Here is a 54370-nt window from a genome sequence, read left to right on the forward strand (position 1 = left end):
GCCGGTCACCACCGACGACATGGTCTACCACACCCGCGCCGTGGCCCGGGTGGTGCAGCGCGCGCTGGTGATCGCCGACCTGCCGTTCGGCGCGGACGCGAGCCCGGAACGTGCCTTCGAGGCCTCGGTGCGCCTGCTGCAGGCCGGTGCCGAGATGGTCAAGATCGAGGGCGCCGGCTTCAAGCTGGACGTGATCCGTTATCTGGTCGAGCGCGAGATTCCGGTCTGCTCGCACCTGGGCCTGACCCCGCAGTCGGTGCTGCGTCTGGGCGGTTACCGCGTGCAGGGGCGTGGCGATGCTGCCCGCCAGCTGGTCGAGGATGCCAAGGCCGTGGTCGAGGCGGGCGCCACCCTCATGGTGCTGGAGTGCCTGCCCACGCCGGTGGCCGCTGCGGTCACCGCGGCCGTGACGGTGCCGACCATCGGCATTGGCGCCGGCCCGGCGTGCGACGGCCAGGTGCTGGTCCTGCATGATTTCCTCGGCCTGGACAGCGGCCATCGCCGGCCCAAGTTCGTCAAGGATTTCCTTGCCGAGGGCGGTTCCATCGCCGGCGCCGTCCGTGCCTTTGCCGACGCCGTGCGCGACGGCTCCTTCCCCGACGCAGAACACGCCTACGCCTCATGATCGACACCGTCACCGAACTGTCCCGCCTGCGCGCCGTCGTCAACGGCTGGAAGCGTGAGGGCCTGCGCGTCGCGCTGGTGCCCACGATGGGCAACCTGCACGCGGGCCACTACTCGCTGGTGACGCTGGCGCGGCAGTACGCCGACCGCGTGGTTTCCAGTGTCTTCGTCAACCCGACCCAGTTCGGCCCGAACGAGGACTTCACCCGCTACCCGCGCACGCCCGAGGCCGACACATCCGGCCTGGAGCAGGCCGGCTGCGACGTGCTGTGGCTGCCCACGGTCGAATCGATGTATCCGTTCGGCGTGGCGTTGGCCGCCAGCGTCAACGTGCCCGGCATCAGCGGGCTGCTGGAAGGCGCGCACCGCCCGGGCCATTTCGACGGCGTCTGCACCGTGGTCTCGCGGCTGTTCAACCAGGTCCAGCCGGACGTGGCCGCGTTCGGCAAGAAGGACTATCAGCAGCTGGCGGTGATCCGCCAGATGGTGGAGGACCTGGCCTTCCCGATCCAGATCGTCGGTGGCGACATCGTGCGCGAGGCCGACGGCCTGGCCATGAGCTCGCGCAACCAGTACCTCAACGCTGAGCATCGCCAGGTGTCCACCACCATCCACCAGGTGCTGCTGGCCATGCGCGAAGGATTCATCGGCGGCAAGGCACGCACCCTGATCGAGGCGGAGGCCACCGCCGCGCTGCAGGCCGCCGGCTTCCAGGTCGACTACGCCGTGGTGCGCCTGCCGGACCTGTCCGAACCGGCCGATGCCGACGATGGCACGCGGGTGGCCCTGATCGCCGCCCGCATCGGCACCACCCGGTTGATCGACAACCTGGAGTTCTGAGCCGCCGGGCGGCGGCCCGCCGGCCGCCACCCGCCGCTGCCGTCATCTGCCTGAACCGCCGGCAGCGGGCAGGGCGCACCCCCTGCCGCCTGCCGCCCGGGTGCTAGAATTTCCCTTTCCTTTACCGTTGTCGCGTGCCATGCACCTCTCCCTGCTCAAGACCAAGATCCATCGCGCCACCGTCACTCACTCCGAGCTGAACTACGAAGGTTCCATCGCCATCGATGACAACCTGCTGCAGGCCACCGGCATCCGCGAGTTTGAACAGGTGCATATCTGGGACGTCACCAACGGTGCGCGTTTCTCCACCTATGCGATCCGTGCCGAGGCCGGCAGCGGCGTGGTCTCGCTCAACGGCGGCGCGGCGCGCCACGTGCAGGTGGGCGACATCATCATCATTGCCGCCTTCGCCAGCATGAGCGAAGAAGAAGCTGACAGCTTCAAGCCGAAGTTGGTATATGTGGACGGCAAGAACCAGATCTCCCACACCAACGACACCATTCCGACCCAGGCCGCATGACACAGCACAACGGATTCGACCCGCTTCATTCCCATGCCCAGCGCCTGCGCGGCGCCAGCATCCCGTCGCTGCTTGCTGCCGAACCGGAGCGGGCACGAACGTTGGGGCTGCGGGTGGGTCCGTTGTACGTCAATTTCGCGCGGCAGAAGGTCGACCGCGCGGCGTTGGATGCGTTGCTGGACCTGGCGGCCGGATGCGATGTCGCCGGTGGCCTCCAGCGCCTGTTCCGCGGTGAAACGGTCAACGTGACCGAAGGCCGCGCGGCGCTGCATACCGCGCTGCGCGGCGACCTCAGTGGCGCACCCGTGGCGGGCGAGGCCTTCGCCACCGCCGCGCAGGTGCGGGCGCGGATGGGCGAACTGATCACGGCGCTGGAGCAGACCAACGTCACCGATATCGTCAGTGTCGGCATCGGCGGGTCGGACCTTGGTCCGCGCCTGGTCGCCGATGCGCTGCGTCCGGTGAGTGGCGCACGCTTCCGCGTGCATTTCGTATCGAACGTGGACGGCGCGGCCATGCAGCGCACGCTGGCCACGCTGGACCCGGCCACCACGGCCGGCATCCTGATTTCCAAGACCTTCGGCACCCAGGAAACCCTGCTCAACGGGCAGATCCTGCACGACTGGCTGGGCGGCAGCGATCGTCTGTACGCCGTCAGTGCCAATCCCGAACGCGCCGCCAAGGCGTTCTCGATCGCCGCCGGCCGCGTGCTGCCGATGTGGGACTGGGTGGGGGGGCGCTACTCGCTGTGGTCGGCGGTCGGCTTCCCGATCGCGCTGGCCATCGGCTTCAAGGGCTTCGAGCAGCTGCTCGACGGCGCGGCGCAGATGGACGCGCACGCGCTGAACGCACCGCTGGACCAGAACCTGCCGGTGCTGCATGCGCTGACCGATATCTGGAACCGTAATCTGCTTGGCCATGCCACCCATGCGGTGATGACCTACGACCAGCGGCTTGCGCTGCTGCCGGCCTACCTGCAGCAGCTGGTGATGGAAAGCCTGGGCAAGCGCGTGCAGCGCGACGGCAGCCCGGTCACCACCGACACCGTGCCGGTGTGGTGGGGCGGGGCGGGCACGGACGTGCAGCACAGCTTCTTCCAGGCGCTGCACCAGGGCACCAGTGTCATTCCGGCCGATTTCATCGGCTGCGTGCACAACGATGATCCCTATGTGGTCAACCACCAGGCGCTGATGGCCAACCTGCTGGCGCAGACCGAGGCGCTGGCCAATGGCCAGAGCAGCGACGACCCGCACCGCGATTACCCGGGCGGCCGCCCCAGCACCATGATCCTGCTCGACGCGCTCACCCCGCAGTCGCTGGGCGCCCTGATCGCGATGTACGAACACGCCGTGTACGTGCAGTCGCTGATCTGGAACATCAACGCCTTCGACCAGTTCGGCGTGGAGCTGGGCAAACAGCTGGCCAGCCAGCTGCTGCCGGCGCTGCAGGGCGACGCGGCCGCCATCACCGACCCGGTGACGCTGGAGCTGCTGGCCCGCCTGAAGGCCTGACCGCATCCCAACCCGTAGCGCCGACCAACGGTCGGCGCTATCTGCTGGGGTCGCGCTCGGGGCTCGGCCGCTTGGCCAGCTTGCGCTGCAGCGAACGGCGGTGCATGCCGAGCAGGCGCGCGGCGGCGGAGACGTTGCCGCCGGTTTCGTGCATGGCCTGCTGGATGTGCTCCCACTGCAGGCGACTGATCGGGGTCATCGCATCCGGTGGCTCAAGATCGCCGTCGTCGGCCGGGCCGTCGTCTTCCTCGCCCAGCGCACGCAGAATCATCGGCACTGTGGCCGGCTTGGGCAGGTAGTCGTCGGCGCCCAGCTTGATCGCCTCCACGGCGGTGGCGATGCTGGCGTAACCGGTGACCAGCAGAATGCGCATGTCCTCGCGCAACGCGCGCAGCGGCTGGATCAGCGCCAGACCGGATTCGGCGCCCAGCTTGAGATCGATCAGGGCAAAGGCCGGCGGCTGCTGACGGGCCAGCAACAGCGCCGAGGCGATGTCGCTGGCGGTGACGGTGTCCAAGCCCTTTCGCGCCAGGCTGCGCTGCAGGGTGCGCAGGTACAGTTCGTCGTCGTCGACGAGCAGGCCGTGGAGGGCCGGCGCGGTGCCGGGTACCGGAGTGTAAGGGGTCATGCGGAAGTCTCCCGGGGGGACAAGGGCAGGCGGAAGCCGACGCGGGTGCCGGCACCGTGGGCCGGACGCATCCACAGTTCGCCTTCCAGCCGCTCGATGGTGGCATGCGACAGGGCCAGGCCAACGCCCATGCCCTCGGTCTTGCCGCTGTTGAAGAGCGTGCCGGGCAGCACCGCCTGGCGCGCATCGAAACCGTGGCCGTAATCGCGGACTTCGCCGATCAGGTCCTCGCCCTGGATGCGCAGGGTGAGATCGACCTGCGGGCGCTCGGCTTTCTCACCGGCATCGGCGGCATTGTTGAGCAGCACCATCAGCAGGTGGCCGATGCCGGGATCCAGTGGCAGGTCCAGCGGGGCATCGTCATTGCGCTTGAGGGTGATGGTCGGGCGCACCAGTCGCCACTGTTCGAGTACCTGCGGCAAGGTCACCCGGTCGCGGCCGGAGCTTTCGCCCGCCGCCGGGCGGGCCAGCGCCAGCACGCGTTCGCGGCATTGCACCAGCAGCTCGCGCAGGGTCTCCACGTCGTCGCGGACCTCGCTGCTGTCGGTCTGGTCGGCGATGTCGTCGGCGAGCAGGGTCATTGTCGCCAGCGGCGTGTTGAGCTCATGCGCCACCGAGGCGGCATGCGTGGCCAGCGCGACGATGCCTTCGTTGCGCACGAAGCGCTCGCGCAGCAGCGCCAGTTCGTGCTCGCGATGGCGCAGGGCGATGGCCAGCCGGGTGGCGAACACCAGCACCACCGTGGCCGACAGCAGGAAGTTGCAGACCACGCCCCACTGGTGCATCTGCATCGCGGTGAAGTAGCCGGCCGGCAGCGGAACGCCGAACAGGCCGCTGACGGCATAGCCGATCAGACAGGCGGCGGCCACCGCCAGGGTCCAGCGCAGCGGCAGGGCGAGCGCGGCCAGGGCGATCAGAATCAGGAACAGCGAACCGAACGGATTGGCGATGCCGCCGCTCCAGCCGACCATCCAGGTCAGGACGGTGACGTCGACCAGGATGTGGCAGAACGCGGTCAGCGGCGCGGTGTCGGCGTCATGCACCCGCCATTGGGCGTAGAGATTGAACAGGGCCAGCGCCGCCACGCCGGCCCAGAGGGGGCGCTGCGACAGCTCCAGGCCCAGCACCCAGGTGGCGACAAGGATGGTGGCCGCCTGGCCGGCCACGGCCAGCCAGCGCAGACTGCACAGCGTTCGGAGGAAGGGGGCGTCGGGACCGGTCATTGCCCGCCCATCGTATGCGTTCAGCGGGCCGGCTGCCTGCGACAATCGGCCGCATCGGACGGACGGCACCGAAAATGAGTGCCGTCCAACGGCCGGCACCTACGCGCGCGCCGGGCGCGCTAAAATGCCCGGATGCACGATGCCGTTACCCGACCGACCCAACCCGCCGACACCACCGTGTGGGCCCGCCGCCAGACCCAGCCCGTCCGCATTGGCGGCGTGGTGGTCGGTGGTGGCCATCCCGTGGTGGTCCAGTCGATGACCAACACCGACACCGCCGATGTTGCCGCCAGCGTCAAGCAGGTGGCCGAGCTGTGGCGGGCCGGATCGGAAATGGTGCGGCTGACGGTCAACAACCCCGAATCGGCAGCGGCGATCCCGCGTATCGTCGAGAAGCTGCGGATGATGGGGATCGACGTCCCCCTGATCGGCGACTTCCACTACAACGGCCATCAGCTGTTGACCCAGGAACCGGCCTGCGCCGAGGCCCTGGCCAAATACCGCATCAACCCGGGCAACGTCGGCTTCGGCAAGAAGAAGGACACCCAGTTTGCCCAGTTGATCGAGTTCGCGATCCGCTACGACAAGCCGGTGCGCATCGGCGCCAACTGGGGCTCGCTGGACCAGTCGCTGGCCGCACGCCTGATGGACGAGAACAGCCAGCGCGCACAACCGTGGGATGCCGGCCGGGTGCTGCGCGAGGCGCTGATCCGTTCGGCGCTGGATTCGGCCCATACGGCCGTGGAACTGGGCCTGCCGCGTGATCGCATCGTGCTTTCGGCCAAGGTCAGCGGCGTGCAGGAACTGATCGCGGTCTATCGCGACCTGGCCCAGCGCTCGGACTTTGCCCTGCACCTGGGGCTGACCGAGGCCGGCATCGGCAGCAAGGGCATCGTCGCCTCCTCGGCGGCGCTGGCGGTGCTGCTGCAGGAAGGCATCGGCGACACCATCCGCATTTCGCTCACCCCCGAACCGGGGCAGTCGCGCACCGCCGAGGTGATCGTGGCCCAGGAGCTGCTGCAGACCACCGGCCAGCGCGCGTTCACGCCGCTGGTCACAGCCTGCCCGGGCTGCGGACGCACCACCTCCGAGTTCTTCCAGGAGCTGGCCAAGGTGGTGCAGAACCACGTGCGCGGCAAGATGCCGGAATGGAAAGTGAGCCACCCGGGCGCGGAGAACATGACCCTCGCGGTGATGGGCTGCATCGTCAACGGGCCGGGTGAATCGCGCCATGCCAACATCGGCATCTCGCTGCCGGGCACCGGTGAGACCCCGGCCGCGCCGGTGTTCGTCGACGGCGAAAAGACGGTGACCCTGCGCGGCGACAACATCGCCCAGGACTTCGTGGCGTTGATCGACGACTACGTCGAACGGACCTATGTCCGACGTGTCGGATAAGCCCACGGTGCTGGCCGCACCGGAGCCGGCCGCCGGGTTCCGCCACTGGATGGGCCACAACGCGTGGCGCTTTGTCCTGCTGTTCGTGGGCGTCCTGCTGCCGCTGGCCGGGTTTGTCGCATTGGCCGACGAAGTGCACGAACTGGAATCGATCCATTTCGACGCGCCGCTGCTGTGGAAGATGCATGGCCTGCATTCGCCCGGGCTGGACCGCTTCTTCGTGCTGCTGTCCAAGCTGGGCTACGAGTGGTTTCTGATCCCGGCCGACGTGCTCATCGTGGCCGCGCTGCTGTGGCGACGACGCTGGCGGGAAGCCAGTTTCGTGGCGATCTGTTTCGTGGGCTCGGCGTTGTTGAACCTGGGCAGCAAGCAGTTCTTCCAGCGTGACCGCCCCAGCCTGTGGGAATCGATCGCCCCGGAGAGCACATTCAGCTTCCCGAGTGGCCACGCGATGGGCTCGATGACGCTGGCGGTCACCCTGATGCTGCTGGCCTGGGACACCCGCTGGCGCTGGCCGGTGCTGATCCTGGCCGGTACGTTCGCCCTGCTGGTGAGCGTGTCGCGGGTGTATCTGGGCGTGCATTACCCGTCCGACATCCTGGCCGGGTGGTGTGCCGCCGTGGTTTGGGTGGTAGGGTGTTTCCTGGTGATGTTCCGGCGCCGCCACCCGTGGCGGCTTCGCAACTGACCCGGACACGGCACGAATCGCACCGGGGAGAGGTGCGGTGACGCGGGGAGCGTCGTTGCCGATAGGCTGAGTAAACCAGGGTTGCCTTCATTGAAAGGCAAGGGGAAGGGGCTTCCAGAAGCGGATGTGATGTCAACACCAGAATGGACGATGCAATGCGTGTTCATTCTTGTGATCGTCGTGTCCCGCCGTTAGGCTGGCCCCCGTTAGCAGCGTTTGAAGAGGTACGTGCATGACGATTCGAGTGTATCTGGTGGACGATCATGCGCTGGTGCGTACCGGCATGAAGATGATCCTCTCCAACGAGACCGACATGGACGTGGTCGGCGAGGCCGAGTCCGGCGAGGACGCGCTGCCGGAAATCCGTCAATTGCGTCCGGACGTGGTGCTGTGTGATCTGCACCTGCCTGGCGTCAGCGGCATGGAAGTCACCGAGCGCGTGGTCCGTGGCGATCACGGAACGCGGGTGGTGATCGTGTCGGTGCTGGAAGACGGCCCCATGCCCAAGCGGCTGCTTGAAGCCGGCGCGTCCGGGTACATCGGCAAGGCCTGCGATACGCAGGAACTGCTGCGTGCCGTACGCGACGCCGCGCTGGGCCGCCGTTACCTGGGCAGCAGCATCGCCCAGAACCTGGCGCTCTCGAACGTGGAAGGCAGCCACTCGCCGTTCGATGCGCTGTCGCCGCGCGAACTGGAAGTGGCCCTGCTGCTGACCCAGGGCCTGCGCCAGGAGGACATTGCCAAGCGTCTGAGCCTCAGTGCCAAGACCGTCAATACGCACAAGGCGCGCCTGTTCGAAAAGATGGGCATCAGCGACAACATCGCCCTGGCACGCATGGCCAGCCAGTACGGCCTGGTGGACTCGGCGCGACCGATGTAATCCGCGCCGGTGTCGTCGGCGGCAGCGGGGCGATGCCCGGCCGCCGTTGCCTCACCTGGCGCTGACGCGCGCCACGATCTTCGCCGCCTGGGCCGCGCTCTCGCGCACCTTGTCCCAGTCGCCGTTGTCGATCCAGTTGCCCGGCACCATCCACGAGCCGCCGATGCAGACCACGTTCTTCTGCTCCAGATACTCTGCGGCGGTGGTTTCGGTGATGCCGCCGGTCGGGCAGAGCTTCAGGTCCGGAATCGGACCGGCCAGGCCCTTGATCATCGCCAGGCCGCCCACCGCCGAGGCCGGGAACAGCTTGCAGACGCGGAAGCCGCGTGCATACAGCGCCAGCATTTCGGTCGGCGAGGCCGCTCCCGGCACCACCGGCAACGGTGCCGCGGCAAGCGCATCGGCCATAGGCGCCGGCGTTCCCGGCGTCACCAGGAAATCCGCGCCGGCATCGATCGACTGCTGCATCTGCTCCAAGGTCAACACCGTGCCCGCGCCCACCACCACGTCCGGCAGCTCGCGTTTGAGCATCGCCAGTGCCTCCATCGCAATCGGCGTGCGCAGCGTCAGCTCGATCGCCGGCAGGCCGCCTTCCAGCAGCGCCGCACTGACCGCGCGTGCCTGGTCCAGGGTGTGCACGGTGACGACGGGCAGGATGCCGGCGGCGTGGAGGAGGGATTCAGCGCGTTTCTGGTGTTCGGCAATGCTCATGAAAATGTCTTCCTGTTGATCGGGTCGACCAGGTGTTGGCCGGAGACCCCAAAGGCCGGCCAGAGGCCGGCGCTACCGAATTGGCCGACGCCAACAAAGCGCCGCACTGTGTCGTGAGGCGGTTGGTGAATCGCGTAACGGTCGCGAATCAGCCAGTGAGGCGCCGCCATCTGTCGAGAGGTGGCGGGTTCACGGCGTGTCCCGGAAACCCCACCGCCGCGCTCGGCGATAAACCGTCAGGCGTCCTTGGCCTCATGCGGCGCAAGCGCTGCCTCGGCGTCGTGCCCCAGCTCGTACTCCGCGTCGTAGTTCCAGATGTCGCCGTCGGCGGCAGCCGGCCCACACGAGATCGAAATCGCGCCCTGGTCGGCCGGTCCCACCAGGCGGCGGTTCATCGCGAACAGATTGCGGCCCAGATCGTGCGCTGCCGGTGCCGTGTTCGGCGCCAGCGTGCGCGCCGCCCATTCGGCCGGATCAACCAGTACGTCCAGCGTGCCTGCCTCGCCATCCATCCGGATGATGTCGCCTTCGCGCACGCGCGCCAGCGGACCGCCGCGCGATGCCTCCGGCGTCATGTGGATCGCCGCCGGGAATTTGCCCGACGCGCCGGACAGACGGCCGTCGGTCACCAGCGCCACGCGCCGGCCCTGGTTCTGCAGCAGGCCCAGCAAGGGCGCCAGCGAGTGCAGCTCCGGCATGCCGTTCGCACGCGGACCCTGGTAGCGCACCACCGCCACGAAATCATGCGGCAGCATCCCGGCCGCGTGCAGCTTGTTCAGCACCTGCGGCGCATCCACCACCACCGCCGGCGCCTCGATCGTGCGGTACTGCGGCTTCACCGCCGACAGCTTGATCAGCGAACGCCCCAGATTGCCGCGCAGCAGGCGCAGGCCACCCTGTGCCTCGAACGGGTCGGCCACCCCGCGCACCACCTCGGTGTCGGCGCTCTCGGTGATGCCATCGATCCAGGTCAGCGCGCCGTCGCGCAGGGCCGGCTCCTGCCCGTACTGGCGCATCCCGCCGACCGCCACCGTGTCCAGGTCCGCATGCATCAGCCCCGCATCCATCAGCTCGCGGAACACGAACGCCGTGCCGCCAGCCGCCGCGAAGCGGTTCACGTCCGCTTCGCCGTTCGGATAGACCCGCGCCAGCAACGGAATCAGCTGCGACAGCTGGTCCATGTCGTCCCAGGTCAGCACGATCCCGGCGGCACGTGCCACGGCGATCCAGTGGATCGTGTGGTTGGTCGAGCCACCGGTCGCCATCAGCGTCACGATGGCATTGACGATCGCGCGCTCGTCGATCAGGCGGCCCAGCGGACGGAAGTCGTCGCCCAGCGCACTGATCTCCAGCGCACGCGCGCCCGCATGACGGGTCAGTGCATCGCGCAGCGGCGTATCCGGATTGACGAACGACGCACCGGGCAACTGCACGCCCATTGCTTCCAGCAGCGTCTGATTGGAATTGGCCGTGCCGTAGAACGTGCAGGTGCCTGCGCCGTGATAGGACGCCGCTTCCACTTCCAGCAGCTCCTCGCGGGTTGCCTGGCCGGCCGCGTAGCGCTCGCGGACTTCGGCCTTCTGCTTGTTCGGAATGCCCGGCGTCATCGGCCCGGCCGGCAGGAAGATCGCCGGCAGATGGCCGAAGGCCAGCGCGCCAATCAGCAGGCCCGGCACGATCTTGTCGCAGACACCGAGGTACACGGTGGCATCGAACATGTCGTGGCTCAGCCCGATCGCGGTCGACTGTGCGATCACATCACGCGAGAACAGCGACAGTTCCATGCCGCCGCGGCCCTGGGTGACGCCATCGCACATCGCCGGCACACCACCGGCCACCTGTGCAGTGGCGCCGAGCTCGCGGGCGGTGTCGCGCAGGATGTCCGGATAACGCTCGAACGGCTGGTGCGCCGACAGCATGTCGTTGTAGGCGGTGATGATGCCCAGGTTCGGCGTCACCCCGCCGCGCAGGCGGCTCTTGTCGGTGGGGCCGCAGGCCGCGAAGCCGTGGGCGAGGTTGCCGCAGCTCAGGCGCGAACGGAACGGACCGTCGCGCAGCGCGGCGTCGATGCCGGCCAGGTAGGCGGCGCGCGAGGCGGCGCTGCGCTGGACGATGCGTTCGGTGATGGCATGGAGTTTGGGATGCAGGCTCATTGGCTACCGGCTATGAGAAGGCGAACGGAATACCACCGGGGCGAGGTCAGTCGCACCAGTGCACGCGCAGCTTGGTGCCGCCGATGTCGATCGCGTTGAGAATGGGATAGAGGTGCGGATTGTTGCTGTCCAGCGCCTGGCGCAGCACGTCCAGCTTCTGCTTGCCGCGCAGCAGCAGCAGACGCTGCCGGCTCTGGCCGAGCCCGTGCGGGGTCAGGGTGATGCGCAGTGGCCACTGGTTGGCGCCCGGGCAGCCGGTGGCATCCAGCGCCGCATAGGGCAGGGTGCTGTCCACGGCGCGGGCCAGGTCGCGGGAACCGGGAAACAGCGAGGCGGTGTGGCCGTCGTTGCCCATCCCCAGCACACTCAGACACGGCCGCTGGCTGTGCTGCGCCTGCAGGTTGGCGGTGTACACGCATTCGGCCAGCGGCTTGCCCACCCGCACCAGTGGGTCGAAATGGGCGCCTTCGGCACGCGTGAGGAAGCTCTCGCGCACCAGCCAGGCATTGCTGTCGCGGTCCTGCGGGGACAGCCAGCGCTCATCGACCAGGCTGACCTCGACGCGATCCCAGTGCACGTCCAGCTCGGCCAGTGCCTGGTAGACCGGCGCTGGCGTGGTCCCGCCGGACAGCAGCATGCGCGCACGGCCGAACGCGGTGATCTCCTGGTTGAGGAGCTGGGCCATCTCTGCGGCCACGGCCTCGATCCAGGCGTCGGCGTCGCCGTGGCGGATCAGGGTGAAACGGTCCTGCGTGTCCAGCGCGGTCATGCGGCAGCTCCCTGCAGATCGCGCTCGGCGTCTGCGGCGTAGGCGGCGGCGCCGAGCAGGCCGGCGTGCGGGTGCATCACCGCCAGCGACGGCACCCGGGCCATGATCGAGGAGAAGCGTCCCTTGTGCTCGAAACGCTGGCGGAAACCGGAGTGCTGCAGTGAGTCCAGCATCTTCGGCACCAGCCCGCCGGTCAGGAACACGCCGTCCCACGCGCCCTGGATCAACACCAGGTCGCCGGCGATGGCGCCGAACACGGCGCAGAACACGTCCACAGTACGCATTGCCTGCGGATCGCCATGCAACGCGCGCGCGGTGACGTCCACCGGTTGCAGCTGACCGGGGTCGATGTCGGCCATCTCGCACACGGCGCGATGGATGTTGACCAGTCCCGGCCCGCAGATCAGGCGCTCGTTGGAGACGCGGCCGAACTGTTCGGAGAGGATTTCCAGGATGCGGATTTCTTCAGGCGTGCCCGGCGGGAAGCTGACATGGCCACCTTCGGTTTCCAGCGGATAGCAGCGGCCGTGGCGCAGGATCAACCCGCCCACGCCGAGCCCGGTGCCCGGGCCGATCACCGCATAGTTGCGCGGCTGGCCGGGCTTGCCCGGCACCCATGCGGCGCCACCGACCTGGACCACGTCCTGCGGCTGCAGCAGCGAGATCGCCATCGCCTGGGCGGCGAAGTCGTTGATCAGGTGCAGTTCGTCGAAGCCGAGCATGTGGGCGGTACGCGCACGCGAGATCACCCACGGATGATTGGTGATGCGCGCCTCATCGCCATCCACGCGGCCGGCCACGGCGAACACGCCGCGGCGCGCCTCGGCGCCGATCTGGTCCAGATAGTGGCGCGCCGCATCGCCGAGCGACGGGAAATCGGCGACCACGAACTCGCGGATGCTGTCCTGCTGCAGCGGCGCGGCCTGCGCCGTGTCGGCCAGCGCGAAACGGGCATTGGTGCCCCCGATATCGGCGACCAGCACCGGTTGTGACGCCCGGCTCATGCGCGATCCTTGCCGGCATCGGCGTCCACGTCGGCAGGCAGGAAGCCGATTGCCTCCTCCGGGCCCCACTGGCCGGCGGGGTAGGGCTGCAGCGGCAGGGCCGCGGCTTTCCAGGCATCGCTGACGCTGTCGATCCAGGCCCAGGCGGCGCGCACTTCATCGTCGCGCACGAACAGCGCGTGGTTGCCGTTGAAGGCGTCCAGGAACAGCCGTTCGTAGGCGATGCGGCGGTGCAGGCCCGTGGGTACCGACAGCTCCAGCTCCAGCGGGTGCAGTTCCAGCGCGCCCCATTCCGGGCCGGCCAGGCTGCTCATCAGGCCGAGCTCGATGTTCTCCTGCGGCTGCAGCTGGAAGGTAATGCGGTTGGGCGTGGCATTGCCGCGGTCCGGGCGCTCGAACAGCCAGTGCGTGACCGGCTTGAGCGTGACCACCACGCGGGTGGTGCGCTCGGCCAGGCGCTTGCCGGTGACCAGATGGAACGGCACCCCGGACCAGCGCCAGTTGTCGATGTGCGCGGTGACCCCGGCAAAGGTTTCCACGTCGCTGCCTTCCGGCGGCTGGTAGGCCTGCGCGGGCTGGCCGTTGATGGTGCCGGCGGTGTAGCGGCCGCGGACGCTGTCGCGCGCGGCGTGCGTGGCATCCAGGGGGCGCAGGGAGCGCAGCACTTTGACTTTCTCGTCGCGGATGCGGTCGGCTTCCAGCGACGCCGGCGGCTCCATCGCCACCAGGCAGAGCAGCTGCAGAATGTGGCTCTGGACCATGTCGCGCAGCGCACCGGAGCGGGCGTAATACGCATCGCGGCCGTCCACGCCCTCGCTCTCGGCCACCAGGATGTGCACCGACTCGATGTAATTGCGGTTCCAGACCGCTTCCAGCAGCGTGTTGCCGAAGCGCAGCGCGATCAGGTTCTGCACTGCTGCCTTGCCCAGGTAGTGGTCCAGGCGGAACACGCGGTCTTCGTCGATCCACTGGCCGATGGTGGAGATGATCTCCTCGGCGCTGGCGCTGTCGCTGCCGATCGGCTTCTCGAGCATCAGCCGGTGCGGCGCCGCCAGCGCGCCGCCCAGGGCCAGGCCTTCGCAGGTGGAGATGTACAGGCCCGGCGGGATCGCCAGGTAGCTCACGCAGCGGCGGTTGACCAGATCGCGCACCGAGTCGGCGACGGACTGTGGGTCGCGCAGGTCCACCGAACGGTAGTCGATGCGCTGCAGCAGCGACTGGATGTCCTCCTGGCTGGCCATCGGCATGGCCTGCTGCAGGCGCGGCCGCAGGATTTCGCGGAAGGCCTCGGTGTCGTGCGGCGACAGCGCCAGCGCACGGACCTTGAAGTCTTCGGGGAGCAGGCCGTCGCCGAGCAGTCGCAGCAGCGAGGGGAACAGATAACGCTGGGCCAGATCGCCTGTGGCGCCAAACAGGAAGAGGGTGTCGTGCATCGCTCGAGTTTCAGATCCGGGTGACATCGTTGTCAATCGCTTCTCGTCTATGTTCTCGGGGGTACGGGTGGGTACGTTGACCGCATGTTGCGATCGCGGCATCGTCCACCCGACGGGCCTGGCGTGACGGCCTGACGACCCGGCGCGCAGGGGAGGAAACCGCCCCGCTGGCGCCGACGTCGTTGCCGACCATCGGATAGTGCCACGTGAAAACGTTTACATGGCAGAATGCGCAGACTGTATTCGATTGCAGTGGTCGCCGTCATGCGGCACCACGCCATCGACCTGCCATCGGGAGGGCCGAGGGCAGTTCCGCATAACAGCCCGGAGTCCGGGCGGACTGGAATGGTGATATGGCAAAAGTGCAGTTGCAGGGGGTTCGCAAGGTCTACGACAACGGTCAGGTGGCCGTGCAGGGCGCGACCTTCGAGGTGGCCGATGGCGAACTGATGGTGCTGGTCGGGCCGTCCGGCTGCGGCAAGTCGACCTTGCTGCGCATGGTCGCCGGGCTGGAGGAGATCAGCGGCGGTACGCTGACCATCGGCGACCGCGTGGTCAACGATGTGGCGCCGAAGGATCGCGATATCGCAATGGTGTTCCAGAGCTATGCGTTGTATCCGCATATGACCGTGGCCGAGAACCTCGCCTTCGGCCTGAAGCTGCGCGGTCACGACAAGGCCACGATCAGCAGGCGGGTCAACGAGGCGGCGCAGACGCTGGGCCTGACCGAGATGCTCGACAAGCTGCCCAAGGCGATGTCCGGCGGCCAGCGCCAGCGCGTTGCGCTGGGTCGCGCGCTGGTGCGCGAGCCGGCGGTGTTCCTGCTGGACGAGCCGCTCTCCAATCTGGATGCCAAGCTGCGTCACAGTGTGCGTACCGAGATCGCGCAGCTGCATCGCAAGCTGGGCACGACGATGATCTACGTCACCCACGACCAGGTGGAAGCGATGACGCTGGGCCAGCGCATCGTGGTGCTCAAGGACGGCATCATCCAGCAGATCGATACGCCGATGGCGCTCTACGACCGCCCGGCCAACCTGTTTGTGGCCGGCTTCCTGGGCAGCCCGGCGATGAACGTGCTGCGCGGCACCCTGCAGCGCAATGACCGCGGCGTGGTCGTGCAGGAGGCGGCGCTGACCGCACCGCTGGGCCAGGCGTCAGTCGATGCGGGCTGGATCGGCCGGACCATCGCCGTGGGCGTGCGTCCGGAGCATCTGCAGCCGGCCGCGGCCGAGGATGCGACGGGCTTCGAGGCGACCATCGACGGCATCGAGCCGGTGGGCAACGAGATCTTCGTGAACATGACCAGTGGCGGCCAGCCGTTGGTGATGCGCGTGGCGCCGCAGGCCCTGCCGCAGGTCGGCGAGTCGATCCGCGTGGCGATACAGCCGAAGGGGCTGCACTTCTTCGATGCGGAGACCGGCGAGCGGTTGAACCACGACGCCTGAGGCCTCAGGTGGGCGGACCAAGGGTCCGCACCCACCCCGCCTTGGCCGGTCAGCAGCACGGATGACGGGGACGCCGGCCGAGGGCCGGGTCCACGCACTTACCGCGCCAGGCCGTCCAGCAGGGGCAGCGAGGCCGCTTCCACGCCGCCGATCTCCAGCGGATCGCTGGCGATCTCCAGCGGCAGCACGGCCAGCGCCAGTTCGCCAGCCACGCTGACCACGGTGCCGATCGCCGCGCCATTCTGCTGGACCTGCGCGCCGCTGGTGATGCCGGCGCCCACCCGCAGCAGCTGCAGCGCCCGCTTGGCCTTGCCGAGGAAATGCGTGCGCGCCACGATTTCCTGGCCGGGATAGCAGCCCTTCTTGACGCTGTAGCCGTTCAGTCGATCCAGGCCCAGCTGCTGCGGCGTCCACTGTTCGCGTTGATCGACGTCCAGGCGCGGCACGCCGTAGCGCAGATCGGCCTGGCGCCAGGCGAGCGCGAATGCCGGGTCATCGGCCAGCACCGTGTCGTCCAAGGCGGCGATGCGCAGTGTCCGGGGCAGGGCATCGCTGCCCACATCCAGTTCGAGCGTCTCGCCGAGCACCGCGATGGCGGCGCCGGAGGCGGCTTCCGGCGCAGTGAAGCTGCCGGCCACGCCCAGATCGGTACGCACCGTCAGTTTCACCTTGCGGCGGAACACGAAGCGCTGCAACTGCGACGCAATCGCATCGGCATCGCCGTCGGCGAGCACCAGCACCACCTGCGTCTGGTCCAGGCGGATCAGCTGAAACACAGCAATGGTGCGGCCTTTGGCGCTCAGCCAGGCGCTCCACTGCCAATGCCGCAGGGGCAGGGCAGTGACGTCGCTGGCGAACTGGGCATGCGCGAATGCGGCCGCATCGGGGCCTTCCAGGCTGAGCAGCTGGTGACCGGAGAGGGCCGGATATCCGACGAAAGCAGGGGGCAGGTTGTCAGGCACGTGAACGGGGTCTAAAATTTGTGCGTTGCGAGACCACCCATGATAGGCCAAACAACCCCCACTCCAGAATCCGACTCCCCAGCCCCGCAGGTCGAGCAGAAGCAGCCGCTTCCCGAGACCCCCGCGGTGCCCGTGGAGATTGGTGGCCGCGGCGGACTTGATCCGGTGCGGTATGGAGACTGGGAGAAAAACGGACGCTGCATCGATTTTTGATCAGCATTGAGCCAACGCGGCATTGCGCCGCCCAGCCGAGACAACGAGCCCAGCGAATGGCCGCCAGAGAACGTCCCCTTTCCCCGCACCTTCAGGTGTATCGCTGGCAGATTCAGATGGCCACCTCGATCCTGCATCGAGCCACCGGCATCTTTCTGTCTGTTGGAGCCCTGATCATTGCGGGCGGCCTGCTCGCCCTGATGATGGGCCCTGAATCCTGGAACTGCTTCACCGGCCATGCCGGCAGCTGGTACGGCAAGCTGTTCCTGTTCGCATGGACGTGGTCCTTTGCCTACCACCTGTGCAATGGCATCCGCCACATCGTGCAGGACTTCGCGATCGGCTTCTCCATTCCCGCCTTTGTGCGCAGCAGCTGGGTCTCGGTCTTCGCCAGCCTGGTGATCACCGCGCTGGTCTGGGCCTATGTGTTCGCCGGAGCCACCGCATGAACAAGTTCCGTACCCCGCTGAAGAACGTGCGTGGCCTTGGCGCTGCCAAGACCGGCACCGAGCATTTCGTGATGCAGCGCCTGACCGCCACCGCGCTGGTCGGCCTGACCATCTGGTTCCTGGTGTTCGTGCTGAGCCTGATCGGCGCCGATTACGTGACCGCCACCGAAGCGGTGTCCAAGCCGTGGAACGCGGTCCTGCTGGTCGGCTTCCTGGTCGCGATGTTCTGGCACGCCCAGCTCGGCCTGCAGGTCGTGCTGGAAGACTACATCCACAACTCGCTGCTGGCCCTGGCGCTGCAGACCACGGTGAAGTTCATCGCCGTGCTCGGCGCGATCGTCAGTGTTTTTGCGGTCGCCCGCATTGCGCTCGGCGTTGCCTGAGTCCAGGCACCAAGACAGGAATCCAGATTAGATGTCCGCTTACAAGATTACGGAACACAAGTACGACATGGTCGTGGTCGGCGCCGGCGGTGCCGGTCTGCGCGCCACGTTCGGTCTTGCCGCCAAGGGCCTGCAGACCGTCTGCCTGACCAAGGTCTTCCCGACCCGCTCGCACACCGTGGCCGCGCAGGGCGGTATTTCCGCCGCGCTGGGCAACATGGGCGAGGACGACTGGCGCTACCACTTCTTCGACACCATCAAGGGCTCGGATTGGCTGGGTGACCAGGACGCCATCGAGTACATGTGCCGCGAAGCGATTCCGGCCATCATCGAACTGGAACACTACGGTGTGCCGTTCAGCCGTACCGAAGAGGGCAAGATCTACCAGCGCCCGTTCGGTGGCATGACCACCAAGTACGGCGAAGGCCCGTCCGCGCAGCGCACCTGCGCCGCGGCCGACCGCACCGGGCACGCCATGCTGCACACGCTGTACCAGCAGTCGCTGGCGCACAACGCGCGCTTCATGATCGAGTACTTCGCGCTCGACCTGATCTTCGATGAGGAAGGTGTGTGCCGCGGCGTGCTTGCCCTGGACATGGCCGACGGCTCGCTGCACCTGTTCCGCGCCCACGGCGTGGTGCTGGCCACCGGCGGTTACGGCCGCGCGTATTTCAGCGCCACCTCGGCCCACACCTGCACCGGCGACGGCGGCGGTCTGGTCATGCGCGCCGGCCTGCCGATGCAGGACATGGAGTTCGTGCAGTTCCACCCGACCGGCATCTACGGCGCGGGCTGCCTGATCACCGAAGGCGTGCGTGGCGAAGGCGGCATCCTGCGCAACAGCAACGGTGAGCGCTTCATGGAGCGCTACGCACCGCACTACAAGGACCTGGCCTCGCGCGACGTGGTGTCGCGTTCGATGACCATCGAAATCCGCGAAGGCCGCGGCGTCGGCGAGCACAAGGACCACATCCTGCTCGACCTGACCCACCTCGGCCCGGGCGTGATCGACGACAAGCTGCCGGGCATCGCCGAAAGCGCGCGCATCTTCGCCGGCGTCGACGTGCACAAGCAGCCGATTCCGGTCATCCCGACCGTGCACTACAACATGGGTGGCATCCCGACCAACTACCACGGCGAAGTCGTGCGCAAGGTTGGCGACAACCCCGATGCCGTGGTGCCGGGCCTGTACGCCATCGGCGAAGCAGCCTGCGTGTCGGTGCACGGTGCCAACCGCCTGGGCTCCAACTCGCTGCTGGATCTGGTGGTGTTCGGGCGTGCGGTGGCCAACCGCTGCGCCGATACCATCAAGCCGGGCCAGTCGCACAAGACCCTGCCGTCGGACGCCTGCGACAAGGCGCTCGGCCTGCTGGACAAGCTGCGCTACGCCAACGGCGACACCCCGACCTCGGTCATCCGCGACCGCATGCAGCGCACCATGCAGAACGACGCGGCGGTGTTCCGTACCAGCAAGACCCTGCAGGAAGGCTGCGGCAAGATGGCCGAGATCTTCGACTCCTTCCAGGACGTCAAGGTCTCCGACCGTTCGCTGGTGTGGAACTCCGACCTGATCGAAACCTACGAGCTGAACAACCTGCTGCTCAACGCGGTGGCGACGATCAACTCGGCCGAACAGCGCAAGGAAAGCCGCGGCGCGCACGCGCATGAAGACTATCCGGACCGCGACGACGTCAACTGGCAGAAGCACACGCTGGTCAGCGTCGACGAGAAGGGCAAGTGCGAGTTCGACTACCGTCCGGTCCACATGTACACGCTGAGCAAGGACGTGGACGTGGTCCCGCCCAAGCCGCGCGTCTACTAAGCGACCTTCGGCATGACCTCCGGCCACGCAGTGCCTGCCACTTCCTCCGCCCACACGGGTGGGGTGGTGCGCGCGCTGCGGGCCGGCGGTGTCGACTTCCTCATCTTCCGTGCTAGCCGCGCCTGCATCGCAGCGCGAGCCGCCTGAGCCAACGAGAACAGCCATGGCCGAGTTTTCCCTCCCCAAGAATTCCAAGATCGGAAAGGGCAAGCACTTCCCCGCCAAGAGCGGCGCGAAGAACACCCGTACGTTCAAGATCTACCGCTGGAATCCCGACGACGACAGCAACCCGCGTACCGATACCTACGAGATCGATCTGGACGCGTGCGGCCCGATGGTTCTGGACGCGCTGATCAAGATCAAGAACGAGATCGATCCGACCCTGACCTTCCGTCGTTCGTGCCGCGAGGGCATCTGCGGTTCGTGCGCGATGAACATCGATGGCACCAACACGCTGGCCTGCACCCGCGCCATCGCTGACTGCGGCAAGGCCGAAGTGCCGATCTACCCGCTGCCGCACATGAGCGTGGTCAAGGATCTGGTGCCGGACCTGACCCACTTCTACGCGCAGTACGCGTCGATCAAGCCGTGGATCCGCACCCAGACCCCACCGCCGCCGGATCGCGAGCGCCTGCAGTCGCCGGAAGACCGCAAGAAGCTGGACGGGCTGTACGAGTGCATTCTGTGCGCCTGCTGCTCGACCAGCTGCCCGAGCTACTGGTGGAACGGTGAGCGTTACCTGGGCCCGGCGATCCTCCTGCAGGCCTACCGCTGGATCGTCGATTCGCGCGACGAGGACACCGGGGCGCGTCTGGACGACCTGGAAGATCCGTTCAAGCTGTACCGCTGCCACACCATCATGAACTGCGCCCGGACCTGCCCGAAGGGCCTGAACCCGGCCTTGGCCATCGCCGAGATCAAGAAGCTGATGATGGCGCGCCGCGCCTGACGTAGCGCCGGGCTCAGCCCGCGGCTCCGTAGCGCCGGGCTCTGCCCGCGGCTCCGTAGCGCCGGGCTCTGCCCGGCTGAACCGAAAAGGTAAAGCCGAGCCATGCTCGGCTTTACCGTTTAAGGCCTTGCCGTTCAAGGAGCCACACCGATGGATGAAGCAACCCTGCTGAAAAAGCTGCGCTGGCGCTGCCGCCGCGGCATGCGTGAGCTGGACCAGCTGTTCGAGCGTTACCTTGACCGCGAATGGGCCGGTGCGCCGACTGCAGAGCGCGAGGTTTTCCTGTTCCTGCTGGAATGCGAGGACGATAGGCTGTGGCGGTGGTTCATGGGCTACGAGGAGTGCCCCCATGCCGAGCCGGCCGCGCTCATCGCCAGGATCCGCGCCCTGCCGGCTTGAATGGCGGCCCTCGCGCAGGCAATGCCGCGTGCAGGTCCTGCTGGCGATGCTGGTGCCCTGGGCGCTGTCGATGAGCGATCTGCCGTCGCCGCACTGGCAGTGGGTGGCCGGGACGGTCGTGATGGCGTCCCTTGTCGAAGCGGCAGGTCAGGTCCGTCGGCGTACCCGGCACCTGCTTGTTCCGCCTGGCGAGGCGGCCGTCATGGTGGACGGCAGGCCGGTCGAGGCCTTCGTGGTGCGGTTCCGGGGACCGCTGGTCCAGCTTCGCTGGCGGCAGGGGTGGCGCCGGCACGCACTGCTGTTCTGGCCCGATACCCTGTCGGCGGCGCAGCGACGTGAACTGCGACTGGCCGTCGGCACCCGCTGCATTTCCCGTTCACGTCGCGCAATGGCACCATAGCCTGAATTGTCCGGCACACCTGCATGTTCAAACCCATACCTGTCGCAATCGGCCTGCGTTACCTGCGCGCCAAACGTCGCAACGGCTTCATCTCCTTCATCTCGATGGCGTCCATCCTTGGCATCGCGCTGGGCGTGACCGTGCTGATCACCACCCTGGCGGTGATGAGCGGCTTCCAGAAGGAGATCCGCGACCGCCTGCTGCAGATGTCCGCACATACCACCATCACCAGCGACGGCGCGCCGATGGCCGACTGGCAGCGGTCGGTGGATCTGGCCATGAAGGACCCGCGCGTGGCCGGTGCCGCGCCGTACATCGAGATCCAGGCCATGCTGAGCGGTCCACGCGTGCAGGGCGCGATCGTGCAGGGCATCGACCCGGCGCTGGAGCCCACGGTCTCGGTCATCAATCAGAAGCTCAAGCGCGGCAGCTACGACAGCCTGACCCCCGGCAGCTACAACCTGCTGCTGGGCAGTGAACTGGCCATCTGGCTCGGCGTGGATGTCGGCGACACCGTGGTGGTGACGCTGGCCGAAGTGCAGGGCACGCCGATGGGCGCGATGCCGCGGCTGAAGCGCTTCACCGTCAGCGGCATCTTCGAGGCCGGCTACAACGAGATCGACCGCGGCGTGGCCTACGCCAACATGAGCGACCTGGAGCGTGTCCTGCGCATCGATGGCGCGACCGGCGTGCGCCTGAAGCTGCACGACATGGACAAGGCGCTGGATGTCGGCCTGGATCTGGCGCATGCGCTGCACGGGGCCTACCGGGTCAGCGACTGGACCCAGCAGAACGCCAACCTGTACCACTCGCTGCGCATGGAAAAAGTGGTGATGGGCATCCTGCTGTCGCTGATCATCGCGATGGGGGCCTTCAACCTGGTGTCCTCGCAGGTGATGCTGGTCACCGACAAGCAGGCCGACATCGCGATCCTGCGCACGCTTGGCCTGACCCCGGGCGGGGTGATGCAGGTCTTCATGGTGCAGGGCTCGCTGATCGGCATCTTCGGTACCGTGATGGGCGTGATCGGCGGCATCACCCTGACCTTGAATCTCGAACGCATCCTCGGTGCGATCGAGACGGTGTTCAACGTCAAGCTGCTGCCCGAGGACGTCTACTACATCACCGGCCTGCCCACCGACATGCAGGCGCCGGACATCATCATCATCACGGTGGTCGCACTGGTCATGAGCTTCCTGGCGACGTTGTATCCCGCGTGGCGCGCTGCCCGCACCCAGCCGGCGGAGGCCCTGCGTTATGAATGATGTGATCGGGCATGACGTGAGCGTCCGCGGCCAGGAAGTGCTCCGCGCCGAGCGCCTGGGCAAGACCTATTCGGAAGGGCGCATGCAGACCCCGGTCTTCGATGGCCTGGACCTGAGCGTCAACACCGGCGAGACGGTCGCGATCATTGGCGCCTCCGGTGCCGGCAAGAGCACCCTGCTGCATCTGCTTGGTGGCCTGGACCTGCCCACGGCGGGCGAGGTGCTGGTGGCTGGCGTGCGCATGTCGCAGCTCTCCGATGCAGCGCGCGGCAGCCTGCGCAACCGCACGCTGGGCTTCGTGTACCAGTTCCATCACCTGCTGCCCGAATTCACCGCGTTGGAGAACGTGATGATGCCGGTGCTGCTGGGCGGTGCGGACGTGGCCGATGCACAGGCGCGCGCCCGTTCGCTGCTGGAGTCGGTCGGCCTGGGCCACCGCCTGGAGCACAAGCCCAGCGAGCTGTCTGGTGGCGAGCGCCAGCGCGCCGCCGTGGCCCGCGCGCTGGTCAACCGGCCGGCCTGCGTGCTGGGCGACGAGCCCACCGGCAACCTGGACGACAAGACCGCCGCGACCGTGTTCGACCTGATGCTGGAGCTCAACCGCGCCCACCACACCAGTCTGGTGCTGGTGACCCACGACCGCAGCCTGGCACGCAAGCTGGACCGCGTGCTGGAACTGCGCGAAGGTCGCCTGCACGCCTTGTCGCACGACCAGGTCTGAGCACCCCGTCCAGGCGCTGAACTGCCGGCGGGCTGCATGCGCCGGCATCATCCCGGGGGGCGCATGATGCCTGCAGCCCACCCCGCCGGAGGTTCCATGAAAGCCCATGTTGCCGTCGCCCTGTGCCTGGCCCTGTCCGCCTGTGCGACCAGTGGTCGCCTGACGTCCGAGCAGAAGCTGTCGCTGTACCGCGCCCATGCGGCACCGCCGCAGCAGGACATGCCGCTGTATGGCGGCATCAATGGCTGGACCGAACTGGGCGACAGTGCGCTGGCGGTATGGACGCGCCCGAGCGAGGCCTATCTGCTCGAGCTGACCGGCCCGTGCCAGGGCCTGGACTACGCGCTGGAGATCGCGCTGACCAGCCGCACCGGACGGGTGTCATCGCGCTTCGACAAGGTCCTGGTCCGCGACCCGACCTCGGGCCCGATGAACATGCCGTGCTTCATCCGCAGCATCCAGAAACTGGACATCAAGGCGCTGCGCGCGTCCGAACAGGACATGCGCCAGGCGAAGCTGCAGGAGCGGGAGCCGTAAGGCGTACCGCGACCTGCCCTGCAGGTGCCGGCCACTGGCCGGCACAGCGGCCTCACGCCTCCGGCGCGACGTAACCGGCCGGCTTTTCTGCGCCGCCGGAGAACAGGTACTTGACCAGCTCTTCTTCCAGGAACGCGCGGTGCCTGGGATCGCGCGGCGACAGCCGGTTCTCGTTGATCAGCATCGTCTGGTGCGCCAGCCATGCGGCCCACGCGCTCTTGCCGATGTGATTGAAGATGCGCTGGCCGAGATCGCCGGGATAGGGCACGAAGTCCAGGCCGTCGGTGTCGCGTTGTTCGTACTGGCAGAAAACGGTGCGGGGCATGGGCTTACTCGGAAACGGGTGGGGAGGACGCGCGTCGCATTGTACGGCGCTTGGGCGAGGCGGGCGGCGCGCCGGTGTCGAGCAGCTTGCGGATCGGTGCGGGCAGGCCGAGCGTGGGCAGGTCCACCGGAGCGACCCAGCGCAGGCCCGGGACATCGGCGCGCAGGCCGTCCACCTGGCAGGACAGCACCTGCAGGTGCAGGCGGTAATGGCTGAAGGTGTGTTCCAGCACCGGCAGCGCCTCCGCGTCGTCCAGCGAGCCGTGCAGGTGCGCGTCGAACCAGTCCTGCAGCGCGCTGCCATGCTCGGCCTGGGGCAGCGTCCACAACTGCGCCCAGATGCCGGTGTCCGGCCGCTTCTGCAGCAGCACGCGGCCGCGGCCATCGCGCAGCAGCAGGGCCACGGCCTCGCGCTCGGGCAGTGCCTTGCCTGGTTTGGGCGTGGGCAACCGGTCGGTGCGGCCTTCACGGCGCGCCACGCAATCGTCCTGCAACGGGCAGATCACACAGGCGGGACGGCTGCGGGTGCATACGGTGGCGCCCAGATCCATCTGCGCCTGCGTGTAGTCGGCCATGCGACCGTCGGGAACGTGCTGTACGTGCGCCTCTGCCAGCCCCCAGAGCACCTTCTCCACGGCGGGCAGACCGGGAAAGCCGTCGATGCCGTGATAGCGGGTGAGCACGCGTTTGACGTTGCCGTCGAGGATCGCATGGCGATCGTTCCAGGCCTGGCTGAGGATTGCGGCGGCGGTACTGCGGCCGATGCCGGGCAGGGCGTGCAGCGCGTCGAGATCGCGCGGCAGCTCGCCATCGTGATCGGCCACGCAGCGTTGCGCGGCGGCATGCAGGTTGCGCGCACGCGCGTAGTAGCCAAGCCCGGCCCACCGTGCCATCACGGCGTCGTTGCTGGCTGCGGCCAGCGCGGGCAGGGTGGGGAAGACCTGCAGGAACGTCAGAAAGTACGGAATGACCGTACTGACCTGGGTCTGCTGCAGCATGATCTCCGACAGCCACACCCGGTACGGCGAGCGCGGGTGCTGCCACGGCAGGTCATGCCGGCCGTGGCCGTCGAACCACGGCAGCAGGCGGCCGACGAAGGCGTCGCCGCGCCCGTCCACGCCGGGCATCAGCCGCCCAGAGCCTCGGGCAGCAGCGCGTCGACGAACGCTTCCGGATCGAACACGCGCAGATCTTCCGGGCGCTCGCCGATGCCGGCGAAGCGGATCGGAATGCCGAACTCGCGGGCCAGCGCGAACACCACGCCCCCCTTGGCGGTGCCATCCAGCTTGGTCACCACCAGGCCGGTGACGTTGACCGCCGCGTGGAACTGGCGCAGCTGGGAGAGGGCGTTCTGCCCGGTGGTGCCGTCGATCACCATCAGCACCTCGTGCGGCGCGGCCGGATCGATCTTGCCCAGCACGCGGCGGATCTTGCCCAGCTCGTTCATCAGGCCGGACTGGGTATGCAGGCGGCCGGCGGTGTCGGCAATCAGTACCTCTGTGCCGCGTGCCTTGCCGGCCTGCAGCGCATCGAAGGCGACCGATGCCGCATCGGCATTCTGGCCCTGGGCCACCACGGCCACGCCGTTGCGCTCGCCCCAGGCCTGCAGCTGGGCCACGGCGGCGGCGCGGAAGGTGTCGCCGGCGGCCAGCATCAGACTGTGGCCGTCGTCCTTGAAGCGCTTGGCCAGCTTGCCGATGGTGGTGGTCTTGCCCACCCCGTTGACGCCGACGGTGAGCACCACGAAGGGCTTGGCGGTGCGGTCGATGACCAGTGGTCTGGCGACCGGCTGCAGGATCGCGATCAGCTCGCTGCGAAGAGCGGCCAGCAATGCCTTGGCGTCGGCGAACTCTCGCGCCTTCATGCGCTTGCGCAGGCCCTCGACCAGCGCGGTGGTGGCGCCAACGCCGACATCGGCGGTGATCAGGGCGGTTTCCAGCTCGTCGAGCAGGTCGTCGTCGAGCTTGGGATTGCGCGAGAACAGGCCGCCGAAGCTGCGGGCGATGACGCTGTTGCGCAGGCGGTCGCGCCAGCCGAGCTTGCCGGGAGCGGCCGGAGCGGTGGTATCGCCGGGCTCGAGGATGTCGGCGGCCGGGGCGGCGGCCGCCACGGGCGGTTCGGTCGGCTGAGCGGCTTCCTGCACGATGTCGGTGGCGACCAGGACCGGCGGGGTCACCTGCACGACGGGTGCAGGGTCGGTCGGGCGCTGGCCGGCGGGCGGCACTACCGGTGTGGTCGGTTCCGGGGGCGTGGCGGCCCGGGCGACCGGTGCGGTCGATGCCGGAGGCGCGGTGGGCGGGGCTGCCGGGGCGGTCGATTCCACGGGCGCGGTGGGCGGGACGACCGGCGCGGGCGGTTGGGCCGGCGGCGCGGCAGCATCAGCCGCCTGCGGGAACGCGGCGGCCAGCTCTTCAGCCGAGTAGTGCTGGGTCTTGGGCGCGTCCTGTGGGGCGTCCTGGGGCTTTTTGCGACGGAAGAAACTGAGCATTGGATTCGGCGCTGAAATCAGGGGGATATGCTACCACTCGGGCCTGTCAGCCCCGAGTGCACTCAAGTGCGCGGCCCGGCGGCCGCTATCGACGGTGGAGGGCCGCACGGGGCGGTCCGGGGTGCATCCGGGTGGGCAATATTCTGGCAATCGCGGGCAGCGGCATGCGTGCGGCCCAGCAGGGCGTACAGGTGGCCGCGCACAACGTGGCCAGCCTGGACGCGCCCGACGCGACGCGTCTGCAGGTGCTGCGGGGCGCTGCGCCTGCCGGCGGGGTGCAGTCCGTCGTGGGCACCACGCCCCAGGACCCGACGGCCCCGTTGACCGACCTGCTGGCCGCCCGCAACGAGGTGCTGGCATTCACGGCCAATGCCGCCGTGATCCGGCGCTCCGATGGCATGCTTGGCGCATTGCTGGACGCAACCGCCTGACCGTGGGTCGCCACCGTTGGCCGGCACGACCGGGTCATGTGACTTTCCTGGAGCCCGTCGTGGCAGGACGATGCCGACCCGCGGCCGGCATCGTCGGGTGCCGCGGTCTTACGCGGACAGTTCGAGCAGGAGCTTGTTGAGCCGGCGCACGTAGGCGGCCGGGTCCTTCAGCGTGTCGCCGGCTGCCAAGGCGGCCTGGTCGAACAGCACGCGGCTGAGGTCGTCGAAGCGTGCCGCGTCGGCTTCCTGGTCGAGCTTGCCGATCAGCGGGTGGCCGGGGTTGAACTCGAACACGGGCTTGCTGTCCGGCACCTTCTGGCCGCTGGCTTCCAGGATCTGGCGCATCTGCAGGCCCAGGTCCTGTTCGCCGATGGCCAGGATCGCCGGGGAGTCGGTGAGGCGGTGCGAGACGCGCACGTCGGCCACGTCCTCGCCGAGCGCGGTCTTGAGCCGCTCGACCAGGGCCTGCTTGTCCTTGGCGGCTTCTTCCTGGGCCTGCTTGTCTTCCGCCGACTCCAACGCGCCGAGGTCGAGGTCGCCGCGTGCGACGTCAACAAACGACTTGCCGTCGAAGTCGGTCAGGTAACCCATCAGCCACTCGTCGATGCGGTCGGTGAGCAGCAGTACTTCGATGCCCTTCTTGCGGAACACTTCCAGATGCGGGCTGTCCTTGACCTGGGTATGGCTGTCGCCGGTCAGGAAGTAGATCTTGTCCTGGCCTTCGATCATGCGGCCGACGTAGTCGGCCAGGGACACGCTCTGCTCGCCGCTGGCGTCATGGGTGGAAGCGAAGCGCAGCAGGCCGGCCACCTTTTCGCGGTTGCCGTAGTCTTCGGCGGGGCCTTCCTTGAGGACCTGGCCGAACTGCTTCCAGAAGCCGGCATAGACGTCCGGCGAGTCCTTGGCGAGCTTGTCGAGCATGTCCAGCGAGCGCTTGGTGAGCGCGGCCTTCATCGAGTCGATGACCGGGCCGGACTGCAGGATTTCGCGCGAAACGTTCAGCGACAGGTCGTTGGAATCCACCACGCCCTTGATGAAGCGCAGGTACAGCGGCAGGAACTGCTCGGCCTGGTCCATCACGAACACGCGCTGCACGTAGAGCTTCAGGCCCTTGGGCGCATCGCGGTGGTACAGGTCGAACGGCGCGTGGCCGGGCACGTACAGCAACGAGGTGTACTCGAGCTTGCCTTCGACCTTGTTGTGGCTCCACGCCAGCGGGTCCTGGTGGTCGTGCGCGGCGTGCTTGTAGAACTCGCGGTACTCGGCGTCGGTGATCTCGTTGCGCGGACGGGTCCACAGCGCGCTGGCGCGGTTGACGGTTTCCCACTCGGGCTCGGCCGGTGCATCGTCGCCGTGGGCGTTCTTGACCATCTGGATCGGCAGGCCGATGTGGTCGGAGTACTTCTTGATGATGCCGCGCAGGCGCCAGCCATCGGCGAAGTCGAGCTGGTCGTCCTTCAGGTGCAGCACGATGCGGGTGCCGCGCTCGGGCTTGTCGATGCTCTCGACGTCGAACTCGCCTTCGCCTCGCGAGGACCAGTGCACGCCTTCGCTGGCGGGCAGGCCGGCGCGGCGCGAGTAGACGTCGACCTGGTCGGCGACGATGAAGGCGCTGTAGAAGCCGACGCCGAACTGGCCGATCAGCTGGGAGTCCTTCTTCTGGTCGCCGGAGAGCTGGCGCAGGAAGTCGCCCGTGCCGGACTTGGCGATGGTGCCAAGGTGCGCGATGGCCTCGTCACGGCTCATGCCGATGCCGTTGTCGTCGATGGTCAGGGTGTGGGCATCGGCATCGAAGCTGACGCGGATGCGCAGGTCGCTGTCGTTCTCAAGAAGGGCCGGCTGGGTCAGCGCTTCGAAGCGCAGTTTGTCCGAGGCGTCGGCAGCGTTGGAGATCAGCTCGCGAAGGAAGATTTCCTTGTTGGAGTACAGCGAGTGGATCATCAGCTGCAGCAGCTGCTTGACTTCGGTCTGGAAGCCCAGGGTTTCTTTTTGGGTCTGCACGGTCATGAGTGGCGATGCTCCTTGGACGATGCCGCGCCCTGCGCGGCGGCTGGCTCAAGGGGTAGGGGCGGCGGGGTGGGTTTTCAAGAGCGTGCGGATACCCGCCGTTTGTATCTTTCCTGGCTCGGGGGCGATGCAGGTCGCGGTTGCAGCCGGTCACTCGGAGGTCCTGATCAGGGGCCTTTTTCCACGGGAGGAGGGCTTGCACGCGACACTGCCCGTCTGTCGATCAGATGTCTGCATTGAATCCGGTGCGGTCATTGGCTGGGCGAATGGCGGGAGGGTCGGGCGGCGGTGCCATCCGCCGTCTCCGGTGCATGAAACGCGCCCGCCGGGGATCAGCGCTTAGAATGTCGGCCCGCCCCCCGTTGCCCCTGTGCCATGACCCGTGCCGCACCGTTTTCCCTGCCGACCCGTCCAGCCAGGCGCCGGGCATGACGCCGCGTCAGCCCGCAGCACCGGCGGTGGGGCAGGTGCGCATCATCGGCGGCAAGTGGCGTGGGACGAAGCTGCCCGTGCCACTGTCGCCGGGCCTGCGGCCAAGCAGCGACCGGGTCCGCGAGACGCTGTTCAACTGGCTGATGCCGCGGTTGGGCGGGGCGCGGGTGCTGGACCTGTTTGCCGGCAGCGGCGCGCTGGGACTGGAGGCGGTGTCGCGCGGGGCGGCGCACGCCACCTTGGTGGAGAAAGACGGGGGGCTGTCCCGGCAGCTGCGCGAGTCGGTGACCCGGCTGGGCGCGCAGAGGCTGGTGGAGGTCGTCCAGGCCGACGCCCTCCAGTGGCTGCGTCAGCCGGCTGGGGCGCTGGCCGATATCGCCTTCGTCGACCCGCCGTTTGCCGCCGGGCTGTGGGACGCGGTGATCGCCGGACTGCCGGCGCACCTGGCCCCCGATGCCTGGCTGTACGTGGAGTCGCCGGCCGGTCAGGCGCCACGATTGCCGGCGCCGTGGCTGCTGCACCGCGAGGGGAGCACCCGGGAGGTCCGTTTCGCCCTGTACCGCCGCGCCGCTGCTACACTTTCACCAGATCACAACGTGTAGCTGCCGTATGACCGTGGCCAACCGCCGCATTGCCGTGTACCCGGGCACCTTCGATCCGATCACCAACGGTCACATCGACCTGGTGAACCGGGCCGCGCCGCTGTTCGAAAAGGTGGTGGTGGGTGTGGCGCAGAGCCCGTCAAAGGGGCCGACGCTGCCGCTGGAGCTGCGGGTGTCGCTGGCGCGTGAGGCGCTGGCCCACCACCGCAACGTGGAAGTGCGCGGTTTTGATACGTTGCTGGCGCATTTCGTGCGCTCCATGCAGGGTGGCGTGCTGCTGCGCGGCCTGCGTGCGGTGTCCGATTTCGAGTACGAATTCCAGATGGCGAGCATGAACCGCCACCTGATCCCGGAAGTCGAGACGTTGTTCCTGACCCCGGCCGAGCAGCACAGCTTCATTTCGTCTTCGCTGGTCCGCGAGATCGCCCGTCTGGGCGGCGACGTGTCCGGCTTCGTTCCCGCGTCGGTGCTGGAAGCGCTGCGCAGGGTCCGGGAAGCGAAGTCGGGCCCGACGCAGTAACCGCCAGACCCATACATACCAAGAACCACCAAGGGAGGAATTCCATGAACAACACCATGCGTGCCATGCTGATCGCGTCGTTCGCGCTGGCCTTCACCGCCTGCAAGAAGGAAGAGGCTGCTCCGGTCGCCGAAGCCCAGCAGGCGCTGGTCGCCCCGGGCAAGGACGACGATGCCGGCTGGAAGAAGTACCTGCAGGCCGTGGCCGTGCAGAACATGGGCAACATCACCAACAGCCCGTTCCTGTATTACCTCGGGCCGGAATCGGACCCGCAGTTCCAGGACAAGTACGAGCGCCAGGTTGAAAGCGCCACCCAGGCCGTCGCCCGTGGCGTGCAGCCGGGCAACATGCTGGCCTTCGGTTCGTCTGCCTCGGGCAAGATGGCCGACATGATCCAGACCGTGTTCAAGGACGTGTCGCCGGACTCGATGAAGGGCGTGCGCGTCGTGTTCATCGGCCAGGCCGCCGACAACGCCCGCGTGCAGTCCATCGTGCAGCCGACCGGTGCCGAGTACATCTTCGTCGAAGCCAAGTAACCCGTGCAGTGGCGGCCGCGCCCCGCGCGCGGCCCGGGCGGCGTCCTGCGGGGCGCCGCCGATCATCGGCCGGCGCCCTGCGCTGGCCGGTTTTCTTCCGCCGGCGCGGGCGTGGAGTAACGCCATGTCGCTGAAAATCAATGAGCTCTGCGTCAACTGCGACGTCTGTGAGCCGGCCTGCCCCAATCAGGCCATCTCGATGGGTGAAACCATCTACGTGATCGACCCGGCCCGCTGCACCGAGTGCGTGGGACACTTCGACGAACCCCAGTGCGTGGTCGTCTGCCCGGTGGAATGCATCGATCCCGATCCGGACATCCCGGAAACCCAGGAAGCGCTGTTGGCCAAACTGCATGGGCTGCAGCGTGATCATCCCGAACTGTATGTCACGGAGTCCCCGTCCGAATGAACAGGCTGTCGCGTCGTTGGTTGCTGCTGGTGCTGCTGTGGGCACCGGTGGCCTGGTCTGCTGGATCCACCCCGGCGTCGTTGGCCAAGCACCCGGAGGGCGCGGCGATTGCCAGCGGGCACCATCTGGCCACCGAGGCCGGCATGGAGATCCTCGCCAAGGGCGGCAACGCGTTCGATGCCGCCGTGGCGGTGTCCTCGGTGCTGTCGGTGGTCGAGCCGATCAGTTCAGGGCTGGGCGGCGGCGGCTTCTTCCTGCTGCATGACGCGGCCACCGGCAAGGACGTGATGCTGGACGCGCGCGAGACCGCGCCGCAGTCGGCCACGCCCGAGGCGTTCCTGGACGGGAAGGGCGAGCTGGACCGCGACCGCTCGGTGAACGGCGCGTGGTCGGCCGGCATTCCCGGCCTGCCGGCGGCGCTGGTGGAGCTGTCGTCCAGGCATGGCAGGCTGCCGCTGCGCACCTCGCTGGAACCGGCGATCCGCATCGCCCGCGACGGTTTCCCGGTGTACGCACGCATGGCCAAGGGCTATGCCTCGCGCCGCGCGGTGATGGAGCGCTATCCCGGCACGCGCGAGGTGTACCTGCGCAACGGCAAGCCGATCGCCGAAGGCGATGTGTTCCGGCAGCCGGAACTGGCCGCCACCCTGGAGCGCCTGGCCGACAAGGGCTTCGACGGTTTTTACCGCGGGCAGACCGGCGCGCTGCTGCTGGCGGGCGTGAAGCAGGCCGGCGGCCGCTGGACGGCCGAGGAACTGGCCGGCTACCGGGTCAAGCAGCGCGAGCCGATCGTGTTCAAGTACCGCGACTGGACCGTCACCACCGCCGCGCCGCCCTCCTCCGGTGGCATCGCACTGGCGTCGATGCTGCAGATTCTGGAAGGCTGGGACCTGAAGACGCTCGACGAGGCCCACCGCACCCATCTGGTGGTCGAGGCCATGCGCCGCGCTTACCGCGACCGCACGTTCTTCCTCGGCGATCCGGACTTTGTGCAGATCCCGCAGAAGGTACTGACCAGCAAGGATTACGCGCAGGGGCTGCGCGCCACCATCCACCCGGAGAAGGCGACCCCGAGCGATCTGCTGTCTGGCAATCCGACCCCGCTGGAAGACGACGAGACCACCCACTTCTCGATCATCGACCGCGACGGCAACCGTGTGGGCGCCACCCAGACCGTCAACCTGCTGTATGGCTCGGGCCTGATTCCGTCCGGTACCGGCGTCCTGCTGAACAACGAGATGGACGATTTCGCGCTGAAGCCGGGCACGCCCAATGCCTTCGGAGTGATGGGGTATGCGGCCAACGCACCCAAGCCGGGCAAGCGCATGCTCAGCTCGATGACCCCGACCTTCATGGAATCGGCGGACAAGGTGGTGGTACTCGGCACGCCGGGCGGCAGCCGCATCATCACGATGGTGCTGCTGGGCATCCTCGGCTACGACGCCGGGCTGGACGCCCAGCAGGTCGCGGCGTTGCCGCGCTACCATCACCAGTGGCTGCCCGACGTGATCGAGGCCGAGAGCGGTGCCTTCGACGATGCCACCCTCCGGCAGCTCCAGGCGATGGGCCACAAGGTCGATCTGCCCGGCGACAGCGCGGCCGGCGGCCGTGGCTCCAGCCACGTCTGGGGCAACCTGCAGACCGTGGAATGGAACCGGCGCAGCAACGTGCTCAGTGGCGGCAGCGATCCGCGCAATCCGGTGGGCAGCGCCGCGGTTTCACCGGCACGCTGATCCACACCACCGATGAAAAGCCCCGTCCTGTGGACGGGGTTTTTCGTTCGCGCCGGATCGGGTTGACTAGCGAATATTTAACGGCGACGGCACGATACTTTCCGCATGAAACTCTGGTCCATTCGCGGCAATTCACAGAAGCTCGACGGCGGCGCGATGTTCGGCAACGCGCCGCGCGCCGTATGGGAAAAATGGGCGGCACCGGACAAGCTCAATCGCATCGAGCTGGCCTGTCGCGCGCTGCTGGCGAGCCCGTTGGCCGGCAAGACGGTGCTGTTTGAAACCGGCATCGGCGCGTTCTTCGAACCCCGGCTGCGCGACCGCTACGGCGTGCAGGAATCCAGCCACGTGCTGATCGAATCGCTGCGCGAAGCCGGCTTCGAACATGAAGACGTGGATGTCGTGGTGCTCAGCCACCTGCATTTCGACCATGCAGGCGGGCTGCTGGCGCCGTGGAGCGAAGGGCGCGCGCCGGAACTGCTGTTCCCCAACGCCACGTTCCTGGTCGGTGCCGGACACTGGGAGCGCGCGTTGCATCCGCACCCGCGCGACCGCGCCAGTTTCATTCCAGAGCTGCCAGGCCTGCTGCAGGCCAGCGGCCGCCTGGAGATCGTCGACGGCCCCTATTCACAGGCGCTTGGCGAAAGCGTGCGTTTCACCTTCAGCGATGGCCATACGCCGGGGCTGATGCTGGCCGAGATCGTGGGACCCGAGCAGGTGGACGGGCAGGCGCGGGGCGGTGTGGTGTTCTGCGCAGACCTGATTCCCGGCCGTTCCTGGGTGCATGTGCCGATCACGATGGGCTACGACCGCAATGCCGAGCTGCTGATCGACGAGAAGCGCAGCTTCCTGGAGGACAAACTGGCGCGCAACGTGCACCTGTTCTTCACCCACGACCCGCAGTGCGCGCTGGCCCAGGTCACGCGCGATGAGAAGGGCCGCTTCGGCACCGCCCACGAGCAGGGCGAGCTCAAGGCGCGTGCGCTGGCGTAAGCCACACGGGAGCCGCCTGCCGGCATCGTGCCGCATCGCGTGTGTTTGACCGACGTCGTCGTAGAGCCGGCCTCTGGCCGGCTATCGCGCGCAGTGCAGGCGTGTTGATGTCCGGTGCGAACAGCAGCCGAGCAACGGTCGGCTCTGCCGGGGCGCAGGGGTGGAGACAGGCCCCCCGCTGCCTGCGGTCAATGCGCTTTCAGGCAACTGCTCATGAAGGTCCTGCGGGCGTCGCCGGCCAGCTTCCTGGCGGCGGCATCGGCGTTGCAGGTCTTCATACGTTCCTGCGGCGTGGTGGCCGGGGCGGCGGGGCCGCTCAGGCAGGCCTTCTGCGCGGTTTTGTAGTCCTCGCCGGTCTTGCCCTTGTTCTTGGCCGAACAGTCGGCCATGCGCTGCTGCTGGGGCGTGGCGGCGGCGGCGATCACCGGACTGCCGAGCAACAGCAGGCAGGCGAGCAGGGGGAGGGTCTTCATCGCAGGCTCCACGCACGGGTTGAGATGCGCGCAGCGTCCGCCCGGCGGGGCATAGGCGGTGTGAAGCGCCAGCACGTGGAAACCGCGGCCGGCGCGGTGCGTCGGATCAGCCGGCGACGCGGGTACCGAAGATGCGGTCGCCCGCATCGCCCAGGCCCGGCAGGATGTAGCCTTTCTCGTTGAGCTGGGCATCGATGGCGGCGGTAAAGATCTCGACGTCCGGATGCACGGCCTGCACGGCGGCGATGCCTTCCGGTGCGGCGACCAGGAAGATGCCCTTGATGCGGCGGGCGCCGGCGCGCTTGAGCATGTCGATCGTGGCGATCAGGGTGCCGCCGGTGGCCAGCATCGGGTCCAGGATCAGCGCGTCGCGCTCTTCGAGGCGGCCGGTCAGGCGTTCGAAGTAGGGCACCGGCTGCAGGGTTTCCTCATCGCGCTGCAGGCCGACCACGCTGACGCGCGCCGCCGGGATCAGCGACAGCACGCCGCTGAGCATGCCCAGCCCGGCGCGCAGGATCGGCACCACGGTGATTTTGGCGCCGGCGATGCGCTGCACCGTCACCGGGCCGGCCCAACCGGCCATCGTGTGGGCTTCGGTCTCCAGGTCGGCGGTGGCCTCGTAGGCGAGCAGGCCGCCGAGCTCGTTGGCCAGTTCGCGGAAGTCCTTGGTGCTCAGGGAGGCATCGCGCATCAGGCCGATCTTGTGCTGCACCAGCGGATGGCGCACTTCGACGATTTTCATGGGACAGGGGCTGAAAAAGAGGGGAGGCGCCTAGTGTGCCGCAACCCCACCCAAAGCCCAACGACCAGCGCCCGGACGTGCGCGCTGCCCCCGGTGTCATGCCCATGCAACCTGCCGGACATACCGTGCTGACCCAATCTTTACACCGTTGGGGATAGCTGTGCAGAAGAAGTCACCGTTGGGGCTGGCCATCAGCCTGTCGTTGCTGGTCATGGCCAGTCCGTCCGCTTTCGCCGCCGATACGGCAGTCGCGACCGCAGCCGTCGGCGCCGAGGCGATCGATCTGGATCGCATTGAAGTCCGGCCGCAGCTGGAGTCGCAGACCCGCGCGGTCGACCTCAAGCGCAGCAGCGACGCCATCGAAGATGCCGTCTCCTCCGACGCGATGGGGGTGTACCCGGACAAGAATGTGGCCGAGTCGCTGCAGCGCCTGCCGGGCGTGAGCGTGACCCGCGACCAGGGCGAGGGGCGCTTCGTGGTCATCCGTGGCCTGGACGCGGCGCTGAACAGCGTCAGCGTCGATGGCATCGCCATCGGCACCCCGGAAGATTCCAGCCGCGCCGCGCCGCTGGACGTGATTCCCTCCGACTCGACCGAGCGCCTGCGCGTGGTCAAGTCGCCCACCCCGGACATGCCCGGCGATGCCATCGGCGGCGCGATCCTGGTCGAGTCGGCGTCGGCTTTCGACCGTGAAGGACGCAGCCTGCGCGGCAAGGTCGAAGCCAGCCACCAGCAGCTCTCCGGCAACACCAGCCCCAAGGCGGCCATCAACTACAGCGAAGTGTTCGGCGACACCCTGGGCGTCGCGCTGGGCGTGAACTACCAGAACCGCACGTTCGAGTCGGACAACACCGAGGTCGAGTACGGCACGTTCGACGGCGGCGCCGATGACGATCTGTTCGCCAACAGCCTGCAGCAGCGCAAGTACGAGATCGAGCGCAAGCGCATCGGCGCCAACCTCAACTTCGACTGGCGCCCCGACGACGACAACCGCTACTACCTGCGCACGCTGTACAGCCAGTTCGACGATGCCGAGACCCGCCAGCGTACCCTTTTCAATTTCGGTGATGGCGAGGTGACCGCGCGCGGCAACAACCAGTACACCATCGACGAACTCCCGGCCGATGCGATCCAGAAGCGCATGCGCTACCGCACCAAGAAGGAAAACACCTTCGCCGCCAGCCTCGGCGGCGAGAACCGGCTGACGGGCGCGGTGGTGGACTACAAGGTCGGCTACACGCGCACCGAAGAGCGCGTCAACGACGAGATGGAAGCGCGCTTCAAGTACAACGGCGACGACCTGACCGCCACCGTGGACCAGAACAGTGGCATTCCGCGCTACACGCTCAGCGATGCCGGTTGGATCAGCAACGCCAACTACGACTTCGACCGCGTGGTGCTGTCACCCAAGCAGGTCAACGACCAGGAGCGCAGCGCGCAGATCAACGTGCGTTTCGACGGTGATGCGTCCAGCTACAAGGTCGGGCTGCTTGGCCGCTGGCGCGACCGTGACGTGAACGTGGACGAGCGCGAGCTGCGCGTCGGCCCGAAGATCGCGCTGTCGGACTGGACCGCCGCCACCCCCGATCACCGTGGCGGCAACCTGGGCCAGGGCATGAGTTCGGATGCGATGCGTCGCTACTGGGCGCAGTCCGGCGGTCAGTACAGCGCACGTCCGCAGGACGCAGGCGGCAATGCGATGGCCTCGCTGGAAGAGGACTACACCGCCAGTGAAGACATCTTCGCCAGCTATGCGATGGGCACCTGGGATATCGGCGCGCTGCGCATCATCGGCGGCGTGCGCGTGGAGAACACCCGGTTCGCGGCCACCGGCAACAGCGTGGACGTGGCCAGCAATGGCCGCAGCTACACAGTCACCCCGTTGAACGTCAGCCGCAGCTACACCAGCGTGCTGCCTGGCCTGCACCTGCGCTACGACGCCGGCAGCGACTGGGTGCTGCGTGCGGCCGCCAACAAGACCGTGTCGCGCCCGTCATTCGGCGACATTGCCCCGCGCGTGGGCCTGAACCGGGGCGATGAGGAAGTGCGACTGGGCAACCCGCAGCTGGACCCGTACGAATCCAGGAACCTGGACCTGTCGGTGGAGAAGTACATCGGCAGCACCGGCATCGTATCGCTGGGGCTGTTCCACAAGTCGATCGACGGCTACATCGTCAGCACGCTCAGCAACAACGACCCGGCCTACCCGGGCTATGAAGTGACCCGGGTGATCAACGGCGACAAGGCCACCGTCCGCGGCGCCGAGTTCAATTGGCAGCAGCAGCTCGCCTTCCTGCCGTCCGGCTGGGACGGCCTGCTGGTGGGCGCCAGTGGCACCTGGCTGGACACCGACTTCGACCCCGGCCTGGCCGGCCGCGAGCGCGACGACTTCATGCTGCCGCGCGCCTCCAGGCACGTGTACAGCGCCCATGTCGGCTACGAGAAAGCGGGCTTCAGCACCCGCGTGGCGGCGGTCTACCGCAGCGAATATCTGGATACCCTCGGCGACAGCCGCGCCTACGACATCCATGTGGCGCCCAACACCCAGCTCGACTTCAGCCTGGACTACAAGATCACCGCGAACGTGAGCCTGTATCTGGAAGCGCAGAACCTGCTGGACAAGCCGCTGGAGCTCTATCAGGGCGTACGCTCGCGGACGCTGCAGAATGAAGAATACGGGCGCACCTACGCGCTCGGCCTGAAGGTGGCCCTGTGATGCGTACGACCCACACGCTTGGCCTGCTCGGCCTGGCACTGCTGACCGCCTGCGGCCAGCAGCCCGCACCCGCTGCGTCGGCGCCGGCGGCCGCTGCCGATGCCGCACGCAACATCGCCACAGTTGCCGAAGCCTTCGTCACACCCATGACCCCGGCCGACAACATCGATTCGCCCGCCAGCTGGACCACGCCGGACGGCCAGCGCTGGCTGATCGCCACCGCCAAGGCCACCGACAAGCTGGTGGTCTACGACGGCCAGACCGGCACGCATCTGCGCGATGTCGGCAGTACGGGTACCGGCTTGGGGCAGTTCGTGCGGCCCAATGGCATCGCGGTGGTCGACGACCTGGTGCTGATCGTGGAGCGCGACAACCACCGCGTGCAGGTGCTGCGGCTGCCGGACTTCGCCCCGTTGGGCGTGTTCGCCGCCGACGACCTGCGCAAGCCATACGGCCTGTGGGTGAACAAGCGCGAGGGCGGCTACGACGTATACGTCACCGATTCCTACGATGCCGGTGAGGATGCCCAAGGCAACGACGTGCTGCCGCCGCTGGCCGAGCTGGACAAGCGCGTGCGCCGCTACGCCATGACGGTGCAGGGCGACAAGGCGCAGGGCACGCTCGTCTCGAGCATCGGCGACACCAGCGAGGCCGGTGCGCTGCGCGTGGTCGAGTCGATCTGGGGCGACCCGGCCAATGACCGTCTGCTGATCGCCGAAGAGGATGAAACCTACGCCAGCGAGTTCAAGGTATACACATTGGCGGGCAGGTTCACCGGCACCACCTTCGGCCGCGACGCCTTCAAGGCGCAGGCCGAGGGCGTGATGCTGCGGACCTGCGGCAAGGACGGCTGGTGGATCACCACCGAGCAGGGCAAGCAGCGCAGCGTGTTCCATCTGTTCGACCGCCACACCTTCAAGCATGTGGGCGCCTTCCAGGGCAATACGGTGGCCAACACCGACGGCATCTGGCTCGATCCGCATGCGTCGCCGCGCTTCCCCGACGGCGTGCTGTATGCCGTGCACGATGACCAGGGCGTGGTGGCCTTCGACTGGGCCAGCGTGGCCCGGCAGTTGTCGCTGCCGCTGGAGTGCGCGCCATGACCCGCGGCTGCCTCGGCGCTGCCGCGCTGGCGTTGTCTCTGCTGCTGGCCGGCCCGGTAGTCGCGAAACAGGCCGACAGCATCGCCGAACCGAACACCCAGGTACCGGTCGGCAATCGCCACTACGCGGCGACCGGCTTCCCTGACCGTATCGTGGCCTCGCCGGCGCAGGACGCCGCGCGCGGCGTCGGCGTGTCGTGGCGGACCGATACGACGGTCAATGCGCCGGTGCTGGAGTGGGTGCTGGCGGGCGATTCGCCGGACGTCGGCACGCCTGTCCGCGTGGTCGCTGCCACCCGCGCGCTGGACACCGAGAACGGTCCCGCCCACTACCACCGCGCCGACATGAGCGGCCTTGCACCGGACACGCTGTATCTGTGGCGGGTGCAGGGGCAGGGGACCTGGAGTGCCTGGAACCAGCTGCGCACCGCCGGCGCCGCGCAGCAACCGCTGACGCTGCTGTACTTCGGCGACACCCAGAACAAGAACCTCAGCCATGTTTCGCGGGTGCTGCGTGCCGGGCTGAAAGCCGCGCCGGACGCCCGCCTGAGCCTGTTCGCCGGTGACCTGGTCAGCGGCGGCGACGGCCAGGACGACAGCGAATGGGGTGAATGGTTCGCCGCTGCCGGCTGGCTGCCGCAGGAAACGGCCGTGGCGCCGGCGATCGGCAACCACGAGTACGTCGAGGAGTTCGAGGACACCCCGCAGGAGCGCCGCGTGCTCGGCAGGCATTGGCCGGTCACTTTCGCGCTGCCGCGCAATGGCGTGGCCGCTGCCGACACCAGTACCTACTGGTTCGACTACCAGGGCGTGCGCATCGCGGTGCTCGACGGCACCTCGGCGCTGGATCTGGGCAGCGCCGCCGCACAGGCGGCGTGGCTGGACAAGGTGTTGGCCGACAACCCGCACCCGTGGAGCATCGTGCTGCTGCACCAGCCGTTCTACTCCCCACGCGAAGGGCGCGAGAACGCCGAGCTGCGCGACGTGCTGCTCCCGGTGGTGCGCCGCCACCGCGTCGATCTGGTGCTGCAGGGCCACGACCACACCTACGGGCGTCGCGGCGAAGGCGACGCCGCCACGCCGCAGTTCGTGGTCACCGTGGCAGGCCCGAAGCAGTACCGGTTGTCGGCGCAGGCCCGTGCCACTATGGCGCCGGTGGGTGAGGACACCCAGTTGTTCCAAGTGCTGAAGATCGATCCCCAGCACCTGCGCTACGAGGCGCGCACGGTCACCGGGCGGCTGTACGACGGGTTCGAGTTGACGCGCCGCGCCGATGGCGTCAAACAGAAGGTTGAACTGACCGATGGCCGAATCGCACCCCGCGACTGCACCCGCACACAGACCTTGAAGGGCCGCGCGGACCGTTGCTGGGAATGACCTGTATGCCGGGCGGCTGCGAGCTGCCCGGCCATCGCTGGAGAGAAGGATGGACATGCACCGCACGGCGTCCCGGATGGTGATCGCCACGTTCCTGTTGCTGCTGGCCGGTGCCGGCACCGCCACCAACGCGGTGCTGCACCCGTTCCTGGCCGCGCAGCCGAAGGAAGCTCCCGAGGAAGCGAACCTGGCCGTGGAGATTCCGGCCGGCAGTTTCACCAAGTACGAAATCAAGGAGGACGGGCTGGTGCACGTGGACCGCTTCCAGTCGATGCCGGTGGCGTACCCGGCCAACTACGGCTCGATGCCGCGCACCCTGGCCGGCGACAACGACCCCCTCGACGCGTTGGTGTTGACCCGGGAGCCGTTGCATCCGGGGGTGATCGTGCGGTTCCGCCCGATCGGCTACCTGAAGATGGTGGACAACGGCGAGCAGGACGAGAAGGTGATCGGCGTTCCGACCGACAAACTCGACCCCACCTACGCCGGCATCCGTGACCTCGACGATCTGCCGCTGATCGAGCGCCAGCGCATCGAGGCGTTTTTCCGCGTCTATAAAGATCTGCCCGCGGGACGCAACCCGGTGCAGCTCAACGGCTGGGGCACGGCGGCCGAGGCCCGGGCCCTGATCCGCGCGTCCATGCAGCGTTTCGATCTGCAGCAGCAGCGCCGCAAGGGTGACTGAGCCTGCGTCTCTGGACGCACGGGGGAAACGGCGATCCGGGAGCTGCGGCTGTGCGGGCTGGGCGGGACAACGTAGTATGTGTGTCCGGCGTCATGACGCCACTCAGCAAGGGCCTGTCCGGATGACGCAGGCGCAGCCTCATGCCTGCGTTGCACGGGCTTTCAGCGCGCGTCGCAGGAACACGGTCATCTCCTTCTCCGCCTGCCTGTCGCCATTGTGCGTGGCCACCGCGATGCCGCGTCGCCATGCCTGGGCGGCGGCCGCCGCGTCGCCAGCCGCCAGGCAGGCTTTGCCCAGCAGCTTCCAGCCGGCCGAGTAGTCCGGGTCCTGGGCCACGCACTGCGCCAGGTGCGTGGTGGCCAGGGCCGGATCGCCTGCGTCGAGCAGGCTCTTGCCGAGGCTGAAGCGCAGCAGCGGGCCATCGCGGCCGCGGTCCAGCAGTTGTTGCAGCGCATGGATGTCCATTATGGCGTCCTGAGATGGGCATACCGCCCACGATGGAAGGCAAGCGTATCGCCTGGGGCCGTCTCCACGCGGGCGACCCGGCCCAGGATCATCATGTGGTCGCCGCCGGGCAGCGTCCGCTCCACCGTGCACAGCAGATGCCCCACCGCATCGCGGACCACCGCGATGCCACTGTCATGCGGCGTGATCGCGTCCGGCAGGGGGGTATGCCGGAGGCGACCATCGGCAAAGTGACGGGCGATCGCGGTCTGGCCGGCCGCCAGGATGCTGATTCCAAACGGCTGGCCAGGCCGGTACAGCGGCAGGTCCAGCGAGTGTGCGCACAGGCTCCACATGATCAGTGGCGGGTCCAGCGACAGCGAGGCGAACGAATTGATGGTCATCGCCCGCAGTGCGCCGTCTTCGGCGCGGGTGGTGACCACGGCCACGCCGGTGGGGTACTGGCCGAAGGCATGGCGCAGTGCCGCAGCCGTCAAGGTGGCGTCGCCGGGCAGGTCCAGCGCGGGCACGTCCGCGCCTGCCCGGCCGTGATCCAGCGCTGGACCTGCGTCCATCAGCGTCCGCCCGCGGCGTGGAAGCGGCGCGTCACTTCGGCCCAGTCGATCAGTTGGAAGAACGCGGCGATGTAGTCGGGGCGACGGTTCTGGTAGTTCAGGTAATACGCATGTTCCCAGACATCCAGACCCAGGATCGGCGTGCCGCCCGACAGCCCGGCGACATCGCCCATCAGCGGGCTGTCCTGGTTGGCGCTGCTTTCCACCCGCAGCGTGCCATCGGGCATCAGGGTGAGCCACGCCCAGCCACTGCCGAAGCGGGTCTGAGCGGCCTTGGTGAATGCCTCCTTGAAGGCCGCGTAGCCCCCCAGGTCACGGGCGATCGCCTCGGCCACCGGGCCCTGCGGCTCGCCGCCGCCGCTGGGGCTGAGCACGGTCCAGAACAGGCTGTGGTTGGCGTGGCCGCCGCCATTGTTGCGCACGGCAGTGCGCAGCGCGTCCGGCAGCGCCTCCAGATCGGCGATCAGCGTTTCCACCGGCGTCTGGTCGATACCGGCATCGGCGAGTGCCGCGTTGAGGTTGTTGATGTAGGTCTGGTGGTGGCGCGCGTGGTGGATCTCCATCGTGCGCGCGTCGAAGTGCGGTTCCAGCGCCTCGTAGGCGTAGGACAGGGTGGGGAAGGTGTAGGTCATCGGTACGGCTCCAGAAAGGAGGCGTCACCATAGAACCTCAATGTAAGTTGAGGTCAAGCGCCCGCGTCCGGCACATGGCATCATTCCCGGTCAGGGTCCCGCGTGGACCACCGGACCAGTACACCGTGCAGCCCCAGTTCCCCCCGGTGTGGTGCTGGCCGGCCGGATCATCAGAGGAACATCGGCGATGAGCATCAGGGATACGCTGCAGGCGCAACGTCGCGTGCTGCTTGATCTTACCTATCGCAACCGGCTGCTGAACCTGCCGAAGAAGCCCTCCAGCCGCTCGCTGGTGTTTCACGACGAGCGCGCCGTGCCGACGCTGCAGACGCTGCTCGATCGCAAGGCCATGACCTTCGCGGCGGTGGGCGGCGATGCCGACGTGGAGGGCATTCCCGAAACGGAATCAGCCGTGGAAGCGGACCTGCCCGCACTGCCGCAGCCCGGCGACGAGCCGGCCGACCCCGCCACGCTGGCCGCGCACCATACCGACTCGCGCCTGCAGACCCGGCTCAAGTCCGAACACCTGCAGAAGCGCCTGCTGGAGATGTACTACGAGTACCGCACCATGCTCGAAGAGCAGGGCGTCAACGTGCTGTACCTCGCCTTGGGGCAACTGGCCTTCCGTGAGCCGTCCGCGGCCGCCGACGAGGTCCGCCACGCGCCGCTGGTGCTGCTGCCGGTGGTGCTGGAGCGCAAGAGCGCGCGCGATCGCTTCGCCCTGCGCTGGGCCGAAGAGGACCCGCAGGAGAACCTGTCGTTGCGCGAGAAGCTGCGGGTGGATTTCGGCATCGTGCTGCCACCGTTCCCCGACGCCGATACGTTCGACCTGGCGGCGTACTTCGATGCGGTGCGCGCCTGCGTTGCCGCCCAGCCCGGCTGGAGTGTGCTGGACAACGCACTGCAGCTCGGCTTCTTCTCGTTTTCCAAACTGCTGATGTTTCTCGACCTGGACCCGGAAAAATGGCCGGCCGGCAACCCGATCGATCAGAACCGGCTGGTCCGCGGCCTGCTCGGCGAGGGGTTCGACAGCTGTGACAGCGACCTGCCGGCCGAAGGCCCCGGGTTCCTGGATGCGCTGATTCCCGCAGCCGATCTCAAGCACGTCATGGATTGCGACAGCTCGCAGGCGCTGGCCATCGAAGCCGTGCGTCGCGGCCAGGACCTGGTCATCCAGGGGCCGCCGGGCACCGGCAAGTCGCAGACCATCGCCAACCTGATCGCCACTGCGGTCGGTGATGGGCGCAAGGTGTTGTTCGTCTCGGAAAAGATGGCCGCGCTGGAGGTGGTCAAGCGCCGCCTCGAGAACGTCGGGTTGGGGCCGCTGTGCCTGGAGCTGCACAGCAACAAGGCCAACAAGCGCAGCGTGCTGGAAGAACTCGGCCGCACGCTGCAGATCGGCCGGCCGGAAGCGACGGACGTGGCAGGGGGCGTGGCGCGGCTGGATGCGCTGCGCGACCAGCTCAACGATCACGCCATGCGCATGCACGCTCCGGTCGGAAAGGCCGGGATGACGCCGTTCCGCATTCTGGGCGAGTTGATCCGTGGCCTGCCCCGCGCGGGTCGGCCGCCGTACCGGATCGACGATGCCGGCGCATGGTCGCGGGCCGATCTGGACCAGCGCAGTGCAGTGCTGCGCGAGGTCTGCGCGGTGCTGCCGCGGGTGGGGAATCCGCAGGCGCATGTGTGGCGGGGCGTCGCGCACGGCCCGGTGCTGCGCACCCAGGCGGAGGATATGGTGGCCGCCAACGCGCCGCTGGCGGCGGCCGTCCAGGCTGCGGTGGACGCTGCCGACGGGTTGGGGGCGGCGCTGGGTGTGCCGGCTGCCGCAGACCTGCGCGCGCTGGAGCAGCAATGCCAGGTGGCTGACATGCTGGCGGCCGCGCCGGCTTTCGACCGCAGCACCATCGCCTCGGGTGTGTGGACGGCGGGGCTGGGCTCGCTGCGCGACGCGCTGCAGCAGGGGCAGGTACTCACACGCATGCGCGCCGCCCGCGTCGATCAGGTCATCGACATGGCGTGGTCTGCGGACTGGGTTCCGCAGCGGTTGGCGATCGCCGCGCACGGCGACCGCCTGCTGCGGATCTTCAACGGCAGCTACCGCCAGGCCATCGCCCAGCTGCGCAGCGTGATGAAGGGCCCGCTGCCCAACGGCACGGCCGCGCGCCTTGCGCTGCTGGATGATCTGATCACCGCGCGAGGCGCGGAGGCCGCGCTGACCGCGATCGCGCCCACCGCCACGGCGGCGTTCGGCTCTGTCTGGCAGGGTGCCGCCACGGACTGGGCCCTGGCCGAGTCGATTCTCGGCTGGGTGCAGCAGTCGCCCCCGCTGGGTGGGTTGGACACGCGTGAGCTGGCCGCGGTGCTGCAGGACCGGCAGGGCCTGGCCACGGCGACCGCGCGGGCACGCGCGGCGTTGTCGGCGGTTGCGATGCAGTGGGAGATGTTTGCCACGCGGTTGCAGGTCGATACGGTCCAGGCCGTGGCGGCGCCTTGCCTGGAGCAGGCGGCGCTGGACCACCTGCAGCGCCGGTCCGCTGCCTGGGCAGTGGATGTGGACGGCTTGCTGGCCTGGCTGGCCTATGCCGAAGCGGCCCGCCGCGCGGATGCGCTGGGCCTGCAGGCGCCGCTGGCGCTGGCCGTTGTGGAGGGGCATACGCCGGACCAGGCCGAGGCGCTGTATCACTGTGCGTTCCACCTGGCGATGCTGACGCTGGCCACCACGGCTGACCCGGCATTGGCGGCGTTCGACGGGCGGCAGCACGAGACACTGGTGGCCCAGTTCCGCCAGTGGGACCGCACGCGCCTGCGCCTGGCCCAGGTCGAGGCGGCCGAGGCCCACCATGCCGGCCTGCCACGTGGTGGCGTGGACGGCATTGGCGCCCTGGGGACGCTGCGCAGCGAAATCGCCCGCAAGCGCAACCACATGGCCCTGCGTCGCCTGTTCCGTCTGTGCGCCTCGCCGATCCAGACGATCAAACCGGTATTCATGATGAGCCCGCTGTCGGTCGCGCAGTTCCTGGAGCCCGGCGCCATCGACTTCGATCTGCTGGTGATCGACGAAGCCAGCCAGGTCGAGCCGGTGGATGCGCTCGGGGCGATCGCGCGCTGCCGCCAGATCGTGGTCGTGGGCGACGACAAACAGCTGCCGCCCACCTCGTTTTTCGCCCGCCTGGGCGGCGCCGAAGACGACCCGGTCGAGGAAGAGGGCGCACAGGCCAGGGACCTGGAAAGCGTGCTGTCGCTGTGCGCGGCCAAGGGGCTGCCCCAGCGCATGTTGCAGTGGCACTACCGCAGCCGCCACGAATCGCTGATCGCGGTGTCCAACAAGACCTTCTACGAGGGCAAGCTGTTCATCGTGCCGAGCCCGGACCGTGAGCGCAGCCAGTCCGGCCTGCGCCTTCGCTACCTGCCGGAAGGTCGCTTCGACCGTGGCAACACCTACAGGAACGATGTCGAAGCGGCCGCCATCGCCGAGGCCGTGGTCGACCACGCGCGGCACAGCCCGCAGTTGACGCTGGGCGTGGGGGCGATGTCGGTCCGCCAGCGCCAGGCGATCAGCGACGCGCTGGAACTGGCGCGTCGGCAGCACCCCGAGCTGGAAGCGTTCATCGGCCGCCATCCGCATGAGCCGTTCTTCGTCAAGAACCTGGAGAACATCCAGGGCGACGAGCGCGATGTCATCCTGATTTCGATCGGCTACGGTCGCGCCAAGGGCGATGGCAAGCTCTACCAGGGCTTCGGTCCTCTGAACGCCGATGGCGGCCATCGCCGCCTCAACGTGCTGATTACCCGTGCACGCCAGCGCTGCGAAGTGTTCAGCAGCATCACCGCCGACGACATCCGCGTGGATGAGCGCACCCGCCTTGGCGTCATCGCGCTGAAAGCGTTCCTGCAGTATGCCGAGAAGGGCGACCTGGGCGTGGCCCAGGCCAGCGGTCGCGGTGTTGACTCGCCCTTCGAGGCGGCGGTGCAGGAGGCGCTGGCCGCGCAGGGCTTCCAGGTGGACAACCAGGTCGGTGTGGCGGGCTTCTTCATCGATCTGGCGGTGGTCGATCCGGATGCGGCGGGCCGCTATCTGCTGGGCATCGAATGCGATGGCGCGGCTTACCACGCCGCCCCGTCGGCGCGCGACCGCGACCGGCTGCGCCAGGAAATCCTGGAAAACCACGGCTGGAACATCCACCGGATCTGGAGCACCGACTGGTTCCAGCGCCCCGAGGCGGAGCTGCAGCGCCTGCTCGCCGCGCTGGCCGACGCACGCCAACGGCAGGCAGGAGGCGTGTCCACCCGCGCACCGACCGAGATCGAGGCGGCGGTGCCGGTGCCTGCGGTGCAGCGCCGGATCGACGGGGGGACGCTGTCCGGCGGCGCCGACGACGGCGGCGCGGTGGCCTACGTGCAGGCGGATTTCGCGCCGGCACACGCCGCGCTGGCCCCGCACGATGTGCCGCTGGGCAGCATGGCCGCCACCGTCGAACGCATCGTGGAGATCGAAGGTCCGATCCACGAAGACGAGATCATCGCGCGCGTGCGCGACCTGTGGAACCTGCAGCGCGCCGGTTCACGCATCCAGGCTGCGGTCCAGGCGGCATTGGCGCATGCCGGTCGCGGCGGCACGCTTGCGGTTGAAGACGGCTGCTATCTCCGCGATGGCAGTCCCGTGGTGGTGCGCAACCGCATGACCGCCACCTCGCGCTCGCTGCGCCGCCCGGAGATGCTGCCGCCCCAGGAGATCCGCCAGGCGCTGCTGGAGGTGATCGAAGGCGCGCACGGCGCGGGCGCCGATGAAGTGGCCGTGCCGGTGGCGCGGCGGCTGGGTTTCCAGGCACTCAGCCAGCCGCTGCGCGAGCGCATCGCCGCACAGGTGCAGGTACTGCTCGACCACGGTCGCCTGGAAGCGCGCAACGGCGCGCTGTGCGTGACCGCACCCGCGGCCTGATCGATGCGGCTGCCGGGTGGGCCGGCAGCCGGGAAGCGCTGGTTACGGCAGCTCCAGTGCCCAGCACAGGACGGGCCCGGCATCAGCATCCATGCCGTGGCCGACCTGCAGGAACCCGTTGCGCGCCAGCACCCGCTGGGAGGCGATGTTGTCCACCGCGGTTTCGGCGGTGAGCTTTCGCAGGCGTCCGTCGCGGGCGCACCAGCGCACCAGCTCGCCGATGGCCCGGGTGGTGATGCCGCGCCCCTGGCGATCCGGCGCGATGCCGTAGCCGATGTTCAGGTCGCCATCGATGGGGATGCGCGTGGCCGAGCACAGACCAACCGGCTGGCCGTCATCGAGTATCAGCCAGGCGGCTGGCACGAATGCCGGCTCGATGCAGGCCGCGAGCCCGGCGAGCAGATGCAGCACCTCCGGCGGGGCGAGGGCGCTGCCCGGATCGAACGGGTGCTGGCAGGCGTCATGGTGCAGTGCGCGCAGCGCAGTGGCCGTAACGGGAAGGATCATGGGTCTCCCGGATCTGGGTAGGCGCTGGACAACGGTCCTTCTGCTGGTGGACCCCGGCGATTCCAGCACATGCCGGGGTGCCGCACGCTAGCGGAGGCGTGCGCGGCCGGGCGCCCGGGGGATCGCACCGGCATGGTGCAGCGCATACCGCAGCAGGGGCCGGATGGCCCAGGTGGCCAGTGCGCACAGGGCGCAGGCCAGCAGCCAGTGGCCGCCGTCGCGCGTCAGGGCATGTTCGATCGCCTGCCACCAGGTCCGGGCATGCCCGGCGGCGGCGGCAGAGAGGGTGACAGCCAGTGCGACGAACAGCGGTGGCAGCAACCAGCGTTCCAGACCGACGCTCCTGCGCGGGGTGACCTGGCGGGCGACCGTGGTGGCGAAATCCGCTGGCGGCGCGCTGCGCGGCAGAGTGCGCAGCGCCTGGGCGATCTGCAGGTAATCGCGGCTGTCCGCATCCATCGGTGCCGCGGGAGGCGCCATCGCTGCCCGCCGGCCGCATTCCTGTGCCTGCCAGTGCGCATCCTCGGCGCGCGTGCGTGGATCGGTGCTCATGCGGGTTCCCCCAGGTGCGAGTGAAGCAGGGTGCGCAGGCGCGCGCGGCTGCGGAACAGGTGGCTCTTGATGGTGCCTTCGGGCAGATCGGTCAGGTGGGCGATCTCGGCGATGGACAGCTCCTCCAGATGATAGAGCGTCAGTACGGTGCGCTGCAGGGGCGGCAGCGCATCGATCGCCGCATGCAGCAGGGCATGCACTTCATCCTGCGACGCCATCGCTTCCACATCCACGCCATCGCTCACCTGTTCGACCCGCCACTGGCCGTCCTCGTCGTCGTGGACGTCGGCGATGGGGATGCGGCGACGCTCCAGATGGCGGCGGGCGACCGAGTACGCCACCTGCGCCACCCAGGACTTCAGCGCGCTGTCGCCGCGGTACTGGTGCAGGGACCGGTGCACACGCAGGAACACCTCCTGGCACAGCTCGCGCGTATCGTCGGGGTGTCGCACCATGCGCTCGACGATATGCCAGCACAGACCCTGGTAGGCCGTCACCAGCTGTTCGAACGCGCCGCGCCGACCGGCCAGCACAGCCTCGACCAGGGCGCGGTCGGCCTGCAGGATCGTTTCGTCGGTGGCCAGGGAAGTGGGCATGACGCTAGAGATACGTCGGCGGGGCGATCGGTTGCAATGGATCGGCTGCAACCGACGGCCCGCCGGCCGTATCTCCTTGCACACCCCAAACCCGAACGGAGCAGCCACCTCATGGATTTCAACCTCATTCTTCCGATGCTTCTGATTGTGTGCATCGTGTACACCATCAAAACCATCGTCGATGCCGCCACCCGCCGCCGCATCATCGAGGCGCGAGGCTCGGAGGAGCTTGTGCGCTCCCTGCTGGAAGGCGATGCGAACAAGCGCCGGCTGGCCTCGCTGCACTGGGGCTGCGTGCTGCTGCTGCTCGCGCTCGCCCTGGGTCTGATCGACGTGCTCGGCATCACCGAGGTCACCCCTGGTGCGATCGGTCTGCTGCTGGGCGCGACCGGTGTCGGCAACCTGGTCTATTACCTGTTGCAGCGGCGGATCCGCTGACTGCACCACGCCGCGGCGCGCGAACGGCACGCGTGCAGCCTCGCATGGCGGTGCGCACGCGCTGCCTTCACCGCAGATGGCTATCATGGCCGCTGTCCAGAAGTGAGGCGATGCGCGTGTCGGTAGCGCTGCTGTGGTTCCGTCGAGACCTGCGACTGCAGGACAACCCCGCATTGCAGGCCGCGCTCGATGCCGGCCACGATGTGGTGCCGGTGTACATCCATGCCCCCCATGAGGAGGGCGACTGGGCGCCGGGCGCGGCGTCCGATGCCTGGCGGCACCGTTCGCTGGCGGCACTGGACGCTGATCTGCGCGCACGTGGCACGTCGCTGGTGCTGCGCGCCGGCGACAGCCTGCCGACCCTGCAGGCCCTGATCGCGCAGACCGGCGCCGAAGCGGTGTACTGGAACCGCAAGTACGAACCGGCCACGCAGCCGCGCGATGCGGCCATCAAACGCACGCTGCGCGAGCAGGGCATCGAGGCGCAGAGCTGCAATGGCAGCCTGTTGTTCGAACCCTGGGACGTGGCCACTCAGCAGGGGCAGCCGTACAAGGTGTTCACCCCATACTGGCGCAACGTGCTCAGCCACTGGAGGCTGCCCGCACCGCAGCCGGCGCCGCGCGCGCTGGTGGGGCATCCGGTGGACAGCCTGGCGTTGGACGCGCTGCAGTTGGCGCCCACGCTGGACTGGGATGCCGGCTTCTGGACGCACTGGCAGCCTGGCGAGGCCGGTGCCGAGGAGGCGCTGTCGGTGTTCGTGGAAGGGGCACTGCGCGGCTACCGCGAGCAGCGCGACCTGCCGGACCGGGTCGGTACATCGCGGCTGTCGCCGCACCTGCACTTTGGTGAAATCGCGCCCTGGCGGATCGCGCATGCGCTGGAAGGCCTGCGCAGCGCCGCGACCGACGCCGACATCGACGGCTATCTGCGCCAGCTCGGCTGGCGCGACTTTTCCTACCACCTTCTGCATCACTTCCCGAAGACGCCCACCGACAACCTCAACCCGCGTTTCGACCGCTTTGCCTGGGCGACGCCCAGCGCCACGCAGCTGCACGACTGGCAACGCGGCCGCACCGGCGTGCCGATCGTCGATGCCGGCCTGCGTGAGCTGTGGCAGACCGGCTACATGCACAACCGCGTGCGCATGATCGTGGCCAGCTACCTGTGCAAGCATCTGCGCGCCCACTGGTCGCACGGCGCGCGCTGGTTCTGGGACACGCTGGTGGATGCCGATCTGGCCAACAACACGATGGGTTGGCAATGGGTGGCCGGTACCGGCGCCGATGCCGCGCCGTACTTCCGCATTTTCAACCCGGTGACGCAGGCGCAGAAGTTCGATCCGCAGGCGCGCTACATCACCCGTTGGGTACCCGAGCTGGCTGCGCTGCCGGTGAAGGCGCGCTTTGCTCCTTGGCAGTTCCCGACCGAGCTGGCCGCGCTCGCGCCGGGCTATCCGCCCGTGCCGATGGTCGATCTGTCCACCGGGCGCGACGCGGCGCTGGCGGCGTATCGGCAGACAGGCTGACCGGCGGGTCAGCTAGCTGAACACGGGGTTGCTGACGATGCCGTTCATCATCCCGGCATCGCGCGGGCGTGTTTATTCTTCATGCCGTCAGCACGCCGCCAGCCCGGCACCCTAGGAGATAACACCATGATCCGACCTGCAATCCGTAACGCGACCCTGGCCCTGATGACTGCCGCCGCCCTGTCGGCCTGCGCCACCGGTGGTTCGTACGTGCAGAGCGACCAGTACGGCAACCCGACCGAGCAGCAGAGCCGTACCGGCCGCAATGCGCTGATCGGCACCGCCATCGGTGTCGCTGCTGGCCTGCTGACCGGCGACAGCGCCACCGAGCGCCGCCAGCATGCGATGGTCGGTGCCGGTATCGGCGCACTGGCTGGCGCCGGCGTTGGTGCGTACCAGAACCGCCAGGAAGCCGCGCTGCGCCAGCGCACCGCCAATACGGGCATCGACGTGCAGCGCCAGGGCGACAACATCGTGCTGAACCTGCCGGATGGCATCACCTTCGATTTCGGCAAGTCCGCCCTGAAGCCGCAGTTCTACAGCGCCCTCAACGGCGTCGCGAGCACGCTGAAGGAGTACGACCAGACCATGATCGAAGTGGTCGGCCATACCGACAGCATCGGCAGCGATGCGGTCAACAACCGCCTGTCCAAGGAGCGCGCCGACTCGGTCGCCTCCTATCTGACCGCGCAGGGCGTGCAGAGCGTGCGCATGGAAACGCTGGGTGCGGGCAAGGCCTATCCCATCGCCGACAACAGCACCGATGCCGGCCGCGCGAAGAACCGCCGCGTGGAAATCCGCGTGATTCCGCTGACGCAGTAAAGCGCCCGGACGCGCTTCATCGCCGCGCACCGGCGATGGTGCTGCAACACCGAAATGCCGCCCGAAAGGGCGGCATTTCCGCAGGTGGAAACCGGTGGCGGGGCCTGCCGTCGCCCGACCTCAATTGGCGGTCACGGTCTCCAGGATGCGTTTGCCGGTTTCCTGCAGCTCGGCTTCGGCCTGGGTCTGCTGCTGCTTGGCCAGCTTGGCCGCCGGGCACTGCGCCAGCATGTAGTTGGCGTCGAAGTTGAGCTTCTCGACCAGGAAGTCCACGAACGCGCGCACCTTCGGCGAGACCAGCCGGCCACCGGCGAATACCGCGTTGAAATCCACTTCGGGACCGGTCCAGCCGGCCAATACGCGGCGCACCATGCCCGATTCCACGAACGGCTTGGCCATCACATCGCCGGTCAGCAGCAGGCCTTCGCCGCACACCAGCGCACCGTTCAGTGCCGACGGATCGTTGGCCACCAGCAGCGGATTGACCGGGAAATCGCGCAGCTCGCCACCGTTCTCGCCCAACTGCCAGAAGAACCGGTTGTTGTTGAGGTTGCGCGCCTTGCGCATCGCCAGGATGCGGTGGAACTGCAGCTCATCGGGATGCAGCGGCTCGCCGTAGCGCTCGATGTAGGCCGGGCTGGCAAACACCTGCGTGCGCAGGCTGCCCAGCTTGCGCGCCACCAGATTGGAGTCGGGCAGGGTGCCCACGCGCAGCGCCAGGTCGGCTTCACCGGCAATCAGGTCGAGCTTCTCGTTGCCCAGGTGCATGTCCAGCTGGATTTCCGGGTACTGCGCGTGGAACTGCCCGAGCAGCGGTGCGATCCACGTAATGCCGATCGAGTAGGGCACGGTGAAGCGCAACCAGCCGCGGGGGCCGGACTGCAGCTGGCTGACCGCGCCTTCGGCTTCTTCCAGCTCGCGCGCGATGCGTTGGCAATGCTCGTGATACACCGAGCCGGCCTCGGTGAGACCGAGGCGACGCGTGGTCCGGTGCAGCAGGCGCGCGCCGAGGCGCGTTTCCAGTTCCTGTACTTTGCGGCTGACCGTGGTCTTGGGCAGGCCCAGGGCGGTGGCGGCGGCGATGAAACTGCCTTGCTCGACCACTTTGACGAAGATCAGCGTGTCGTTGAGATCGTGGGCCATGACGGAGGTCCATTGTCGGGGGAGGGGACGTCCGGCGGATTGTGCCGGGGACGGGACGATTATTCCCTTTAATCCGGACTAATCAAGTGGGAGTTTGGGGTCTATCGTGGCGCCATTCCCGTTATGCAGGACGACAACCATGTGGTTGCGGAACATTCTTGGCCGCGTGCTCAGCGGCCGCAAAGCCCCGCTGGACCTGGCGATGACCGTTGAAAAGCGCCCCGGCGCCTTCTCCCACAAGGCCTTCCGTGAATTCACCCCGCCTGCCAACCTGCAGCGCGGCGGTGCCTTCCGACTGGCCCCTCGTGCGGGCGACCGACTGGGCCGAATTGGGATTATCCCGGCGACGGGAGTGAAAGTCCCATGAATGGGATATTGGCTCCCGAGGTGCTGGTGCTTGGCGGCACCGGCAACGTCGGCCAGGGCATCGTGGCGGCCCTGCTCGAAGCGGGCAGTCCGGTGCTGGTGGTCGGCCGTGATCCGGGTCGCCTGGCTGCGCTGCGCGACCAGTTCGCTGATGAGCCGGCGCTGGAGACGCTGCTGGGTTCGGTGGCCGACGACGCTTCGGCGCGCACGCTTGCCGAACGCATCGCCGCGCGCCCGCGCCCGCTTGCCGCGGTCGTGGCCAGCCTCGGGGCACCGCTGCGGCGGGGCCGGTTGATCGACCAGCCCTCGTCGTGGCTGATGGAGCGC

The 54370-nt window shown here is 68.1% G+C and carries 56 protein-coding genes (2 of these 56 cut by a window edge); 35 read left to right on the forward strand and 21 right to left on the reverse strand.

Going from position 1 to position 54370, the window contains the following annotated elements; translation table 11 throughout:
• From panB to pgi, 4 genes are all read left to right on the forward strand, one after another.
• Positions 1-625, forward strand: partial view of a 3-methyl-2-oxobutanoate hydroxymethyltransferase gene (gene panB / locus ACPEH8_RS02230; protein WP_017355948.1) — the 3' portion only. Its footprint begins 191 nt before the window's first position; 625 of the gene's 816 nt are visible here — the last part of the coding sequence; its start codon lies off the left edge, out of view; its stop codon occupies positions 623-625.
• Positions 622-1464 carry a pantoate--beta-alanine ligase gene (gene panC, locus ACPEH8_RS02235; RefSeq protein ID WP_017355949.1) on the forward strand — a complete coding sequence of 281 codons (843 nt, stop codon included), beginning with the start codon at positions 622-624 and terminating at the stop codon, positions 1462-1464. Before panB ends, panC begins: the two co-directional genes overlap by 4 nt.
• Before the next feature lie 139 nt (positions 1465-1603).
• Entirely contained in the window at positions 1604-1984 is a 381-nt protein-coding gene (panD, locus tag ACPEH8_RS02240; protein ID WP_017355950.1) for an aspartate 1-decarboxylase, read from the forward strand.
• Positions 1981-3495: a glucose-6-phosphate isomerase gene (gene pgi / locus ACPEH8_RS02245; protein WP_136005846.1), complete on the forward strand. Its 1515-nt coding sequence runs from the start codon at positions 1981-1983 to the stop codon at positions 3493-3495. The genes panD and pgi overlap by 4 nt, the downstream gene beginning before the upstream one ends.
• A gap of 37 nt (positions 3496-3532) precedes the next feature.
• Here the strand turns inward: pgi and ACPEH8_RS02250 are convergent, their stop codons facing one another.
• The gene (locus ACPEH8_RS02250; protein ID WP_017355952.1) at positions 3533-4123 is read right to left on the reverse strand and encodes a response regulator transcription factor; all 591 of its coding nucleotides are present in this window, start codon (positions 4121-4123) and stop codon (positions 3533-3535) included.
• On the reverse strand, positions 4120-5346 hold the full coding sequence (locus ACPEH8_RS02255) for an ATP-binding protein (RefSeq protein WP_017355953.1): 1227 nt from the start codon (positions 5344-5346) through the stop codon (positions 4120-4122). Before ACPEH8_RS02255 ends, ACPEH8_RS02250 begins: the two co-directional genes overlap by 4 nt.
• 132 nt (positions 5347-5478) lie before the next feature.
• Here ACPEH8_RS02255 and ispG point away from each other — a divergent pair, with 132 nt between their 5' ends.
• The 3 genes from ispG (at position 5479) to ACPEH8_RS02270 (ending at position 8312) form a co-directional block, all read left to right on the forward strand.
• Positions 5479-6744, forward strand: a complete 1266-nt coding sequence (ispG, locus tag ACPEH8_RS02260; protein ID WP_017355954.1) for a flavodoxin-dependent (E)-4-hydroxy-3-methylbut-2-enyl-diphosphate synthase — start codon at positions 5479-5481, stop codon at positions 6742-6744.
• Entirely contained in the window at positions 6725-7432 is a 708-nt protein-coding gene (locus ACPEH8_RS02265) for a phosphatase PAP2 family protein (RefSeq protein ID WP_136005848.1), read from the forward strand. Before ispG ends, ACPEH8_RS02265 begins: the two co-directional genes overlap by 20 nt.
• A gap of 232 nt (positions 7433-7664) precedes the next feature.
• The gene (locus tag ACPEH8_RS02270) at positions 7665-8312 is read left to right on the forward strand and encodes a response regulator (protein ID WP_423665913.1); all 648 of its coding nucleotides are present in this window, start codon (positions 7665-7667) and stop codon (positions 8310-8312) included.
• A 51-nt stretch (positions 8313-8363) separates the two neighbouring features.
• Here the strand turns inward: ACPEH8_RS02270 and ACPEH8_RS02275 are convergent, their stop codons facing one another.
• The 5 genes from ACPEH8_RS02275 to zwf form a co-directional block, all read right to left on the reverse strand.
• Positions 8364-9023, reverse strand: coding sequence for a bifunctional 4-hydroxy-2-oxoglutarate aldolase/2-dehydro-3-deoxy-phosphogluconate aldolase (locus ACPEH8_RS02275; RefSeq protein WP_423665915.1), 660 nt, complete (start codon positions 9021-9023; stop codon positions 8364-8366).
• A gap of 236 nt (positions 9024-9259) precedes the next feature.
• A complete protein-coding gene (gene edd, locus ACPEH8_RS02280) occupies positions 9260-11176 on the reverse strand; it encodes a phosphogluconate dehydratase (protein WP_017355958.1) in 1917 nt (638 codons plus the stop codon).
• A 46-nt stretch (positions 11177-11222) separates the two neighbouring features.
• On the reverse strand, positions 11223-11945 hold the full coding sequence (pgl, locus tag ACPEH8_RS02285; protein WP_017355959.1) for a 6-phosphogluconolactonase: 723 nt from the start codon (positions 11943-11945) through the stop codon (positions 11223-11225).
• Positions 11942-12949: a glucokinase gene (glk, locus tag ACPEH8_RS02290; protein ID WP_136005855.1), complete on the reverse strand. Its 1008-nt coding sequence runs from the start codon at positions 12947-12949 to the stop codon at positions 11942-11944. Before glk ends, pgl begins: the two co-directional genes overlap by 4 nt.
• On the reverse strand, positions 12946-14382 hold the full coding sequence (gene zwf, locus ACPEH8_RS02295; protein ID WP_017355961.1) for a glucose-6-phosphate dehydrogenase: 1437 nt from the start codon (positions 14380-14382) through the stop codon (positions 12946-12948). The genes glk and zwf overlap by 4 nt, the downstream gene beginning before the upstream one ends.
• A 353-nt stretch (positions 14383-14735) precedes the next feature.
• Here zwf and ACPEH8_RS02300 point away from each other — a divergent pair, with 353 nt between their 5' ends.
• Entirely contained in the window at positions 14736-15830 is a 1095-nt protein-coding gene (locus tag ACPEH8_RS02300; protein WP_136005857.1) for an ABC transporter ATP-binding protein, read from the forward strand.
• Between the two features lie 98 nt (positions 15831-15928).
• On the opposite strand, the gene ACPEH8_RS02305 is transcribed toward ACPEH8_RS02300, so the two are convergent.
• Complete coding sequence (locus tag ACPEH8_RS02305; protein WP_017355963.1) at positions 15929-16792, reverse strand: YgfZ/GcvT domain-containing protein; 864 nt, start codon at positions 16790-16792, stop codon at positions 15929-15931.
• A 39-nt stretch (positions 16793-16831) separates the two neighbouring features.
• Here ACPEH8_RS02305 and ACPEH8_RS02310 point away from each other — a divergent pair, with 39 nt between their 5' ends.
• The 10 genes from ACPEH8_RS02310 to ACPEH8_RS02355 all read left to right on the forward strand — a co-directional run bounded on the left by ACPEH8_RS02310 (position 16832) and on the right by ACPEH8_RS02355 (position 23930).
• Complete coding sequence (locus ACPEH8_RS02310; protein WP_082316384.1) at positions 16832-17005, forward strand: DUF1674 domain-containing protein; 174 nt, start codon at positions 16832-16834, stop codon at positions 17003-17005.
• A gap of 56 nt (positions 17006-17061) precedes the next feature.
• Positions 17062-17454, forward strand: coding sequence for a succinate dehydrogenase, cytochrome b556 subunit (gene sdhC, locus ACPEH8_RS02315; protein ID WP_017355964.1), 393 nt, complete (start codon positions 17062-17064; stop codon positions 17452-17454).
• Positions 17451-17837, forward strand: a complete 387-nt coding sequence (gene sdhD, locus ACPEH8_RS02320) for a succinate dehydrogenase, hydrophobic membrane anchor protein (protein ID WP_136005859.1) — start codon at positions 17451-17453, stop codon at positions 17835-17837. Before sdhC ends, sdhD begins: the two co-directional genes overlap by 4 nt.
• Positions 17838-17868: 31 nt before the next feature.
• Entirely contained in the window at positions 17869-19659 is a 1791-nt protein-coding gene (gene sdhA / locus ACPEH8_RS02325) for a succinate dehydrogenase flavoprotein subunit (RefSeq protein ID WP_017355966.1), read from the forward strand.
• 163 nt (positions 19660-19822) lie between these two features.
• Positions 19823-20608, forward strand: a complete 786-nt coding sequence (locus ACPEH8_RS02330) for a succinate dehydrogenase iron-sulfur subunit (protein WP_017355967.1) — start codon at positions 19823-19825, stop codon at positions 20606-20608.
• 150 nt (positions 20609-20758) lie between these two features.
• Positions 20759-21007 carry a succinate dehydrogenase assembly factor 2 gene (locus tag ACPEH8_RS02335; RefSeq protein ID WP_017355968.1) on the forward strand — a complete coding sequence of 83 codons (249 nt, stop codon included), beginning with the start codon at positions 20759-20761 and terminating at the stop codon, positions 21005-21007.
• A 28-nt stretch (positions 21008-21035) separates the two neighbouring features.
• Entirely contained in the window at positions 21036-21407 is a 372-nt protein-coding gene (locus ACPEH8_RS02340; RefSeq protein ID WP_423665917.1) for a hypothetical protein, read from the forward strand.
• A gap of 23 nt (positions 21408-21430) precedes the next feature.
• Positions 21431-22672 (forward strand): lipoprotein-releasing ABC transporter permease subunit, encoded by a 1242-nt coding sequence (locus ACPEH8_RS02345; protein WP_017355970.1) that lies wholly within the window; start codon positions 21431-21433, stop codon positions 22670-22672.
• The gene (gene lolD / locus ACPEH8_RS02350; protein WP_017355971.1) at positions 22665-23393 is read left to right on the forward strand and encodes a lipoprotein-releasing ABC transporter ATP-binding protein LolD; all 729 of its coding nucleotides are present in this window, start codon (positions 22665-22667) and stop codon (positions 23391-23393) included. Before ACPEH8_RS02345 ends, lolD begins: the two co-directional genes overlap by 8 nt.
• A 96-nt stretch (positions 23394-23489) precedes the next feature.
• The gene (locus tag ACPEH8_RS02355; RefSeq protein ID WP_017355972.1) at positions 23490-23930 is read left to right on the forward strand and encodes a DUF6491 family protein; all 441 of its coding nucleotides are present in this window, start codon (positions 23490-23492) and stop codon (positions 23928-23930) included.
• Between the two features lie 52 nt (positions 23931-23982).
• On the opposite strand, the gene ACPEH8_RS02360 is transcribed toward ACPEH8_RS02355, so the two are convergent.
• The 3 genes from ACPEH8_RS02360 to ftsY are packed head-to-tail and all read right to left on the reverse strand — an operon-like array spanning position 23983 to position 26742.
• Entirely contained in the window at positions 23983-24255 is a 273-nt protein-coding gene (locus ACPEH8_RS02360; RefSeq protein ID WP_017355973.1) for an oxidative damage protection protein, read from the reverse strand.
• Positions 24256-24259: 4 nt separating this feature from the next.
• Positions 24260-25381 carry an A/G-specific adenine glycosylase gene (gene mutY, locus ACPEH8_RS02365; RefSeq protein WP_287249006.1) on the reverse strand — a complete coding sequence of 374 codons (1122 nt, stop codon included), beginning with the start codon at positions 25379-25381 and terminating at the stop codon, positions 24260-24262.
• On the reverse strand, positions 25381-26742 hold the full coding sequence (ftsY, locus tag ACPEH8_RS02370; RefSeq protein WP_166472873.1) for a signal recognition particle-docking protein FtsY: 1362 nt from the start codon (positions 26740-26742) through the stop codon (positions 25381-25383). Before ftsY ends, mutY begins: the two co-directional genes overlap by 1 nt.
• 131 nt (positions 26743-26873) lie before the next feature.
• Here ftsY and ACPEH8_RS02375 point away from each other — a divergent pair, with 131 nt between their 5' ends.
• Positions 26874-27173 (forward strand): hypothetical protein, encoded by a 300-nt coding sequence (locus tag ACPEH8_RS02375; protein WP_153164264.1) that lies wholly within the window; start codon positions 26874-26876, stop codon positions 27171-27173.
• A 108-nt stretch (positions 27174-27281) separates the two neighbouring features.
• Here the strand turns inward: ACPEH8_RS02375 and htpG are convergent, their stop codons facing one another.
• Positions 27282-29180, reverse strand: coding sequence for a molecular chaperone HtpG (gene htpG, locus ACPEH8_RS02380; protein WP_017357529.1), 1899 nt, complete (start codon positions 29178-29180; stop codon positions 27282-27284).
• Between the two features lie 428 nt (positions 29181-29608).
• On the opposite strand from htpG, the gene rsmD reads away from it, so the two are divergent.
• The 6 genes from rsmD (at position 29609) to ACPEH8_RS02410 (ending at position 34405) form a co-directional block, all read left to right on the forward strand.
• A complete protein-coding gene (gene rsmD / locus ACPEH8_RS02385; RefSeq protein ID WP_423665919.1) occupies positions 29609-30214 on the forward strand; it encodes a 16S rRNA (guanine(966)-N(2))-methyltransferase RsmD in 606 nt (201 codons plus the stop codon).
• 7 nt (positions 30215-30221) lie between these two features.
• On the forward strand, positions 30222-30734 hold the full coding sequence (gene coaD, locus ACPEH8_RS02390) for a pantetheine-phosphate adenylyltransferase (RefSeq protein ID WP_017357527.1): 513 nt from the start codon (positions 30222-30224) through the stop codon (positions 30732-30734).
• A gap of 44 nt (positions 30735-30778) precedes the next feature.
• Positions 30779-31270 (forward strand): hypothetical protein, encoded by a 492-nt coding sequence (locus ACPEH8_RS02395; protein WP_136005870.1) that lies wholly within the window; start codon positions 30779-30781, stop codon positions 31268-31270.
• Positions 31271-31394: 124 nt separating this feature from the next.
• Entirely contained in the window at positions 31395-31679 is a 285-nt protein-coding gene (locus ACPEH8_RS02400; protein ID WP_136005873.1) for a YfhL family 4Fe-4S dicluster ferredoxin, read from the forward strand.
• Positions 31676-33412, forward strand: coding sequence for a gamma-glutamyltransferase (gene ggt, locus ACPEH8_RS02405; RefSeq protein WP_166472876.1), 1737 nt, complete (start codon positions 31676-31678; stop codon positions 33410-33412). The genes ACPEH8_RS02400 and ggt overlap by 4 nt, the downstream gene beginning before the upstream one ends.
• A gap of 105 nt (positions 33413-33517) precedes the next feature.
• A complete protein-coding gene (locus tag ACPEH8_RS02410) occupies positions 33518-34405 on the forward strand; it encodes an MBL fold metallo-hydrolase (RefSeq protein ID WP_136005878.1) in 888 nt (295 codons plus the stop codon).
• 188 nt (positions 34406-34593) lie between these two features.
• On the opposite strand, the gene ACPEH8_RS02415 is transcribed toward ACPEH8_RS02410, so the two are convergent.
• Positions 34594-34878, reverse strand: a complete 285-nt coding sequence (locus ACPEH8_RS02415) for a PsiF family protein (RefSeq protein WP_017355793.1) — start codon at positions 34876-34878, stop codon at positions 34594-34596.
• Between the two features lie 106 nt (positions 34879-34984).
• Positions 34985-35620, reverse strand: a complete 636-nt coding sequence (upp, locus tag ACPEH8_RS02420; RefSeq protein ID WP_017355792.1) for a uracil phosphoribosyltransferase — start codon at positions 35618-35620, stop codon at positions 34985-34987.
• 211 nt (positions 35621-35831) lie between these two features.
• On the opposite strand from upp, the gene ACPEH8_RS02425 reads away from it, so the two are divergent.
• The 4 genes from ACPEH8_RS02425 to ACPEH8_RS02440 are packed head-to-tail and all read left to right on the forward strand — an operon-like array spanning position 35832 to position 41500.
• Complete coding sequence (locus ACPEH8_RS02425; RefSeq protein WP_051008589.1) at positions 35832-38336, forward strand: TonB-dependent receptor; 2505 nt, start codon at positions 35832-35834, stop codon at positions 38334-38336.
• Positions 38336-39439, forward strand: a complete 1104-nt coding sequence (locus tag ACPEH8_RS02430) for a phytase (protein WP_017355790.1) — start codon at positions 38336-38338, stop codon at positions 39437-39439. Before ACPEH8_RS02425 ends, ACPEH8_RS02430 begins: the two co-directional genes overlap by 1 nt.
• Complete coding sequence (locus ACPEH8_RS02435; RefSeq protein WP_423665921.1) at positions 39436-40815, forward strand: metallophosphoesterase; 1380 nt, start codon at positions 39436-39438, stop codon at positions 40813-40815. The genes ACPEH8_RS02430 and ACPEH8_RS02435 overlap by 4 nt, the downstream gene beginning before the upstream one ends.
• A 49-nt stretch (positions 40816-40864) precedes the next feature.
• On the forward strand, positions 40865-41500 hold the full coding sequence (locus ACPEH8_RS02440) for an inorganic diphosphatase (protein WP_051008587.1): 636 nt from the start codon (positions 40865-40867) through the stop codon (positions 41498-41500).
• A gap of 138 nt (positions 41501-41638) precedes the next feature.
• Here ACPEH8_RS02440 and ACPEH8_RS02445 read toward each other — a convergent pair whose 3' ends face one another.
• The 3 genes from ACPEH8_RS02445 to ACPEH8_RS02455 are packed head-to-tail and all read right to left on the reverse strand — an operon-like array spanning position 41639 to position 43151.
• Positions 41639-41965, reverse strand: coding sequence for a tetratricopeptide repeat protein (locus tag ACPEH8_RS02445; protein ID WP_423665923.1), 327 nt, complete (start codon positions 41963-41965; stop codon positions 41639-41641).
• Positions 41965-42519, reverse strand: a complete 555-nt coding sequence (locus ACPEH8_RS02450) for a flavin reductase family protein (RefSeq protein WP_423665925.1) — start codon at positions 42517-42519, stop codon at positions 41965-41967. Before ACPEH8_RS02450 ends, ACPEH8_RS02445 begins: the two co-directional genes overlap by 1 nt.
• Positions 42519-43151, reverse strand: a complete 633-nt coding sequence (locus ACPEH8_RS02455; protein WP_312708771.1) for a superoxide dismutase — start codon at positions 43149-43151, stop codon at positions 42519-42521. The genes ACPEH8_RS02450 and ACPEH8_RS02455 overlap by 1 nt, the downstream gene beginning before the upstream one ends.
• Before the next feature lie 187 nt (positions 43152-43338).
• On the opposite strand from ACPEH8_RS02455, the gene ACPEH8_RS02460 reads away from it, so the two are divergent.
• Positions 43339-48093 carry a DUF3320 domain-containing protein gene (locus tag ACPEH8_RS02460; RefSeq protein ID WP_423665927.1) on the forward strand — a complete coding sequence of 1585 codons (4755 nt, stop codon included), beginning with the start codon at positions 43339-43341 and terminating at the stop codon, positions 48091-48093.
• Between the two features lie 42 nt (positions 48094-48135).
• On the opposite strand, the gene ACPEH8_RS02465 is transcribed toward ACPEH8_RS02460, so the two are convergent.
• The 3 genes from ACPEH8_RS02465 to ACPEH8_RS02475 all read right to left on the reverse strand — a co-directional run bounded on the left by ACPEH8_RS02465 (position 48136) and on the right by ACPEH8_RS02475 (position 49748).
• A complete protein-coding gene (locus ACPEH8_RS02465) occupies positions 48136-48600 on the reverse strand; it encodes a GNAT family N-acetyltransferase (protein WP_136005891.1) in 465 nt (154 codons plus the stop codon).
• An 87-nt stretch (positions 48601-48687) separates the two neighbouring features.
• Positions 48688-49152 carry a hypothetical protein gene (locus ACPEH8_RS02470; protein WP_313275601.1) on the reverse strand — a complete coding sequence of 155 codons (465 nt, stop codon included), beginning with the start codon at positions 49150-49152 and terminating at the stop codon, positions 48688-48690.
• The gene (locus ACPEH8_RS02475; protein ID WP_017356095.1) at positions 49149-49748 is read right to left on the reverse strand and encodes an RNA polymerase sigma factor; all 600 of its coding nucleotides are present in this window, start codon (positions 49746-49748) and stop codon (positions 49149-49151) included. The genes ACPEH8_RS02470 and ACPEH8_RS02475 overlap by 4 nt, the downstream gene beginning before the upstream one ends.
• Before the next feature lie 111 nt (positions 49749-49859).
• On the opposite strand from ACPEH8_RS02475, the gene ACPEH8_RS02480 reads away from it, so the two are divergent.
• From ACPEH8_RS02480 to ACPEH8_RS02490, 3 genes are all read left to right on the forward strand, one after another.
• Positions 49860-50186: a hypothetical protein gene (locus ACPEH8_RS02480; RefSeq protein WP_017356096.1), complete on the forward strand. Its 327-nt coding sequence runs from the start codon at positions 49860-49862 to the stop codon at positions 50184-50186.
• 116 nt (positions 50187-50302) lie between these two features.
• Positions 50303-51712, forward strand: a complete 1410-nt coding sequence (locus ACPEH8_RS02485) for a cryptochrome/photolyase family protein (protein WP_026070779.1) — start codon at positions 50303-50305, stop codon at positions 51710-51712.
• 126 nt (positions 51713-51838) lie between these two features.
• Entirely contained in the window at positions 51839-52534 is a 696-nt protein-coding gene (locus ACPEH8_RS02490) for an OmpA family protein (RefSeq protein ID WP_017356098.1), read from the forward strand.
• 120 nt (positions 52535-52654) lie between these two features.
• Here the strand turns inward: ACPEH8_RS02490 and ACPEH8_RS02495 are convergent, their stop codons facing one another.
• Positions 52655-53677 (reverse strand): LysR family transcriptional regulator, encoded by a 1023-nt coding sequence (locus tag ACPEH8_RS02495; protein ID WP_017356099.1) that lies wholly within the window; start codon positions 53675-53677, stop codon positions 52655-52657.
• 139 nt (positions 53678-53816) lie between these two features.
• On the opposite strand from ACPEH8_RS02495, the gene ACPEH8_RS02500 reads away from it, so the two are divergent.
• On the forward strand, positions 53817-54044 hold the full coding sequence (locus ACPEH8_RS02500) for a hypothetical protein (protein ID WP_017356100.1): 228 nt from the start codon (positions 53817-53819) through the stop codon (positions 54042-54044).
• On the forward strand, positions 54041-54370 hold the 5' end (the start) of the coding sequence (locus tag ACPEH8_RS02505) for an SDR family NAD(P)-dependent oxidoreductase (RefSeq protein WP_423665929.1). Its footprint extends 444 nt past the window's final position; the window shows 330 of its 774 coding nt (coding positions 1-330); it begins with the start codon at positions 54041-54043; its stop codon lies beyond the right edge, outside the window. The genes ACPEH8_RS02500 and ACPEH8_RS02505 overlap by 4 nt, the downstream gene beginning before the upstream one ends.

Source organism: Stenotrophomonas sp. NPDC077461, from assembly GCF_049545475.1.
Classification (GTDB): Bacteria; Pseudomonadota; Gammaproteobacteria; order Xanthomonadales; family Xanthomonadaceae; genus Stenotrophomonas; species Stenotrophomonas nematodicola.

What these genes read in the sequence shown, in the direction of transcription:
- panC (WP_017355949.1), top strand. Translation starts at nt 622, where the DNA reads ATGATCGACACCGTCACCGAACTGTCCCGCCTGCGCGCCGTCGTCAAC.
- panD (WP_017355950.1), top strand. Translation starts at nt 1,604, where the DNA reads ATGCACCTCTCCCTGCTCAAGACCAAGATCCATCGCGCCACCGTCACT.
- pgi (WP_136005846.1), top strand. Translation starts at nt 1,981, where the DNA reads ATGACACAGCACAACGGATTCGACCCGCTTCATTCCCATGCCCAGCGC.
- ACPEH8_RS02250 (WP_017355952.1), bottom strand. Translation starts at nt 4,123, where the DNA reads ATGACCCCTTACACTCCGGTACCCGGCACCGCGCCGGCCCTCCACGGC.
- ACPEH8_RS02255 (WP_017355953.1), bottom strand. Translation starts at nt 5,346, where the DNA reads ATGACCGGTCCCGACGCCCCCTTCCTCCGAACGCTGTGCAGTCTGCGC.
- ispG (WP_017355954.1), top strand. Translation starts at nt 5,479, where the DNA reads ATGCACGATGCCGTTACCCGACCGACCCAACCCGCCGACACCACCGTG.
- ACPEH8_RS02265 (WP_136005848.1), top strand. Translation starts at nt 6,725, where the DNA reads ATGTCCGACGTGTCGGATAAGCCCACGGTGCTGGCCGCACCGGAGCCG.
- ACPEH8_RS02270 (WP_423665913.1), top strand. Translation starts at nt 7,665, where the DNA reads ATGACGATTCGAGTGTATCTGGTGGACGATCATGCGCTGGTGCGTACC.
- ACPEH8_RS02275 (WP_423665915.1), bottom strand. Translation starts at nt 9,023, where the DNA reads ATGAGCATTGCCGAACACCAGAAACGCGCTGAATCCCTCCTCCACGCC.
- edd (WP_017355958.1), bottom strand. Translation starts at nt 11,176, where the DNA reads ATGAGCCTGCATCCCAAACTCCATGCCATCACCGAACGCATCGTCCAG.
- pgl (WP_017355959.1), bottom strand. Translation starts at nt 11,945, where the DNA reads ATGACCGCGCTGGACACGCAGGACCGTTTCACCCTGATCCGCCACGGC.
- glk (WP_136005855.1), bottom strand. Translation starts at nt 12,949, where the DNA reads ATGAGCCGGGCGTCACAACCGGTGCTGGTCGCCGATATCGGGGGCACC.
- zwf (WP_017355961.1), bottom strand. Translation starts at nt 14,382, where the DNA reads ATGCACGACACCCTCTTCCTGTTTGGCGCCACAGGCGATCTGGCCCAG.
- ACPEH8_RS02300 (WP_136005857.1), top strand. Translation starts at nt 14,736, where the DNA reads ATGGCAAAAGTGCAGTTGCAGGGGGTTCGCAAGGTCTACGACAACGGT.
- ACPEH8_RS02310 (WP_082316384.1), top strand. Translation starts at nt 16,832, where the DNA reads ATGATAGGCCAAACAACCCCCACTCCAGAATCCGACTCCCCAGCCCCG.
- sdhC (WP_017355964.1), top strand. Translation starts at nt 17,062, where the DNA reads ATGGCCGCCAGAGAACGTCCCCTTTCCCCGCACCTTCAGGTGTATCGC.
- sdhD (WP_136005859.1), top strand. Translation starts at nt 17,451, where the DNA reads ATGAACAAGTTCCGTACCCCGCTGAAGAACGTGCGTGGCCTTGGCGCT.
- sdhA (WP_017355966.1), top strand. Translation starts at nt 17,869, where the DNA reads ATGTCCGCTTACAAGATTACGGAACACAAGTACGACATGGTCGTGGTC.
- ACPEH8_RS02330 (WP_017355967.1), top strand. Translation starts at nt 19,823, where the DNA reads ATGGCCGAGTTTTCCCTCCCCAAGAATTCCAAGATCGGAAAGGGCAAG.
- ACPEH8_RS02335 (WP_017355968.1), top strand. Translation starts at nt 20,759, where the DNA reads ATGGATGAAGCAACCCTGCTGAAAAAGCTGCGCTGGCGCTGCCGCCGC.
- ACPEH8_RS02345 (WP_017355970.1), top strand. Translation starts at nt 21,431, where the DNA reads ATGTTCAAACCCATACCTGTCGCAATCGGCCTGCGTTACCTGCGCGCC.
- lolD (WP_017355971.1), top strand. Translation starts at nt 22,665, where the DNA reads ATGAATGATGTGATCGGGCATGACGTGAGCGTCCGCGGCCAGGAAGTG.
- ACPEH8_RS02355 (WP_017355972.1), top strand. Translation starts at nt 23,490, where the DNA reads ATGAAAGCCCATGTTGCCGTCGCCCTGTGCCTGGCCCTGTCCGCCTGT.
- ACPEH8_RS02360 (WP_017355973.1), bottom strand. Translation starts at nt 24,255, where the DNA reads ATGCCCCGCACCGTTTTCTGCCAGTACGAACAACGCGACACCGACGGC.
- mutY (WP_287249006.1), bottom strand. Translation starts at nt 25,381, where the DNA reads ATGCCCGGCGTGGACGGGCGCGGCGACGCCTTCGTCGGCCGCCTGCTG.
- ftsY (WP_166472873.1), bottom strand. Translation starts at nt 26,742, where the DNA reads ATGCTCAGTTTCTTCCGTCGCAAAAAGCCCCAGGACGCCCCACAGGAC.
- htpG (WP_017357529.1), bottom strand. Translation starts at nt 29,180, where the DNA reads ATGACCGTGCAGACCCAAAAAGAAACCCTGGGCTTCCAGACCGAAGTC.
- rsmD (WP_423665919.1), top strand. Translation starts at nt 29,609, where the DNA reads ATGACGCCGCGTCAGCCCGCAGCACCGGCGGTGGGGCAGGTGCGCATC.
- coaD (WP_017357527.1), top strand. Translation starts at nt 30,222, where the DNA reads ATGACCGTGGCCAACCGCCGCATTGCCGTGTACCCGGGCACCTTCGAT.
- ACPEH8_RS02395 (WP_136005870.1), top strand. Translation starts at nt 30,779, where the DNA reads ATGAACAACACCATGCGTGCCATGCTGATCGCGTCGTTCGCGCTGGCC.
- ACPEH8_RS02400 (WP_136005873.1), top strand. Translation starts at nt 31,395, where the DNA reads ATGTCGCTGAAAATCAATGAGCTCTGCGTCAACTGCGACGTCTGTGAG.
- ggt (WP_166472876.1), top strand. Translation starts at nt 31,676, where the DNA reads ATGAACAGGCTGTCGCGTCGTTGGTTGCTGCTGGTGCTGCTGTGGGCA.
- ACPEH8_RS02410 (WP_136005878.1), top strand. Translation starts at nt 33,518, where the DNA reads ATGAAACTCTGGTCCATTCGCGGCAATTCACAGAAGCTCGACGGCGGC.
- ACPEH8_RS02415 (WP_017355793.1), bottom strand. Translation starts at nt 34,878, where the DNA reads ATGAAGACCCTCCCCCTGCTCGCCTGCCTGCTGTTGCTCGGCAGTCCG.
- upp (WP_017355792.1), bottom strand. Translation starts at nt 35,620, where the DNA reads ATGAAAATCGTCGAAGTGCGCCATCCGCTGGTGCAGCACAAGATCGGC.
- ACPEH8_RS02425 (WP_051008589.1), top strand. Translation starts at nt 35,832, where the DNA reads ATGGCCAGTCCGTCCGCTTTCGCCGCCGATACGGCAGTCGCGACCGCA.
- ACPEH8_RS02430 (WP_017355790.1), top strand. Translation starts at nt 38,336, where the DNA reads ATGCGTACGACCCACACGCTTGGCCTGCTCGGCCTGGCACTGCTGACC.
- ACPEH8_RS02435 (WP_423665921.1), top strand. Translation starts at nt 39,436, where the DNA reads ATGACCCGCGGCTGCCTCGGCGCTGCCGCGCTGGCGTTGTCTCTGCTG.
- ACPEH8_RS02440 (WP_051008587.1), top strand. Translation starts at nt 40,865, where the DNA reads ATGGACATGCACCGCACGGCGTCCCGGATGGTGATCGCCACGTTCCTG.
- ACPEH8_RS02445 (WP_423665923.1), bottom strand. Translation starts at nt 41,965, where the DNA reads ATGGACATCCATGCGCTGCAACAACTGCTGGACCGCGGCCGCGATGGC.
- ACPEH8_RS02450 (WP_423665925.1), bottom strand. Translation starts at nt 42,519, where the DNA reads ATGGACGCAGGTCCAGCGCTGGATCACGGCCGGGCAGGCGCGGACGTG.
- ACPEH8_RS02455 (WP_312708771.1), bottom strand. Translation starts at nt 43,151, where the DNA reads ATGACCTACACCTTCCCCACCCTGTCCTACGCCTACGAGGCGCTGGAA.
- ACPEH8_RS02460 (WP_423665927.1), top strand. Translation starts at nt 43,339, where the DNA reads ATGAGCATCAGGGATACGCTGCAGGCGCAACGTCGCGTGCTGCTTGAT.
- ACPEH8_RS02465 (WP_136005891.1), bottom strand. Translation starts at nt 48,600, where the DNA reads ATGATCCTTCCCGTTACGGCCACTGCGCTGCGCGCACTGCACCATGAC.
- ACPEH8_RS02470 (WP_313275601.1), bottom strand. Translation starts at nt 49,152, where the DNA reads ATGAGCACCGATCCACGCACGCGCGCCGAGGATGCGCACTGGCAGGCA.
- ACPEH8_RS02475 (WP_017356095.1), bottom strand. Translation starts at nt 49,748, where the DNA reads ATGCCCACTTCCCTGGCCACCGACGAAACGATCCTGCAGGCCGACCGC.
- ACPEH8_RS02480 (WP_017356096.1), top strand. Translation starts at nt 49,860, where the DNA reads ATGGATTTCAACCTCATTCTTCCGATGCTTCTGATTGTGTGCATCGTG.
- ACPEH8_RS02490 (WP_017356098.1), top strand. Translation starts at nt 51,839, where the DNA reads ATGATCCGACCTGCAATCCGTAACGCGACCCTGGCCCTGATGACTGCC.
- ACPEH8_RS02495 (WP_017356099.1), bottom strand. Translation starts at nt 53,677, where the DNA reads ATGGCCCACGATCTCAACGACACGCTGATCTTCGTCAAAGTGGTCGAG.
- ACPEH8_RS02500 (WP_017356100.1), top strand. Translation starts at nt 53,817, where the DNA reads ATGTGGTTGCGGAACATTCTTGGCCGCGTGCTCAGCGGCCGCAAAGCC.